42 protein-coding genes and 1 tRNA gene (1 of these 43 running past the window's edge) are annotated in these 57,671 nt (G+C 35.5%); 29 read left to right on the plus strand and 14 right to left on the minus strand.

Annotation, left to right across the window (positions count from 1 at the left end):
• The 10 genes from EZJ43_RS08215 to EZJ43_RS08255 form a co-directional block, all read left to right on the plus strand.
• Positions 1–2,332: the 3' portion of a chemotaxis protein CheB gene (locus tag EZJ43_RS08215; RefSeq protein ID WP_133262221.1), read on the plus strand. Its footprint begins 1,202 nt before the window's first position; 2,332 of the gene's 3,534 nt are visible here — the last part of the coding sequence; its start codon lies off the left edge, out of view; the stop codon is at positions 2,330–2,332.
• Between the two features lie 523 nt (positions 2,333–2,855).
• Positions 2,856–2,999, plus strand: coding sequence for a hypothetical protein (locus EZJ43_RS17090; RefSeq protein ID WP_165953110.1), 144 nt, complete (start codon positions 2,856–2,858; stop codon positions 2,997–2,999).
• Between the two features lie 366 nt (positions 3,000–3,365).
• A complete protein-coding gene (locus EZJ43_RS08220; protein WP_165953111.1) occupies positions 3,366–3,773 on the plus strand; it encodes a hypothetical protein in 408 nt (135 codons plus the stop codon).
• 9 nt (positions 3,774–3,782) lie between these two features.
• The gene (locus EZJ43_RS08225; protein WP_133262223.1) at positions 3,783–4,814 is read left to right on the plus strand and encodes a phosphoenolpyruvate carboxykinase (ATP); all 1,032 of its coding nucleotides are present in this window, start codon (positions 3,783–3,785) and stop codon (positions 4,812–4,814) included.
• Positions 4,801–6,216, plus strand: a complete 1,416-nt coding sequence (locus tag EZJ43_RS08230; protein ID WP_133262224.1) for a glycosyltransferase family 2 protein — start codon at positions 4,801–4,803, stop codon at positions 6,214–6,216. Before EZJ43_RS08225 ends, EZJ43_RS08230 begins: the two co-directional genes overlap by 14 nt.
• A complete protein-coding gene (locus tag EZJ43_RS08235) occupies positions 6,206–6,883 on the plus strand; it encodes a glycosyltransferase family 2 protein (protein ID WP_133262225.1) in 678 nt (225 codons plus the stop codon). Before EZJ43_RS08230 ends, EZJ43_RS08235 begins: the two co-directional genes overlap by 11 nt.
• Positions 6,876–8,522 carry an ATP-binding cassette domain-containing protein gene (locus EZJ43_RS08240; protein WP_133262226.1) on the plus strand — a complete coding sequence of 549 codons (1,647 nt, stop codon included), beginning with the start codon at positions 6,876–6,878 and terminating at the stop codon, positions 8,520–8,522. The genes EZJ43_RS08235 and EZJ43_RS08240 overlap by 8 nt, the downstream gene beginning before the upstream one ends.
• Positions 8,503–9,588 (plus strand): nucleotidyltransferase family protein, encoded by a 1,086-nt coding sequence (locus tag EZJ43_RS08245; RefSeq protein ID WP_133262227.1) that lies wholly within the window; start codon positions 8,503–8,505, stop codon positions 9,586–9,588. Before EZJ43_RS08240 ends, EZJ43_RS08245 begins: the two co-directional genes overlap by 20 nt.
• A gap of 112 nt (positions 9,589–9,700) precedes the next feature.
• Positions 9,701–11,359, plus strand: a complete 1,659-nt coding sequence (gene glgP / locus EZJ43_RS08250; protein ID WP_133262228.1) for an alpha-glucan family phosphorylase — start codon at positions 9,701–9,703, stop codon at positions 11,357–11,359.
• 151 nt (positions 11,360–11,510) lie between these two features.
• Positions 11,511–12,488, plus strand: coding sequence for a TraB/GumN family protein (locus tag EZJ43_RS08255; RefSeq protein WP_133262229.1), 978 nt, complete (start codon positions 11,511–11,513; stop codon positions 12,486–12,488).
• Positions 12,489–12,534: 46 nt separating this feature from the next.
• Here the strand turns inward: EZJ43_RS08255 and EZJ43_RS08260 are convergent, their stop codons facing one another.
• Positions 12,535–12,948: an EamA family transporter gene (locus EZJ43_RS08260; protein ID WP_133262230.1), complete on the minus strand. Its 414-nt coding sequence runs from the start codon at positions 12,946–12,948 to the stop codon at positions 12,535–12,537.
• Positions 12,949–13,170: 222 nt separating this feature from the next.
• Between EZJ43_RS08260 and EZJ43_RS08265 the strand changes: the two genes are divergently transcribed.
• The 6 genes from EZJ43_RS08265 to fbp all read left to right on the plus strand — a co-directional run bounded on the left by EZJ43_RS08265 (position 13,171) and on the right by fbp (position 19,968).
• Positions 13,171–14,652: an ankyrin repeat domain-containing protein gene (locus EZJ43_RS08265; RefSeq protein ID WP_133262231.1), complete on the plus strand. Its 1,482-nt coding sequence runs from the start codon at positions 13,171–13,173 to the stop codon at positions 14,650–14,652.
• Positions 14,653–14,658: 6 nt separating this feature from the next.
• Entirely contained in the window at positions 14,659–15,144 is a 486-nt protein-coding gene (locus EZJ43_RS08270) for a DUF2271 domain-containing protein (protein ID WP_133262232.1), read from the plus strand.
• 10 nt (positions 15,145–15,154) lie between these two features.
• Complete coding sequence (locus EZJ43_RS08275) at positions 15,155–17,344, plus strand: PepSY domain-containing protein (protein WP_133262233.1); 2,190 nt, start codon at positions 15,155–15,157, stop codon at positions 17,342–17,344.
• Positions 17,345–17,536: 192 nt separating this feature from the next.
• The gene (locus tag EZJ43_RS08280; RefSeq protein WP_133262234.1) at positions 17,537–18,238 is read left to right on the plus strand and encodes a tRNA1(Val) (adenine(37)-N6)-methyltransferase; all 702 of its coding nucleotides are present in this window, start codon (positions 17,537–17,539) and stop codon (positions 18,236–18,238) included.
• Positions 18,239–18,377: 139 nt separating this feature from the next.
• Positions 18,378–18,869: a metallophosphoesterase family protein gene (locus EZJ43_RS08285; protein ID WP_133262235.1), complete on the plus strand. Its 492-nt coding sequence runs from the start codon at positions 18,378–18,380 to the stop codon at positions 18,867–18,869.
• Positions 18,870–18,888: 19 nt separating this feature from the next.
• Positions 18,889–19,968, plus strand: coding sequence for a class 1 fructose-bisphosphatase (fbp, locus tag EZJ43_RS08290; protein ID WP_394343222.1), 1,080 nt, complete (start codon positions 18,889–18,891; stop codon positions 19,966–19,968).
• A gap of 266 nt (positions 19,969–20,234) precedes the next feature.
• Here fbp and rnhA read toward each other — a convergent pair whose 3' ends face one another.
• Positions 20,235–20,708, minus strand: coding sequence for a ribonuclease HI (gene rnhA, locus EZJ43_RS08295; RefSeq protein ID WP_133262236.1), 474 nt, complete (start codon positions 20,706–20,708; stop codon positions 20,235–20,237).
• Between the two features lie 164 nt (positions 20,709–20,872).
• On the opposite strand from rnhA, the gene EZJ43_RS08300 reads away from it, so the two are divergent.
• A tRNA-His gene (locus EZJ43_RS08300) sits at positions 20,873–20,946 on the plus strand.
• A gap of 524 nt (positions 20,947–21,470) precedes the next feature.
• Positions 21,471–24,551 (plus strand): SIR2 family protein, encoded by a 3,081-nt coding sequence (locus EZJ43_RS08305; protein ID WP_133262237.1) that lies wholly within the window; start codon positions 21,471–21,473, stop codon positions 24,549–24,551.
• Between the two features lie 99 nt (positions 24,552–24,650).
• Here the strand turns inward: EZJ43_RS08305 and EZJ43_RS08310 are convergent, their stop codons facing one another.
• From EZJ43_RS08310 to EZJ43_RS08335, 6 genes are all read right to left on the minus strand, one after another.
• Entirely contained in the window at positions 24,651–24,935 is a 285-nt protein-coding gene (locus tag EZJ43_RS08310) for a UPF0175 family protein (protein ID WP_133262238.1), read from the minus strand.
• Positions 24,936–25,319: 384 nt separating this feature from the next.
• A complete protein-coding gene (locus EZJ43_RS08315) occupies positions 25,320–26,684 on the minus strand; it encodes a S41 family peptidase (RefSeq protein WP_133262239.1) in 1,365 nt (454 codons plus the stop codon).
• A 227-nt stretch (positions 26,685–26,911) separates the two neighbouring features.
• Entirely contained in the window at positions 26,912–27,502 is a 591-nt protein-coding gene (locus EZJ43_RS08320) for a hypothetical protein (RefSeq protein WP_133262240.1), read from the minus strand.
• 318 nt (positions 27,503–27,820) lie between these two features.
• The gene (locus tag EZJ43_RS08325; protein WP_133262241.1) at positions 27,821–31,048 is read right to left on the minus strand and encodes an error-prone DNA polymerase; all 3,228 of its coding nucleotides are present in this window, start codon (positions 31,046–31,048) and stop codon (positions 27,821–27,823) included.
• Positions 31,049–31,060: 12 nt separating this feature from the next.
• Positions 31,061–32,557: a Y-family DNA polymerase gene (locus tag EZJ43_RS08330; RefSeq protein ID WP_133262242.1), complete on the minus strand. Its 1,497-nt coding sequence runs from the start codon at positions 32,555–32,557 to the stop codon at positions 31,061–31,063.
• 1 nt (position 32,558) lies between these two features.
• The gene (locus tag EZJ43_RS08335) at positions 32,559–33,293 is read right to left on the minus strand and encodes an ImuA family protein (RefSeq protein ID WP_133262243.1); all 735 of its coding nucleotides are present in this window, start codon (positions 33,291–33,293) and stop codon (positions 32,559–32,561) included.
• A 270-nt stretch (positions 33,294–33,563) separates the two neighbouring features.
• Between EZJ43_RS08335 and fucP the strand changes: the two genes are divergently transcribed.
• The 6 genes from fucP (at position 33,564) to EZJ43_RS08365 (ending at position 44,575) form a co-directional block, all read left to right on the plus strand.
• The gene (gene fucP, locus EZJ43_RS08340; RefSeq protein ID WP_133262244.1) at positions 33,564–34,832 is read left to right on the plus strand and encodes an L-fucose:H+ symporter permease; all 1,269 of its coding nucleotides are present in this window, start codon (positions 33,564–33,566) and stop codon (positions 34,830–34,832) included.
• A gap of 94 nt (positions 34,833–34,926) precedes the next feature.
• The gene (locus tag EZJ43_RS08345) at positions 34,927–35,784 is read left to right on the plus strand and encodes a fumarylacetoacetate hydrolase family protein (RefSeq protein ID WP_133262245.1); all 858 of its coding nucleotides are present in this window, start codon (positions 34,927–34,929) and stop codon (positions 35,782–35,784) included.
• 139 nt (positions 35,785–35,923) lie between these two features.
• Complete coding sequence (locus EZJ43_RS08350) at positions 35,924–37,210, plus strand: DUF4861 family protein (protein ID WP_165953112.1); 1,287 nt, start codon at positions 35,924–35,926, stop codon at positions 37,208–37,210.
• A gap of 375 nt (positions 37,211–37,585) precedes the next feature.
• The gene (locus EZJ43_RS08355; protein ID WP_133262247.1) at positions 37,586–38,659 is read left to right on the plus strand and encodes a substrate-binding domain-containing protein; all 1,074 of its coding nucleotides are present in this window, start codon (positions 37,586–37,588) and stop codon (positions 38,657–38,659) included.
• Between the two features lie 372 nt (positions 38,660–39,031).
• A complete protein-coding gene (locus tag EZJ43_RS08360) occupies positions 39,032–41,563 on the plus strand; it encodes a zinc-dependent metalloprotease (RefSeq protein ID WP_133262248.1) in 2,532 nt (843 codons plus the stop codon).
• A 186-nt stretch (positions 41,564–41,749) separates the two neighbouring features.
• Complete coding sequence (locus tag EZJ43_RS08365) at positions 41,750–44,575, plus strand: FAD-binding and (Fe-S)-binding domain-containing protein (RefSeq protein ID WP_133262249.1); 2,826 nt, start codon at positions 41,750–41,752, stop codon at positions 44,573–44,575.
• A 373-nt stretch (positions 44,576–44,948) separates the two neighbouring features.
• On the opposite strand, the gene EZJ43_RS08370 is transcribed toward EZJ43_RS08365, so the two are convergent.
• Positions 44,949–45,890 carry an ion channel gene (locus tag EZJ43_RS08370; protein WP_133262250.1) on the minus strand — a complete coding sequence of 314 codons (942 nt, stop codon included), beginning with the start codon at positions 45,888–45,890 and terminating at the stop codon, positions 44,949–44,951.
• Between the two features lie 293 nt (positions 45,891–46,183).
• Between EZJ43_RS08370 and trpD the strand changes: the two genes are divergently transcribed.
• From trpD to trpA, 4 genes are all read left to right on the plus strand, one after another.
• Complete coding sequence (gene trpD, locus EZJ43_RS08375; RefSeq protein WP_133262251.1) at positions 46,184–47,170, plus strand: anthranilate phosphoribosyltransferase; 987 nt, start codon at positions 46,184–46,186, stop codon at positions 47,168–47,170.
• Positions 47,170–47,808, plus strand: coding sequence for a phosphoribosylanthranilate isomerase (locus EZJ43_RS08380; protein ID WP_133262252.1), 639 nt, complete (start codon positions 47,170–47,172; stop codon positions 47,806–47,808). Before trpD ends, EZJ43_RS08380 begins: the two co-directional genes overlap by 1 nt.
• Before the next feature lie 108 nt (positions 47,809–47,916).
• Positions 47,917–49,098, plus strand: coding sequence for a tryptophan synthase subunit beta (gene trpB, locus EZJ43_RS08385; protein ID WP_207924595.1), 1,182 nt, complete (start codon positions 47,917–47,919; stop codon positions 49,096–49,098).
• 79 nt (positions 49,099–49,177) lie between these two features.
• Complete coding sequence (trpA, locus tag EZJ43_RS08390; RefSeq protein ID WP_133262254.1) at positions 49,178–49,945, plus strand: tryptophan synthase subunit alpha; 768 nt, start codon at positions 49,178–49,180, stop codon at positions 49,943–49,945.
• 532 nt (positions 49,946–50,477) lie between these two features.
• On the opposite strand, the gene nhaA (EZJ43_RS08395) is transcribed toward trpA, so the two are convergent.
• The 3 genes from nhaA (EZJ43_RS08395) to EZJ43_RS08405 form a co-directional block, all read right to left on the minus strand.
• The gene (gene nhaA / locus EZJ43_RS08395; RefSeq protein ID WP_133262255.1) at positions 50,478–51,647 is read right to left on the minus strand and encodes a Na+/H+ antiporter NhaA; all 1,170 of its coding nucleotides are present in this window, start codon (positions 51,645–51,647) and stop codon (positions 50,478–50,480) included.
• A 412-nt stretch (positions 51,648–52,059) separates the two neighbouring features.
• The gene (gene nhaA, locus EZJ43_RS08400; RefSeq protein WP_133262256.1) at positions 52,060–53,244 is read right to left on the minus strand and encodes a Na+/H+ antiporter NhaA; all 1,185 of its coding nucleotides are present in this window, start codon (positions 53,242–53,244) and stop codon (positions 52,060–52,062) included.
• Positions 53,245–53,281: 37 nt separating this feature from the next.
• Positions 53,282–53,902, minus strand: a complete 621-nt coding sequence (locus EZJ43_RS08405) for an L-threonylcarbamoyladenylate synthase (RefSeq protein ID WP_133262257.1) — start codon at positions 53,900–53,902, stop codon at positions 53,282–53,284.
• An 81-nt stretch (positions 53,903–53,983) separates the two neighbouring features.
• Between EZJ43_RS08405 and EZJ43_RS08410 the strand changes: the two genes are divergently transcribed.
• A complete protein-coding gene (locus EZJ43_RS08410) occupies positions 53,984–55,645 on the plus strand; it encodes an FMN-binding glutamate synthase family protein (protein ID WP_133262258.1) in 1,662 nt (553 codons plus the stop codon).
• 233 nt (positions 55,646–55,878) lie between these two features.
• Here the strand turns inward: EZJ43_RS08410 and EZJ43_RS08415 are convergent, their stop codons facing one another.
• Together EZJ43_RS08415 and EZJ43_RS08420 are read right to left on the minus strand one after the other, a co-directional pair.
• Positions 55,879–57,078 carry a pyridoxal phosphate-dependent aminotransferase gene (locus tag EZJ43_RS08415; RefSeq protein WP_133262259.1) on the minus strand — a complete coding sequence of 400 codons (1,200 nt, stop codon included), beginning with the start codon at positions 57,076–57,078 and terminating at the stop codon, positions 55,879–55,881.
• Between the two features lie 63 nt (positions 57,079–57,141).
• Positions 57,142–57,537: a DUF1573 domain-containing protein gene (locus EZJ43_RS08420; RefSeq protein WP_133262260.1), complete on the minus strand. Its 396-nt coding sequence runs from the start codon at positions 57,535–57,537 to the stop codon at positions 57,142–57,144.
• Between the last annotated feature and the right edge of the window lie 134 nt (positions 57,538–57,671).

Consider the following 57,671-nt stretch of genomic DNA (forward strand, 5'->3'; position numbering starts at 1 on the left):
GCACTTAATCAGTTGCCGTAATTTGCTGATTTACATGGCGCCTACATTACAGCGAAAAGTATTTTCTATGTTGCTGTTTGGTCTTAAAACCGATGGATATCTTTTTATAGGATCGAGCGAAAACCCAACACCAATTATCCAGAATTTAGAAGTTGTAAGTAAGCAGTATAGAATATACCGCAACATAAAATCAAAAAAGATGTTCAGCTTTGACGCATTTTCTATGCCCGATATTTTGGAAGCGAAGCAAATTCCAGTATCGGTAGCTACCCAGAACATGTATATTGGCATAGATGGATCACTTTCAGATTTAATGCATGTAGAGCTTGCCGAAGATTTGGATTATTTGGTGCTTTGCATCGATGAAAATAAAAATGTTGTAAAATCTTATGGCAAAACTGCTAAATTTCTTTTGGCCAAACATTTTACCTCTAATTTAGAAGAACTTTTGCCCAAAAAACTTGCCATGGCTTTTCATACGATGTGTGCCACGGTAATAAAAACCGAAAAAAGAGTGACGCTCAACCGGGTTAAAATTAAACATGAAGACTCCTTTATCCGTGTCAATCTTTCCCTATCTCCAATTTCGGTACGGGGTGGTACACAGAAACTGATCATGGTAACATTTATTGAAGATAAATCTTTCGCCATCTCCAAACAGGAAGGGATTGAATTTAATGAAAAAGTGTACCACGATGAATATACATCAAACATTGAGGGAGAGTTGAAAGATGTTAAAGCACAGCTGAAATCGACCAATGAACAGCTTGACGCATCAAACGAAAACATGCAGTCTTTTAACGAAGAAATGATTTCTGCAAATGAGGAGATGCAGAGCACCAACGAAGAAATGCAATCGGTTAATGAAGAACTTGACACGATAAATTCTGAATATCAGCTAAAGAACAAAGAGTTGTTGGAGATTAATGATGACCTAAATAATTATTTTAGAAGCAATATTAATGGTCAGCTTTTTATTAATAACGAACTGCTGTTAATGAAATTTTCACCCGGAACGGTAAAGCAAATTAACCTTTTAGAAACCGATATTGGTAGGCCTTTAAGTAACATTACCACAAATATAAAGTTCGAGACGATAATTGAAGACATAAAACAGGTGCTCGAAAATGGCGAAATTATCACCAAGGAAATAGAAACTAACAACGGTAAATGGTACCAAGTAATGACGATGCCTTATGTTAGACAATCGGACCATAAAAATAGCGGTGCAATTATTACTTTTAACGATATTAGTGAACTTAAGAAAGTACAACGAGCATTAGATTTAAGTAATAGAACGATTGCAATGGCGATGGATGCAGCCGAGATGGGCACTTATTCTATAAATTTAGAAAGTAGAGAATTTATTTCTTCCAATAGGATGAGAGAAATATTTGGCTTTACAAGCGATGAAGAAGTAAGTTTTGAAGATACTGTTGAGCGAATCGGAAAAGAATATCAATCGATCGTGAAGGAGGCAATTGAGAAAAGTATTAAAAATGGCGAGCGATTAGATATTGAATATCCGATTAATGCGCCACTAGATCGTAAAACTCGTTGGGTGCGGTCTGTTGGCAATATTTCGTATGATAAGGATAATAAGCCAGCGTATTTAACAGGAGTTATAAATGATATAACGGTTCATAAACAAGACGATATTCGTCAAAATGACTTTATAGCAATGGCGAGTCACGAGTTGAGAACACCGCTAACCACCTTGAAAGCTTACACACAGTTGCTAACTTCAAAAGCCATAAAAAATAAAGATGATTTTATGGTTTCATCTATGGAAAAGGTGAATCTTCAAGTCAAAAAAATGACTGGCTTAATTAATGGTTTTTTAAATGCTTCTAGTTTTGAAGCTAAAAAGATACTGTTGAATCCAGAAGTTTTTGAAATTAACGCATTGTTAGAAGAAATCATAGAAGAATCGGAAACAACTTCTCCCAATCACCATATTAAGTTATTGGTTAAAGAGAAATTTACGGTAAATGCAGATCGGGATAAAATTGGGCAGGTAATTAGCAATTTTATTAGCAATGCAATAAAGTATGCGCCCGGGAAAACGGATATTGAAGTATCATCAGGCAAAAATAAAAAAGAAATTACCGTGCGAGTGAAAGATTACGGCGTGGGCATTAAAGAAAAAGATTTAGAGAAATTATTTAAACGTTACCATAGGATTGATAATATCGAAACCAGAAAAATTGCGGGTTTTGGTTTAGGTTTATATCTTTCTGCAGAAATTATACACCTTCATCAAGGTAAAATCTGGGCAGAAAGTGTGGTAGGGAAGGGCTCAACCTTTTGTTTTAGTTTGGCAGTTTCGTAAATATCTCACTGCTCCTGAAAAAATCGGGACAAGTTACGCTCGCTCGATATGACGATAACCCAAACCAAACCCGTCACTTCCTACCTACGGCAGGCTGGCGAACGAGTTTTTCACGAGGAGAAGTCTGTTGGTTTGTGTGCAGTACTAACATTAAAGCAGTACAAACGAACCTAGAGATATCTCGTCGCTACGCTCGTTCGATATGACCGAGTACTCTCATCATCGCCATCACTTCCTGCATGCGGCCGTCACTTCGAACGAGTTTTTCACGAGGAGAAGTCTGTTTGTTTATTTGCAGAAGCTAACGTTAAAGCAGTGGTACGGAACTTAGAGATATCTCTTCGCTACGCTCACTCGATATGACGAAGTACTCTGGCTGTTGCCGTCACTTCCTACCTGCTGCCGTCACTTCGAACGAATTTTTCATGAGGAGAAGTCTGTTAGTTTGTTTGCAGTAGCTAACGTTAAAGCAGTGGTACGGAACTTAGAGATATCTCGTCGTTGCACTCACTCGATATGACGTATGAGTAAGCCAAATCGTCTTTTCGAACGAGTTTTTCACGAGGAGAAATCTTCCGGTATATTTGCACCAACTAACGTTAATGCAGTGAATAAGGAACTTAGAGATATCTCGTCGCTACGCTCGCTCGATATGACGTATGAATAAGCCAGATCGTCTTTTCGAACGAGTTTTTCATGAGGAGAAGTCTGTTCATTTATTTGCAGTAGCTAACGTTAAAGCAATGCACATTAACTTAGAGATATCTCGTCGCTACGCTCGCTCGATGACGAAGTACTCTGGTCTCTGCCCTCACTTCCTACCTGCTACGGGCAGGCTACCGAATCTTTCACGAAGAATCTGGTTGCGAATGTGACTGTAAATAAATCATTATTTTATATACCGTAGCCTTTTTTAACATAACAGCGCATATTAAGCCTAAGAAAACCAAATGGAAAAAATAGAACAAAGTACATTTTTTTAAAATAAGTTTTTTCGTTACTTTTGCAACCAAATAATTTTTATAAATAAAACATGTATTTTTTGAATCCACGCCTTGCCGCAGATATATTTGATGGTGAGTATATTATAGCAAATTTAGATACAGGACTTTATTATAGTATCCAAGGTTTAGCCGTATCTATGGTTAATGCATTGCCTTTCGATGATGAAAAAGAGGTAATTATGGATTTGGCAACCGCTTTTCCTGAACATACGGCCATCATCGAAAATGAGCTAAATATTATATTTAGCGAATTGCAAAATGAAAGTATTATTAAGCTAAACGCAATGCCTGCTGATGCTAAATCTAAATTGCTGTTGCCCGAAAAATATGTTATATCTCATTTTAATAGATACGCTGATATGCAAGATTTATTAATGCTAGATCCTATACATGACGTTGATGAAGAGGGATGGACTGTTCAAAATGATCAAAAATAAATATTTATTTTGACACCTACTCAGTATTTTAACGAAGCGCTCTCTCAATTCCATAGCTTAGCATCTTTTCATAAAGATCAGTTATCAATTGCTGATAGGTTAGTACGTTTGAATACACCATCAGCAAATTTACGTAACCTGTTTCTGCCTTCACTTGCTCATTTAATAATTGATGTAGAAGATGATAACGCGCCAGAATTAACCATTTGGTATGCAGAACAAGCTCATTTACCTAAAAAATTAACTGCTCCAATTTGGGATGGATTTAATGCGCAGGGGTATAATTCTTCAATTGATGAGGATGATGTTCAACTGTTTTTTCAACCGTGGCAAAAACAGGTTTTTTTATACTCCAAATCTAAAAACGTAGGTATTTACTGGGTTAGAAGTGCTGAAGACGTGCCATGGTGGGAATGTACTTTTTCTTTTAGGATCATTTTTCATCTATGGACAGAGGCTTTGCCAAGTCAGTTGGTGCATGCAGGTGCAATGGCTAAAAATGGCGTTGGTATCCTAATCCCCGGCCAAAGTGGTTCAGGGAAATCGACCTCGTGTTTAAATCTTTTACGCAATGGCTACAATTACTTGGGCGATGATTATGTTTGGGTAGAAATTGGAGCAGAGATTAAAGTATTTTCTCTTTACCAAACGGCTAAAATAGAACCAGAAAACCTTGACAAACGGTTTGCAGATTGGAAACCTTTCATCGTAAATAAGGCAGAATATTTATATCAGAAAGCTGTTTTTAACGTAAATGATCTTTTTCCTAAAGCGTGTATTTCTGTGTCAACAATCAGTGCTATTTTGTTGCCTAAAGTTGCGCATCAAATTGATACAGTTTTTAGAAAAGCAAATCCAACACAAGCGTTAATGGCAATGGCACCCACAACACTTCATCATTTACCACATAATAGGCAAAACGCTTACCAAAAAATGATGCGCATTTCAGCTGCTTTACCGAGCTATCATTGGGATTTAGGATTTGATGAGAAACAATTTATTACCTCTTTTAACGATTTTATAGAGAATGAATTCATGTAAAATTAGTGTTATCATTCCAACGCATAATAATGGAATTGAATTAAGAAGGGCGATAATGAGCATTATTGCCCAAGATAGCAAACACTGCACAATAGAAATTATTATCGTAAATGATGCGTCAGATCGTGAGTTTTTGGCGCAGTTGGATCAATTAATTCTTGATTTTCCCGGCTGTAAATTATTAAATACAACGAAACAATGCGGACCGGCAGGAGCCAGAAATTTAGGTATTCTTGCTGCCACAGGCGATTTTATAAGTTTTTTGGATGCGGATGATGAATGGCCAAATAACAAATTGAGCATACTACTGCCGTATTTTATATCAAGCGATGTAGAAGTTGCTGGCGGTAAAGTAAAATATATTGTACAGGATGATCAACCTGCCATCAATATGAACTTTGAAGATGAGCAAAAGAGATTAACACATGTTCATTTAGGCGCACTACTTGTTAAAAAAAGCATATTTGAAAATAGGCTTTTGTTCGATGAATCCTTAATATTTAGTGAAGATATAGATTGGTGGTACCGTTTGAGAGAAAATGGTATTAAAATCGTCATTTGTGAGGCAACAACGCTAAATTATCATGTGCACGGAAGCAATATGTCGGTAAATAAAGATTTAAATCAGCTCAATGTTTTAAAGGTTTTACATCAATCTATTCAACGCAGGAAAAATTTACAATTGAAGCAACATTTACCACAAATTAAAGATTTTCGAATTGATCAAAAAGACCCTTTAATCAGTATCATTGTTCCGTTGTATAACGGCAAAAATCTAATAAAAAAAACTTTGGATAGTGTTGTAAGTCAAACCTATACTAACTGGGAACTTATTATTGTTGATGATGGATCTACCGATGGTGGTGCAGAATTTATAATGGCAAACTACCCAATGGCAAAAATTTTTGAACAAAAAAATGCAGGGGTGGCCAATGCTCGAAATAATGGCGTAAAATATGCTGAAGGAGAAATACTTGCATTTTTAGATCAAGACGACGAGTGGGAGCCAACAAAATTAAAAGATCAATGGGCATTTTTGAAAAAAGATCCATATTGTACATTTGTAACCTGCAATCAAGCGTTTGTATGCGAAGATGGCGTAAGTTTACCACCAACGTTCGATTATAAATATATGGAAGAGCATCGTTCGTTCATACCCAGCGGTATATTAATCAGAAAATATATTTTAATACATGTAAATCTTTTTGACGAAACCCTAAAAGTGAGCAGCGATATGGACTTAATCCGTAAATTACGAAATGCAGGCTGTAAAGAAGGTAATGTAGAAAAGTTGCTTTTAAAAAAATGGTTTCATGGAAGTAATGAAAGCCAAAATACTTCACTAATGCTTAAAGAAATGTTAGGGATGTTGCACAAACAAATCAAAGTAAATGGAAGCTAATTTTATAGATGTTATTATTGCTGTTTACAATGGCGAAAAATACATAAAAAAAGCTATTGAAACGGTTCAAAAACAATCGTGGCAAAACCTAAATATTATAATTGCTGATGATGGCTCTATAGATGATACTGTATTATTTGTTAAAACATTACAAGAAACGGATAATCGTATTGTTCTTTTGCAATGCTCACACAAAGGTGTATCGGCTACACTTAACGCAGCGATTAAATATTGTAATGCGCCGTACATTGCAATGTTAGATGTTGATGATTTATGGCATGAAGATAAATTGAATAAACAAATGCAAGCTATCGAAAATGGAGTAGATATCTGTTTTTGCCTACTGCAAGAATTCGAGGATTTTGAAGATGAAGTAGCACGTACACATAGCAAACGAAATGAGCCCCTTAAAGGATATTCTAAAAGTGCTTTTTTAGGGAGGAGAAAAGTATTTGATACCTTCGGTTTATTTAAAGAAGATGTTGTAATTGGCGATTTTGTTGAATGGTATAGCCGAGTAATACGTGCCGAACAACCTATTGTTATGTTAAATGAAGTACTGGCTTTTCGTAGAGTACACGATTCCAACATGACTCGATTTGTAGATAAAAACGCATTTTTAAGCCTAATAAAAAAACATTTGAACGAAAAGAGAAAAGATGAGTGATAGAGCGAAAAAATCTTTTGAGGAGGGTGTGGGCTATTGGTCCAATTTTTTAGCTTCGATGCCAAAAAAGCAACTTCTGCTATCTATTTTTTTTGGTTTGTTTCGCATTGTGGTTGCCGCTAGTTGGCCTTTTATTCTTTATCGTACCATAAAGAATAGCGCCTCCCTGCCAAATAGCGAAATCATAATGAATATCGTTTTAGTTAGTATCATTCTGGCTCTTGGTGCAATCGCATCTCAATTACAATCTAAAATAAACATCAAAGTATTAAAGTATTCTACGTTGGATTTAATTCATCAAATATGGGTTAAAATGAACGGTTTAAGCTGGCAAACCTTCCACAAAAATAATAGAGTTTATTATTTTGATATGCTTATGGTAGAAGTATGGCGCTTGAGGAGGGGAATGTCAGCTTTATTGGAGTATCTGATCGTGAATAGTATCATCGCTTTTGTATTAAGTTTATTTATCATATTTATTAGTTTACCGCTGTTTATCGTTTGTTTTTGTGGATTAATTTTGATGGTAATTGGCCATTATATCGCAACGGTGAAAACAAGGCCTTTCATGAAAGATTTTCATCATGCTTGGCGGGTTCAACATCATTGGGTTGCGAAGACTGTAGATCAATTTGATCTTATTAAAATGGATAGGGGTTACGATGAATCGGCAACAGCCAATTTAAAAAACGGAGCGGTTTTTTTAGAGTCAAATTCTCAAATGATGCTCAATCAAGAAAAATGGCGTAACATTAATCAAACTATTGGGAATTTTGTTAGAATTGGTGTTTTTGTAATTGGGTTATATTGGGTTAAAGTAGGTTTTGTGGGTTTAGATGATTTATTACTGACACTATTAATCGTATCTATAATACAAAGCAATATCGCACAACTTCCAGGTTCGTTAAACAGTTTCGTAGAAGCCCAGGAGGCACTGAAAACAATATCAACTTTTTTCGATTTAGAAGAAGAGAACGTTGATGATGCTAAATCAATGGTTTCTTTTGGTGCTATAGAAACTATAAGTATTCAGAACCTATGTTTTAAATACGATGATAAACCCATTATCACTAACCTAAATATTGATTTACAAATGGGCAAAGTTTACCTATGGAAAGGGTATAATGGCAGTGGAAAATCTACCGCAGCGCATATTTTGCTAGGCTTGTTGCAACCCAATAGCGGGTGTTTAAGCATTAATGGCAAACCTATAAATTGGACAGATTTAAAGCAGTTCCGTAATCGATTCACGTTTCTGAATCAAGATTCCCCAATATTTATGGGTAGCATTAAAGAAAATATTTTATTCGGACATAATTCACCATTGCAAGCTTGGGATAAATTGAAACAATCTTGGCTAGTGGACCTCATTCCAGTTTCTGGTTTAGCAGAAAACCGCATTGTAGGAGAAAGAGGTGAAGGATTATCAGGTGGAGAATCAAAAAGAGTTGCTTTAATAAGAGAGTTACTTCGTTCATCAGAACTATTGATTTTAGATGAACCATTGAATCACTTAGATGAATTCGCAATAAATGAAATTTATAGGGAGATTTCTAACATTAAAAGTAAAACCATTCTAATCATTATCAGTCATCAAACTGGCTTCGAAAATATTGCAGATGAAATTAAACAATTTTAGATCAGAAAATTATTTGACGTCCACACAGCGTTTAATGATTAAAGCTTGTTTGGCAACTGCTAAAGGCGATAAAGAAGAGGCGCTTCGTCTTTGGGAGAAAGAAGTAAACATCGATGATTTAGATTTTAGCTCATCTCGCCTAATTCCGTATTTTTTGCATGAAAACCAAAAAATGGGGATTATTTCTATACATGATAAACGCTTAAAAATTATCTACAAACATTGGTGGTTGCGTACTAAACACATCAATCACGAACTGAAAAAAGTATGTGAAACATTGTTTAATGGAGGAGTTGATGTTACGGTTATAAAAGGCGCATCTATAATGGATTATTATGATCTTGAGGAGCTTCGCTGTATGGCTGATTTTGATATATTAGTACCTCGCAAAGATGTTTTTAAAGCCTTAGATTTGATTAAGCAGATTGATTATTTGCCCGTAAATTATGAAAATAAACTTTTAGAAAAATCGGAAAAGCAATTTTTTGAAAATTTTCATTCTACCTGTTGCATCCAACAAAAAAACCAAACGAATTTAGATTTGCATTGGAGAGTTGGTTCTTTATCTTCGGCTAAGTTTACTGATGATTTTTGGCTCCATTTAGAAAATTACGAAAAAATCCCTCATGCTAAAAAGCCTCAAGTTGCTTATGAAGTGTTTTTAATCATTATTCATGCTGTGACATTTTTTAGTAGAGATAATTTAAATTGGATAATCGATATTGCTACGATTAACAAAAAGGCAGGCCATTCTTTTTGGGAAGAGGCGAGAGTACTCTCCATTAAGGAGAAAAAAGAAGATTTATTCGACTATGGCTGTTCGGTACTTTTAAGTTTTGGTATTTATGCGTTAACTCCAAAAAAAGTTAAAATACCGTGGAATTTAGTGCCAAATGAAGGTAATAATAGAGATCACATCGGTTTTCTAAATCTTTTCTACCTCAAAGCAAAAAACTTAATCTCGGTTGTAAACCGTCAATATCACGATCAAAGTTTTTTTGGGAAAATTTATCAGGTGGCAAAACGAGTTGAGTTTTCTTTTAAAACGCGAAAGATCATACCTTAAACAAAAAACCACTTCGTAATTAATTCTTTACTACATAAAAAATTAACAATTAAAACATATTTCCCCACAATCATATTCATAGCTTAGGCACTTTAATAATTGCCTGTAAACTATGACAAAAAATGAAATTTTCGGTTACAATACAGCTCCAGAATACGAAACAGTAGTTGCTTATTTCTCGATGGAATTTGCCGTCGATCAATCTTTAAAAATATACAGTGGCGGTTTAGGATTTCTATCAGGTTCACATTTGCGAAGTGCATTCGAACTCAAACAAAATTTGATTGGAATTGGAATGCTGTGGAAATATGGCTATTACGATCAGGTTAGAAATTCAGAAGGTAAAATGCTGCCTACATTCGTCCAAAAAGATTATTCTTTTTTAACCGATACAGGAATCGTTTTTTCTGTTCCTGTGCACGATGCTAATGTGCAGGTAAAAGCATATTTATTAAAACCAGAAACTTTTGGATCTGCGCCATTATTTTTGTTGAGCACCGATTTAGCAGAAAACGACGAGCTGAGCAGGAGCATTACGCATCGTTTATACGATCCAAATGAAGCCACGCGCATTGCCCAATCGATTATTTTAGGCATTGGTGGCGGATTACTGCTAGAAAAATTGAATATTACACCTGATATTTATCACATGAACGAGGGCCATTCGGTGCCACTTAACTTCTTTTTATACTCAAAATTTAAAAAATTAGACGAAACAAAAAAGCGTGTTGTTTTTACAACACACACACCTGAAATAGCCGGAAACGAAGAACACGATTTCGATTTGCTGAAAAAGATGTCGTTTTTCTATCACTTGCAAGATCATGAAGTAAAATTTTTGCTAGGGATGGAAGGCGATAAATTTAATTATACGTTGGCAGCATTGAAATTTTCTGGCAAAGCGAATGGGGTTTCTAAACTTCATGGTGAGGTTGCCCGAAAAATGTGGGGCGGTTATAATGGGATTTGCGAAATTACATCAATTACAAATGCCCAAAACCAACATTATTGGCAAGATGAAGAAATTGCAAAATGTATTAAAACCAATGATCTAAATGCGTTTCAGTATCGAAAAAAAGAAATGAAATCACTGCTTTTTGAAGAAGTGGCGAATCAGACTGGAAAAATATTTGATGAAAATGTGTTGACCATCGTTTGGGCACGACGTTTTGCAGCGTATAAACGGGCAGACCTTTTAATGCGCGATTGGGAAAGTTTTATGTCGCTAATGAACAATGCAAGCTTCCCGATTCAAATTATTTGGGCAGGAAAACCTTATCCTGAAGATATTGGTGCAAATGAAATATTTAATTCAATAATTGACAAGACAAAAGAATTTAGCAACTGCGCCGTATTGGTTGGTTATGAACTCGAACTTTCAGCTTTATTAAAAAAAGGTTCTGATGTGTGGTTGAACAACCCACGAATGTACCGCGAAGCATCTGGTACAAGCGGAATGACTGCTGCAATGAATGGGTCAATAAACTTATCAATCCCCGATGGATGGATTCCTGAATTTGCAGTTGATGGAGAAAATTGCTTCATCATTGATCCAGCTCCTGACTCACTTTCTGAGTATGATAGAGATGTTTTGGAAAATAAAAATTTAATGGCTGTATTGGAAAATAAGGTTTTACCGGCGTACTATCAACATCCAGAAAAATGGATGCAAATGATTAAAAAAGCTGCGGAAGATGTAATTCCTGCGCTCGAATCGACTAGAATGGCAAAAGAATACTATACGAAGATGTATGATAAAATAGATGGATAAATTTATAACATAAACGTATGGTTTTTTTGTACCTAAAAGGAATTTAAAGTTTTCTAAAATTGTAGATTTTGAAGATGATTTTAATGAAGCTTTTTATACCCAAATTTTGATAGTATATTTCTAGTCTAAGTAATCAAATAACGACTCAAATATGAAAAAAATATTAATTCTTCTTGGTTTTATTGGCTGCAATATTGCCATGGCTCAAAATAAAAATCACGTACAATCAGTATTATGGAAAGTTGTATATGCCAAAACAGGAGCAACAAGTTATGTACTGGGAACAAATCACAGTTTGGGAAATGCTTGGTTAAATAAATTTCACTTTTTAGTAGATATCATTGCATCTTCTGACGTAATGTTTACCGAAACGGCTTCTTACAAAGTTGCACAACAAGACATGGATGGTTTAAATGATGGCAAGCCCAAAACTTTTATTGAGCTTTTTGGAAGAGATTCGCTCTTGGTTGACAGCTTTTACAATGCCTACCTCGGATTTCCTATAGGTAATATTGGAGCATCCAAAAACATTGTGCCAAATAATAGTTTTGAAAAGCAAAAGTTATTTTTGGTAGCATTTAACGATCTAGCCATTACTAAATTTCATGTTGACTTATCTAACCAATATAAACTTCGGGCAGATACTTTTGATATAACTAATATAGAAACCCTTGACGGTATCTTGGAAAAAACTGCGCTAAAAAACAAAAAACCACTTTTTGGGCTAGATGATAATGTCAAAGTAATTAAGTCTTTTGCAAATGTTTCTTTAATTTCCACAGAAATTGTTTCAACAATTAAGGATATTGTTAATTACCAAAACGGCGTGAGATCCGAACACAACGATAAGCGGATAAAAGATTTGAAGTTATTTTATAAGGGACTAATGGATTTTACTGTGGCGTACACAACGAAATTAAAGGATGCGGATAAAGCATCGCTTTTAGACCGAAACAAGTTGTGGGGAGATAGATTAAAGGAGGAGTTAAAAAACAAAAATGCTTTTATAGCTGTGGGTGCGGGCCATTTGTTTTTCAGGAAAAAGTACGGCATTTTAGATGTTTTGAAAAGGAGTGGTTATATTGTAACTCCTGTTAACATGATAGAAGCATCAAAAGCCTTAAATTAAATTCGATCAATTTTGTCGTACGTTTCATATTACATCGAGCTTTATCTCAAAGCAAAATCACCAAACTTCCGCCTACAATCATTGCACCGCCAATAAGTGTTTTAATTTCGATAGGTTCTTTTAGAATTACAAAAGCCAAACCCATTGCTATCGCTACGCTGAGTTTATCAATTGGAGCAACTTTTGAAACCTCGCCAATAGATAGTGCTTTGAAATAAAATATCCACGATAAGCCAGTGGCAAGACCCGATAATACCAAAAAAATAATATTGTTGCGGGTTAGGTTTTTTATTTCCGATACCTCGCCACTAATTAACACAATTCCCCAAGCCACAAATAAAATAACGACAGTTCTAATGGCGGTTGCCAAGTTGCTGCTCATATCTTTAATCCCAATTTTAGCGAGTATAGCAGTTGCAGCTGCAAAAATAGCGGATAAAATTGCGTAGAATTTCCACATGGTGATTCTTGATTATATTTTGAATAAAGCTAAGGCTTATTTTTGTAGATAAGTTGTAGTTGATTGGGATTTTTATGGATAATTTGTTTAAAGCGCACACCTAATTTATAATAATTATAAATAGTTTATTTATTTAGAATGATTCTTGTTAACTTAGCCGAAATATTTAGATCCAAACTATAATTGGTTCTGAAATTTTGTTTAATAAGCCTTACCTCGAATATGAAAAAAATCTTTTTAATTATCTTTGCTATTGCGTCTATGAATGCAAATGCGCAAAAAAATTCATTTCTAAATCAAAGTTTTTGGAAAGGTAATCCAGATGTTACTGCGATAAAAACAGAAATTGCCAAAGGTAATAGTGCAAGTGAATTGAGTAACAACGCAATGGATGCCGTCGTTTTAGCCATCAATAACAATGCATCCGAAGAAAGTATTTTATATTTATTGGCTCAACCCGGTAACGATGTAAACAAAATTACGCACGATGGCAGAACTTATCTTTTTTGGGCCATGGCGAAAGGAAATTTACCAGTAACGGAAAATCTTTTAAAAAATGGAGCCAAAGTTAATGTTCAAGATAGTCACGGTTATTCTCCATTGATGTTTGCCTTAAATGCCGGTCAAAAGGATACTAAAATTTACGATTTATTGATTGAAAATGGTGTTGACCTTAAGAAGGAGCTTAATCCAGACGGTGCAAACGCATTGTTGATTGCCATTCCAAATGATGAAGATTTTTTGCTGACTAACTATTTTATTTCGAAAGGGTTAGACTTAAATAGTAAGGATGCGAGTGGCAACACGGCATTTAATTATGTTGCGAAATCGGGGAACATCGACCTGATGAATAAATTGATTTCAAAAGGGGTTAAATTTAACGATAACGCGATGATTATGGCTGCGCAAGGTAGCGGTGGGCGAACTTCCATTCCTAATTCATTAGCCGTATTTCAATATCTCGAAGGATCAAAAATTAAACCTAAAGCGTTGGGTACTAACGGAGAAACCGCTTTATTCTACATCGGCCGTAAGCCAAATCAACAAGAAATTATAAATTATTTTATTTCAAAAGGAGTAGATGTAAATTTGGCCGATAAAGATGGTAATACCGCTTTTATAATGGCCTCGGGTAGTAATAAAGATCTGTCAACTATTAAGCTATTAGCGAAAAACATTCAAAATATCAATCACGTAAATTTAAAAGGAACTTCAGCTTTAGCAATGGCCTTTAAGGGAAATTCTGCAGAAATTGTTCAGTTTTTGGTGGATAGTGGTGCAGATCTAAGTGCTGTTGATAAACGTGGTGATAATATTGCATCTTACTTATTTCAAGGTTATTCAACAAGAAACCTTGCAGACTTTGATTCAAAATTAAAATTGCTTACTGATAAAGGATTTGATTTTAAAACTACTCAATCCAATGGGAATTCTTTATATCATTTAGCCCTTGCTAAAAACGATTTATCGTTATTAAAGCGTTTGGAGCCATTAAAAATTGATGTAAACCTTAAAAATGCAGATGGTTACACCGTATTGCATAAAGCAGCTATGACGGCAAAAAATGTAGAAATTTTGAATTATTTAATTTCTATTGGCGCGAAAAAGGATGCCACTACCGAATTTAAAGAAACAGCTTATGATTTGGCTGCAGAAAATGAATTTCTAACTAAAAATAAAGTATCAATCGACTTTTTAAAATAACAAAAAATGAATACAATTTATAAAATATTTCTTGGCATCTTGATGGTGCTATTCACTGGTTACTCTTCAATGGCGCAAAAAGTAACTAAATACAAATGCATGTTACAAATGACCAATTATATGGGCGAAGGTGCTTATATAGTAGTTTCATTAATTGATGCAAAGGGCGCCTACGAAAAAACACTTTATGTAATGGGCGCTAATAAAAAATGGTATCACGATATTAAAGAATGGAATAAATTCTATAAAAAAAAACCATCAAACATCAGCGCAATTACGGGTGCATCGGTAACAGGGGGCGATCGCAGTACCACCACATTTGAAATAGAAGACGCAAAATTGAACAAGGGATATACCATCCGTTTCGAATCGGCTGTGGAAGATAAAAAATACAATGTTAAAGATGTAGAAGTGCCTTTAACCACCGAAGGACTTGCGGCCAAAACCGAAGGCAAAGGGTATATTAGGTACGTTCGTTTTAGCGCAAATTAAGAGTTTTTTAATGACAATTTCAATTTGGAGATACAGCCATTTAGCTTTGGCCGTATCTTCTTTTCTTTTTATTACGCTCGCATCGTTAACTGGTATTGTGCTTTCTTTTAAGCCGGTGGCTGATAAAATGCAACCTTATAAAAGTGAAAATTTCAACAATCTTACCGTTGCACAGCTCATCCCTAATGTAACCAAAAACTTTACCGATGTTATTGAGGTACATATTGACGAAAATAAGTTTGTTGTGATTGATGCTACGGATTTAAAGGATCAATCAGGTAAGTTTTACATCGATCCAAATTCTGGCAAAGTTTTGGGTAAAGTTGCCAAAGAAAGTGAATTTTTTCAGTGGGTAACTGCATTGCACAGGTCGCTTTTTCTTCATCAACTGGGTCGGTTTTTTATTGGCTTGTCTTCGTTTTTGCTATTTTTGATTGCTACATCGGGCACAGTTTTAATTATTCAAAGGCAAAGAAGCATAAAAAGGTTTTTCGCCAAAATTGTTAAAGATAATTTCGCACAATATTACCACGTAGTTTTAGGTCGGTTGCTGTTAATCCCGATTATCATTATTTCTGTTTCGGGCGTAATACTATCTTTTCAAACGTTCGAATTGTTTCCAGCACAAAAGGGTTCGCCTAAAATAAATCTCGATCTTTTAAAAATATCGCCAAAAACGGATTTAAAAGATTTTGCCATTTTCAGTAATACTAAACTTTCTGATGTGCAATCCATAGAATTTCCATTTTCTAACGATGTTGAAGATTATTTTACCGTTAAACTAAAGGATAAAGAAATTACAGTAAATCAACTTACTGGTGATGTTTTGAGTACTCAATTTTTATCAAAAACGAAACAGCTCGTTAACTTAAGCATGGATTTACACACCGGCAAAACAAGTGCAATTTGGGCAGTTGTGCTTGGTATCGCCTCTGTTAATATCTTATTTTTTATCTACTCTGGCTTTGCTATTTGGTGGAAACGGAGGCAAGTTAAAATCAAGAATAAATATAAGGCGAGCGAAGCTGAATTTATTCTTTTGGTAGGTTCAGAAAATGGAACTACTTTTCATTTTGCTAAAGCCATTTACCACCAATTGTTAAAAAGTGAAAAAGCAGTTTACATTGGTCAACTTAACGATTATATGGTTTTTCCAAAAGCTAAACAATTAGTTGTATTTACAGCTACTTACGGCATAGGCGAAGCGCCAACAAATGCGTCGAAATTTATTGATCTGTTAAAAAGAAGCCAGCAAAAACAACCCGTAGCTTTTAGTGTGGTGGGTTTTGGTTCGCATGGCTATCCCGATTTTTGCAAATTTGGTTACGAAGTAAATAACGTATTGTCGCAACAAAATTGGGCAGAACCACTTGTAGAAATTCATTGCGTAAATGATCGTTCACCAGGAGATTTTACAAAATGGGCAACTTTGTGGGCGCAAAATTCTGATATTTTACTTGATAATTTAACAGAATCATTAAAAGTTAAACCAGTTAAAACACAAATATTCGATGTTATTGAAAAGAAAATTTCTGTACAAGAAGAACCTTCATTTCTAATCAAATTGCGACCTCGAAAAAACACTAAATTTAGATCGGGCGATTTGCTAACCATTTTCCCAGCAAACGATTATCGAGAGAGGCAGTATTCTATCGGTAAAATTGGCAACGATTTACAATTGAGTGTTAAATTGCACCAAAATGGTTTGGGCTCAGGATTTTTACGTCAACTAGAAATCGGACAAGCGATAAACGCAACCCTTGTAAACAACAAACATTTTCATTTTCCATTAAAAGCAAAAAAGGTAATTATGGTATCAAACGGTACTGGTATTGCGCCTTTTTTAGGGATGATAGATGAATATGGAAGCGAAAAAGAAATTCATTTATATTGTGGTTTTAGAGATGAAAATTCTTTTAATCTTTATGAAAGCATTTTAAATACCGAACTGCAAAAAGTTAAAAAAATCAATATCGCATATTCTCGGAGCCACCAAAAGCAGTATGTAAAAGATTTATTGTTTAAAGATGCAGATTTTATTCATACAATCCTAAAAAATGGAGGTGTTATAATGTTATGCGGTTCGTTAAATATGCAAAAAGATGTAATCGATTGGTTAGAAATTGTTTGCGAACAGAAAGCAGGTAAAAGCGTAAGTTATTATCAAGCTCGCGGTAAGCTTTTAATGGATTGTTATTGACATACTTAATCCACTTTTATTCTAAGCTGAATTAACTGAAAGTATAATATTAAAAGGTTCAAATAGTTAATAAATTGATTGTTTAACTGGTGTTAGTTTATATTTATAAATAAAATTCTCGTTCATTTTCTTTAAAATTATTAACTTACCTGTGTATCATCAAAACCAAAATTTGTTCGGTTTCTAATTAAAATGAGCATATTCAAATTTAAGCAATTCGATGTAAATCAAAGCAATTGCGCAATGAAAATTAATACAGATGGGGTGTTGTTGGCTACTCTGGTAGAAAGTGATAATCCTAAATACATATTAGATATTGGAACGGGAACAGGCGTTTTGGCTTTAATGATGGCGCAACGTTTTCCAATGGCTCTTGTAGAAGCGGTCGAAATTGATGAAAACGCATCCGCGACTGCGGAAAAAAATTTTCAGTTATCGGCTTTTAGTAATCGATTATCAATTAACAATATACCAATTGAGCAATATAACAATAAAGAGCACTTTGATTTAATCATTTCCAATCCTCCGTTTTTTGTAAACGATTTAAAAAATATAGAACAAAAAAAAGGAATTGCGCGCCACACCAACGAAGAATTTTTTGTTAATTTAATTAAAAAGGTTGATGCGCTGTTGAGCGGAACAGGCAGTTTTTGGTTTATATTGCCAATTAAACAGGCAAAATTATTAATAAAAGATGCGCTAGAAAAAGGGTTAATCCTCGCCAAAAAGATAGAGCTTCACTCTGATGAATCGAAACCGGCTTTTAGGTGGATTGTTTGTTTAGCCAGAAATGGTGCTCAATGTAAAACAGAACATTTTTACATTTACGAAGGTGAAAAGGTTTATACACAATCTTATAAAGATTTACTAAAAGATTTCTTTTTGCAATATTAAGGTAGTTATTAGTGATGAGATATGAGTGATGAGTGATGAGTTGGCATGAGGTTAGTTATGAGGTAGGAGTGATGAGATATAAGTGATGAGTGGGGTTTGGCGAAAAAATAAGGCTTAAATAAAAGTAAGTAGGTACAAAATGAAGAAGATTGGATTACTTTCTGATACGCATAGTTTTTTAGATGAAGCTGTTTTTAAGCATTTTAGCGAATGTGATGAAATTTGGCATGTTGGCGATTTTGGAAATGATGTAGCCGATAAATTAGCCGATTTTAAACCACTGCGTGGCGTTTATGGTAATATTGATGATGCTACAATACGGTCGCAGTTTCCGGAGCATAATAGGTTTATGTGCGAAGGTGTGGACGTGTGGATGACTCATATAGGCGGTTATCCAAATAAATATGCGCCACAGGTGAAGCCAGAAATCTACACTAAGCCACCTAAAGTATTTATTACCGGTCACTCACATATTTTAAAAGTAATGTTCGATGATAAAATTAAATGTTTGCATATAAATCCCGGCGCAGCAGGTAAACAGGGTTGGCATAAAGTACGTACCTTAATTAGATTTTGCATTACTGACGAAAATATTCATACCTTAGAAGCCATAGAATTATCGGGTAGATAATGTAAAAAGTACACTAAGTATGATTCACGCCTTTAAAACACTTGGCCAGTTTATTATTCAGAAACAAGCAGATTTTCCTTATGCTAAAGGAGAACTTTCAAGGTTATTACGAGACATCGGCATTGCCGCCAAAATTGTAAACCGCGAAATTAATAAGGCCGGGTTAGTTGATATTTTAGGCGATGTTGGTACCACAAATGTGCAAGGCGAACAACAAAAAAAATTAGATGTTTACGCCAATGAACAATTTATTGCGGCCTTAACCACCGGAGGCGAATGTTGCATCATCGCAACCGAAGAAGAGGAAGAAATCATCCATATTCAATCTCCAGTATCCGGAAACGCCAAATATATTGTCTGCATTGATCCTTTAGATGGCTCTTCGAATACCGATGTTAACGTTTCTGTGGGAACAATATTTTCTATTTACCGCCGTAAATCTGTTGAAGGATTAGCCGATTTAAAAGATGTTTTACAAAAAGGAACCGAACAAGTTGCTGCGGGTTACATCATTTACGGTTCATCAACCATGTTGGTTTATACCACCGGTGTTGGCGTAAATGGTTTTACTTTAGATCCATCAATTGGCGAGTTTTGCTTGTCGCATCCACAAATAAAAATCCCTACTACGGGCATTGTGTATTCGGTAAATGAAGGTAATTATGTTCATTTTCCCGATGGGATAAAAAAATATATCAAATATTGCCAGGTTGAGGATGAATCTACAAATCGTCCGTACACCTCTAGATATATCGGTTCTATGGCAGGCGATATTCACCGTAGCTTAATTAAAGGCGGCATTTATATGTACCCAACTACAGCGAGTTCGCCTAATGGAAAATTAAGGTTGCTTTACGAGTGTAACCCAATGGCATTTATTATTGAGCAAGCAGGAGGGAAGGCAACAACGGGTTACGAGCGTATTTTAGACATTCAGCCGGACGAAGTTCATCAACGTGTACCCATTATAATTGGCTCCATTGAAATGGTAGAAAAAGCCGAAGCATTTATGAAAGAATTTTCTCCAAAAGCAAAATTGACTGAAGAAAAAACGGACACAAAACTAGAAGCATTAGGTGTTATTGGAGGAATTGATTAGGCAGTCAGAGTTGAAAGGTAAAAGGTGGGTTTAGGCCATCCCTTGGAAAAAAGTGAAAAGTATTACTTGATTAACCGGATTTGATTTAGAAGTTTTGTGAGTTTTTTTGGAAAATTAAGGTCAGTGGTAAATAACTTATTTAGCCCCGCTTTACGCTTTATCTCGCTAAACAGCCGAAAAGGCTGTTGCTAGATGTTCGCTCCGATCGGGTTTAATAACATTGGCTTGTTCTGTGCAGAAACATTATTTAGCCCACTGCTATTTTTTTACAGCAATGTCGGTTTATTCCTTTCTGCTTCAAAAAAGGAATCAATTGCGAGTGCAGTTTTGTTTTGAGATGCCGCAACAGCCAAACGATCGCAACGTTCGTTTTCTGGATGCGCATTATGGCCTTTTATCCACGTAAACCTAACTTTTTGCAATTTATAAACCGCTAAAAAACGCATCCATAAATCTTTATTTTTTTTATCTTTAAAACCAGTTTTTACCCAATTAAATACCCATTTTTTTTCTACCGAATCTACTACATATTTAGAATCAGAGTAAACCATTACTTCATTGTTAATGCTTTTTAGTGCTTCTAACCCAGTAATTACGGCGAGTAATTCCATGCGGTTGTTGGTAGTCATCCTAAAACCACCACTTAATTCTTTCTCATGTTTCCCCGAACGCAAAATTGTGCCAAAACCACCCGGACCAGGGTTGCCACTTGCGGCGCCATCTGTGTAAATCTCTATCATAAACACAACAAAGCTAAGTTTTTCGCACTAAATATGTCTGTTTAATAAATTTTTAATTATTCAATCAATTGACGGTTAAGTCATTAAAAAATTTTAATAAAAGTTTGATAAAAATATTTGCAGGAAATATTTAAAATCGTACTTTTGTTGCACGAAAAAACACGGTGGTTGTAGCTCAGTTGGTTAGAGCACTGGTTTGTGGTGCCGGGGGTCGTGGGTTCGAGCCCCATCATCCACCCCGAGTTTTTAAAAGCAGTTCTGAAAAGAGCTGCTTTTTTTTTGGTTATTTTATGCAAATTTATTATAAATTAATAAGAGCTTTGGAAAGATTGCTTATATGTGTTTTGAAAATGGAAATATCCATACAAATCCTTTTACCTGTTGCAAGGGACGAACCGAAAAGGTAGACCGCCAATATTTCCATCAGGATGAAATACAGTTAATTGTTAGCAAAAAAATTGCTTCCGGCAGGCTGAATATGATCAGGGAAGTATTTTTTTTTGCTATTTTTCCGACCCTGCCTATGAGGATATTAAAAAACTAAGAAACGCCCATATCGACAAAGGTATTGCTCCATGGCTGGAGAATTTTTATTTCGCTACAATTTGATGTTGGCTTTTAACTTTAATTTGAAACGCGCCATCGTGTAGAAAAATATCACACATTTTTATTTTTATTACATTATATTTGCGTTAATATTAACGTGCCTTCACTCTCCTTAAAGCTGTGGCTTTTTTTGGCAAAAGGTTTTAAATTTTTTCAATGAATTTTGGCTCAGACAAAATGCTTATATCCCGAATTAATGCCGGATTCAAGCAAAAAAAACAATTTACTTTTTTACTAGGTTCAGGATGTACTCTTTCTAACGGTGCAGGTTCACGTGGCGTATCAAGTGTTAGCGAAGTAATATCATTAATAAAAGGTCAATTTGAGGCTGATGGTCAATTAGACATTTTGGAGGATGCCTTAATGATTGAAAATAAAGAGTCCAATCCCTATCAGATTGCGATGAATACATTATTGCAATGTTATGGACAGGATGATGTAAATAAAGTTATCATTACTGCGGTTTTGAATGCTAGAAACAATTCCATAGTTCACTCAGAAAATCAGAACGATTCGCTGATTTTAGAGGATATAGAAAAAGATTTAACAGGATGGATTTTACAAGACGGGATAATTGCATTAGGAAAAATTCTTGTGCAATACCCAAGGATTTTTAAAAGTCCAGTGCTAACAACTAATTTTGATCCGCTGATAGAAATTAGCGTTGCTAAAAATAATGGAACGTATGCTCCAACAAGTATGACAAATGATGGGAATATTCTAAATGTGGTTAGTAGTCCCAGTGTACAAATTGTGCATCTGCATGGTTATTGGAGGCAAGGGGATACAATGCACTCATCAATTCAATTAACTAAAGAGAGAACTTTGTTAAAAGGAGATCTGCGAAAATTACTGCAAAATAGCATTCTAGTCATTATTGGATATGGTGGGTGGGGGGATGTTTTTACAAATACACTAATTGATGTAGTCAATGAGGGAAATAGCGAAAGTAATGTTTTATGGACGTTCTATGACGATGATGAAGGGTTAATAAGGGACAAAAACGATGCTCTATTTGAAAAACTAAAAAATAGTCTAGATCAAAGGGTTGTGTTATATAAAGGAATCGATTTTAATTCGATTATGCCAAGACTTTATGAAATTATTTCAGGTCGTAAAATTGACTTACCTGGCCAGCAACTAGCGGATGGATCTGTAATTAAGAAGGTTATCAACGTTGTTAGCAAAAAGTTTATGACAACTTATGAATGTGACATTCCACCCTCAAATATCCATTGGGTCGGAAGAGTGAATGAGCTCAAAATATTGGATCAAACTAATTACAAAGCATATTTTATAACAGGGATTGGAGGGCAAGGAAAATCAGGTCTTGCATCTCATTTTATTTCAACAATTGCAGATACTGATGAGTATGATTTTTGGGATTGGAGAGATTGTAAAGAAGAGGATAATCGTTTTATAACTATATTTATTTCTTTAATTGAACGAATAACAAATGGAAAATATAAAAGTTTCCAATTAATCAATGAATCTATTCAGGGCATCATAAATTTATTTTTTAAAGAGCTAGGGGAAAGGAAGTGCGTGTTCGTTTTCGACAATATTGATAATTACATTGATTTAATAAATTTTTATCCTTCAAGAGGAATAAAAGAGTTGCTCGAAAAGATAATTACAGTTAATCACAACTCTAAATTCATATTTACTTGTCGTCCTGAAATAAATGTAACAAATCCTGTTACATTTCAAATTGCTTTGAAGGATCTTGATATCGATGAAACTAAGCAGTTATTTAGAAGTGTGAACTGTTCATTAAGTGATATAATCAAGGAAGAAATTGCCATAAAGGCTCACCAACTTACTAATGGACATCCTTTATGGCTAAATCTAGTAAGTGCACAATTAATGAAAGGAGAGGAATCGGCTATTGGTTTTATCGAGGATATAAAAAACTCTAAAGGATCAGACATACAAAATCCCTCTACAATTTTAGCAGTAAATACTCTGAATATCGTTTGGAAAAGTCTTAATCAAAAACAAGAGATATTAATGCGTGGGCTCTCAGAAAGTGTTGTAGCAGAAACAGAGAAACATTTACGGCAAATAATGTCATCAGAATTGAATGATAATCAATTTAGTAAAGCATTTAATGCAATAAAAAAATTGAATCTGGTAGTAATTAAATCTGCTCCATTTTCTCCAGAACTATATGAACTCCATCCCTTAGTTAAGGAATATATTGTATATAAATTTCCAAAAAAGGATCGTAATAAATACATAACGATGTTTGTGAATTTTTATGACCAAGTAATTCTTTTAGTAAAAAAAACACCTGACTCATCAGCACCTTTAAGTTTATTCCAAAATTGGACGAACAAAATTGAGCTTGAAATAAATCAAGAGAATTATATATCTGCTTTAAGCACCTTACACCAAATTGGCGATTCAATAATAACTGCTGGGTTTATTGAGGAATACCAAAGAGTAGCGACACGTTTTTTTATTGAAGTAGATTTTAACGAAGCGCTTACCAATGAATTTCCTTATTTTGAAGAGCAATTTAAAAATTTTGTAATATCTATGAGCGAACTTGGCAAATTTACAGAAGCGGAGGCTTTCTTAAATAAATTTTCCAAATCAATATCGTTTAAAGGCATGACATATATTTCATTTTGCCATACTTATGCATATCATAACTGGTGTAAAAAAGACTTTATCTCATCAATTGAATATTCCGAAAAAGCATTAGCCATTATAAATAGTACAAATATCACTATAGGACAAGATGTACCACACACGTTGGCTCTAGCACTCAGAGATACTAGAGATGATACTAATATTAGACGTGCACTTGAAATTTTTTGCGAAGGAAAATCAGAAGATGATATAATGATAGAGTTAGAAAAAGAAGAAAAACAATCAGGCTCTTATTATGGTAATATAGGTAGGTGTTTTTGGTTTTTGGGTAAATCTCAAAATGCTCTAAAGCTCATGAAAGCCTCATTTAAAGCGTTATTAAAGGAAAACTATTCCAATTCGACCCTTAATAAAGGATTTGCTTGTAATTGGATAATGGAATTGCTACTATCCGAAAAAAGATTAAATGATGCTTACTTCTTTTATAGAATGACCCAAAAGTATTGGGAAATAGTTGCTCCCGTTAAGAAACAAGAATTGGAAAGAGACTATCTAACAATTTTTAAAAATTTAACACAAAAAACGTTATCAAATACAGCGTGGGAAGTCGAAAAATTTTGTGTCAAATTTATTAATTAAATTTACAATAATTATGCAAACATTAAAATCGAGTTCAGCCAAGAGCGAAGTTAGCTTATAAGGGCAAACGTTTGAATTGCACACCACATAATATGCCATCTAGCGCAAGCGGCCTGCTTGTGATATGAAAAAATCCAATTTCAAAATGTTGTAACCCACATGCTGAACTCTTTTTGATTGTAAAAGACCAGTGGTTGAAGAAAATGCATAGGCCTCATCTGGGATCAAGATTTCAGCAAAATCCCACTTTTTCATTTGGCACATTTCAGCAGCTTGTCTTAAGTTGAGCTTACCTGCTTCATACAGCTTGGCTGCAATAAGGCGCACGGTCTCATTGTGCTCTTTCTCAAGGGCTTCAAGAACTTGTATGGTCATTGTAGTCATAATATAAAGATACGTATTATTGAAATTTAAAGCAAAACTTGTACTGATGACAAATCAACGTCAATTATCGAAATTCGGTTATTAAAAATGTTGCAAAAAAATTATTCAAAAAAAATGGCGCAACTTTCGGGTTGCACCATTTCTTACGCCAAGTTATTTTAAATATTACCCCATCTAGCGCAAGCGTCCCGCTTGTGAAATAAAAAAAATCCAGTTTCAAAATCTTCTAACCTAAATGCTGATCTTTTTTATTTTAAAAGACCAGTGGTTAAAGAAATTGCATAGGAACAAGCGGGACGCTTGCGCCATAAGCGGATTAACTTTGAGTAGGAGTTTAGTAATTATAATGAATGAGCACCGAAATTTCTTAGTTTTATGGTACTGCTATGGTTGTGCTTTTTCAATTTCCTGAAGCGCAACCTCTAAAGCTAGGCTTGGTTCGCAAATTATATTCGGTGTTACACCGATTCCATCGAGTCTTTTACCGTCAAAAGTATAATAATCTAGCATAGGTATCGTTAGAGCAAAGTTTGAAATGTGAAAATATTCCATGCTTAAAACTGAGCCTGCTGTTTTGGCGCCGATTAAAGTAGCAATTTTTTCTTTTTGTAACGTATATGCAAATGGTTCGCTTGTGCTTGCAGTAACGTTGCTGGTTAGTATGTATATTTTCCCTTCAAATGTTTTCGGTAACGGTTCACTGATAATGCTCAATCCTTCAACGCCACTTTTTACTTCTTTTTTATACCTGTCGTAGTTTGCATTATTCATAACCTTAAACTTTCCATAATCTTGGGTAAGGGGTGGAGACTGATTGTTTTTCCAATAGGATTGGGAAAGCACTACGCCTCCGTATAGGGTTTTTTTGGTTAAATATTGGCAAATTCTCATTGCGCCTTCTAAATCTCCACCTGGATTGTTTCTTAAATCTATAATCAGATTTTTAGCTTTAGAATTTACAATTTCATTCATTATTGCATCAATATCGCCTGATCTGAAATCGAAGGCTGGAATATCTAAAAGAAATGTGCTTTCATTTAATGGCTTTAATTCGGGTTTATTTCCTTTTACTGTTTCTACTGCTCCTGCGATTAGGAAGTTGCTCGCATTTTCTTTATTACCGGTTAAAGAATAGTGAGAGAAAGGGAATTCACGGCTTTTATAAAAAAATCCAGACATAAATTCAGCATCGTCTTCCACTCTATGGCTAAAATCGTCCATATACTTAACAAAATTAGTCCATTCCTTGCCTTCTAATACGGTTTTGTGGTAAATATTTTCCTCCGTAAGAACCTTGATTTCAGTCCATAATTGTTGATAATTTTTAGGCTTTTCAATTAAATCAACTTGCGTTGCAACAAATTTTCCATAAGTTTTACCGGAGCTTTTACCCATTAAATTGGCAGTTATTACATTTCCATTTTTTGTACCTTGTAAAAAGTATTTTTTCTTTTGAAGGATTAAAAAGCCAGTTACGGTATTATTTTCTATCAGCACACTATCTAATTCCATCATACTACCATCTCTTTGAAAAAAACCTTTAGCAAAAGAACCTTTTAAACCTCCGAGAATTCTTTTGTTGGCATCTGGCTTTGTGATTCCAAAAAGGTAAGAATTGTTCTTTTGCAATGTGAAGTTAGTAATCAGTTGTCCAAACTCTCCAGTAGTGATGTCTGCTCTCCAGTTTCCCTGTTGAGCGTAAGTCATATTGACGATAAAAAAAGTAAAGATTGATAGGAATATTTTCATAACTATGGGAGGATTAATCAATTTCAAGGGATTTTTTATTCGGTAGTTAAATGTCTAGTATTTAAGATCTAAACTTAGAAAAAAAGAATCTTCTAAACAACGTTTATCTCATAAAAATAAAGATGGAAATCGGTGTCAATTATTTAATGACCTTGCAAAAAAATTATTCAAAAAAAATGGCGCAACTTTCGGGTTGCACCATTTCTTACGCCAAGTTATTTTAAATATTACCCCGCTTTAAACATCTTATTTACAGCCTGCTCAACTTTAACTATATCTGCAGTAATTGTTTTTTGAATGCCCGCATCAAATGAAGCCGTAAACCTTGGCTCAATTGTAATTTCATTTGGCTCATTGTTAATATTTATCCTAAAAATGTGCTTACCAAATTTAAAGCCAGCGCCAATTTTTGTAATTTTTGTTTCTACAGTTTGAATAAATTCATAGCTGTTACTCACCTGATCCAATAAATCTTTTATCGCTTGAAAAACCAATTCGGTTTCTATATTCAGCTCATTTATAATTATTGTTGTAGCTTCTAAATCAGTTTTTAGTGCTTTACTGATCTTAGCATCCTTATGCATATCTTGCAAAACTTCAAGCAAATCTTCACTGTAAATAATACGTCTTTTATCGGTAATTAAGATGGTTACTGCGTTTTCATCTTTGTTAGTTTCCTGCTTAAGATGAATTTCATCGTTACCGTCTTTAACTGTATATTCAGTAGGTGATAGACTTTCTACTTTCGAATCTGCTATCGCATTCTTCAATGTGTTTACAATATGATCCAAAACTGGATGATTTTCTATACCGCTCATTTTATTAATTTTTTTTGCAAAGGTAAGTTTGTAAATTGATTTTTTGGTTATTAGTAAGGATTACTTTTTAATCTTCCTTAAATAATTTGATGCCACATGCTACCTTTCTAAATCAAGTTGTCTTCACACTTGCTAGCGTTAACGATTGAAGTGGCATCCTTTTTGGTTTTTTCTACCAAAAAGATAAAATTCCGAAAATTCGGGATTAAAACGCCCATAATAAATAAGGATTTATAATAACTATTGAGCTATATTGTTAATAAAACCCACCAACTATATAGCGTGCTGATGATATACCCGATTTCATCGTAAATTCTGCTATTTAAAGTTTCTTCCATTTGAAAAGATTTCATTCCGCGCAGTTTCTCGTAACTGGGTTCTCTTGTTTTCTGGATTGGGCGCTGTTTTTTCATCGCCCCGAGCAAGTGTTAACAACGGTAATTGATCATCATTTTTAGCAGTCAGCCTCTTCAGTAATTTAGTAAAATCGAAACATTTTTGTACAATTACATGTACCACTTCGCCCTCTCGCTGTAATTTCCCTTCTACCATAAGCAACCTAGAATGAAGTATTTCTTTACGATATTTATCGAAAATTTTCTCAAAAACCACTAAGTTAGAAAAACCGGTTTCATCTTCGATAGTGATAAAACATACGCCACGGGCGGTTCCCGGTCTTTGGCGCACCAATACCAAACCCGATACTTTAACCAGCTTTCCATTTTCTGTTTCGCCAATTTCTTTGGACGATTTTACATTGAACATTTGCAGTTTTTCCCTAACCAAACTAACAGGATGCGCTTTCAATGAAAGTGAGGTTGAAGCATAATCTTGCACCACATGCTCACTTTTGGATAACAGAGGCAATTGAATTTGTTTTTCGGTTTCACTTTCCGAAACCTGACCTTCAAAAAGTGCAATCGGGCGGTCTTTTAAGGCAGAAACTTCCCAAAGGGCTTGTCTTCTATCTAATTTTATAGATCGAAAACAATCTGCATCTGCTAATTTTTCTAACGCGCCCATAGAAACACCCGCATCCAATAAACTGTGTATGTTTAAATAACCGTTTCCGCGCCCATTTACTAAGGCAATCATATCATCTTCCCTCAACCCAGAAATTTGCCTAAAACCCAAACGAAGCGCATGGTATTTGCCCGATTTTTCTTGCAGAATATTATTCCACTCAGAAATATTTACATCAATTTCTCTAACTTCAACACCGTGGTTTTTAGCATCAATAACTAATTGTGCGGGTTGGTAAAACCCCATAGGCATAGAATTAAGTATGGCGCAAACAAAAACATCAGGATAATAACATTTTAACCAGCAAGATACATAAACCAGTAAAGCAAAACTTGCTGCATGACTTTCAGGAAACCCATAACTTCCAAAACCTTCCAATTGTCTGAATACTCTCCGGGCAAAATCTTCTGTATAACCTTTTTTGGTCATTCCATTTACCAACTTCTCTTCAAATTTGGTTACCATACCGTGCATTTTAAAAGTGGCCATGCTCCGCCTAAGTTCATCCGCTTCGGTAGGCGTAAATCCAGCCGCCACAATGGCAATTTTCATCGCTTGTTCTTGAAAAAGTGGCACGCCTAAAGTTTTACCCAAAATTTCCTCAAGTTCTTTCGAGGGATATTCTACAGGTTCTTCGCCATTTCTTCGCTTAAGATAAGGATGTACCATGTCGCCTTGAATTGGACCCGGACGTACGATTGCAACTTCAATTACTAAATCGTAAAAGCATTTTGGGCGCAACCTAGGCAACATTTGCTGTTGTGCCCGACTTTCAATTTGGAAAACGCCAATGGTATCGGCATGACTGATCATTTCATAAACTTTCGGATCATCCTCTTTATTAATTGAAGCAAGTGTGAGGTCTAAATCGTAATGTTTTTTAGCCAAATCAAACCCCTTACGAATACATGTGAGCATGCCCAAAGCCAAAACATCAATTTTTAAAAATCCTAAAGCATCAATATCATCTTTATTCCATTCTATATTGGTTCGGTTTTCCATTCGGGCATGGAAAATAGGGCAGAGATCAGTGAGTTTGCCACGGGTAATCACAAAGCCTCCGGTGTGTTGCCCAAGCTGGCGCGGAAAGCCCATCATCTGTTGGGTTAAATCCAAAACTTTTAGCAACAATGGGTCTTGTGCGTTTAGTCCTTGTTCTGTTATGCGTTCTCCTTCAAACCATTCTTTGCTAAATTTCCAAACGGAGGCCGATAATCGATCAATGGTATCTGTTGATAAACCCATTGCTTTGCCAACATCGCGCAATGCACCTTTTTGGTGGAGTTGTGTAACGGTGGCAACAATGGCCGCACGGTCTCGGCCATATTTGTTGTAAATATATTGAATCACTTCTTCTCTTCGCTCGTGTTCAAAATCTACATCAATATCTGGCGGTTCATTACGGGCAGATGAAATAAAACGCTCAAATAAAAGGTCGAATTTTGTAGGATCTACCGAGGTAATACCCAAGCAATAACAAATGGTAGAATTTGCTGCAGAACCACGACCTTGACATAAAATTTTCTGATTGCGTGCAAATTTTACAATATCATAAACGGTGAGGAAGTAAGAGGCATAATTCATTTCCTTCACGAATTTCATTTCGTAGTTTATGTTGTTAATTACTTTTTCGGGTAAGGGTAAACCGAAAATTTCTTCAGCACCTTTCCAAGTTAGGTATTCTAATTCTTCTTGTGGCCCGCGGTCGCTAGAAAGTATTTCCTCAGGATAAACATATTCGAGCGTATCCAAACTAAATTTACAAAGTGCAGCAATTTCTAATGTTTTTTCAATCGCATCTGGATAAGGTCTAAATAATCGCTGCATTTCTTCAATGGATTTTAAATGTCGCTCTGCATTCATTTTTAACCTAAAACCTGCATTTTGAATCGTGCATTTCTCTCGTACGCAGGTAAGAATATCCTGCAACTCTCGGCGCTGAGGTTGGTGATAATACACATCGTTGGTAGCAACCAAAGGGATACCAATTTTTTTTGAAAGCTGATCTAACCTAAATACTCTTTTTTGGTCTTGGCCATGATAACTCCTGTTTACACCTAAATAAAGTTTTTTGCCAAAAAGCGCTTTGTAATTCTGCAGTTGTGTGGCAAAGTTAGCTTCAAAATCAAAGACGTTGCTTAAGGCATCAGGTGCTATGGCAATAAAAATAATCCCCTTTTTATATTCTTCTACATCTTTAACATATAGGTAGCATTTTCCCTTTTCAGCACGGAAATTACCCATACTTAACAATGCAGATAATCTTCCATAAGCTTCTTTATCAGTAGGATAAGCGAGTAAACTCGGCCCATCAAGCAGTTCTAATTTACATGCGGGGATAATAGAAATATCAAATTTACGAGCTTCTGAATGCGCACGAACAATCCCCGCCATGGTGTTTACATCGGTAATGGCAATTTTAGAATAGCCAAAAGCAGCGGCTTGCTCCACCAGTTCTTCTGGATGAGAAGCCCCTCTAAGAAAGCTAAAATTACTTGTTACCTGTAGTTCGCAATAGCCCATTATTTTTATTTTTTATGCGAAAAACCCATGAATGAACCAATTTGATTTTTCTTCGCTATAATGGCCAGATCTAAATATCCAATATCTTCTTCCTTTTTCATCCTCAACAATATAATAATCTCTATGCTCGCCTTTTTCTATCCACCATTCTCTTTCAATGCGCTCGGGTCCATCGGCTTTTTTAATTAAATGCAATTCATCTTTATACCTAAAATTCATTGGTGGATAATCTGGAATGGGGGCTGTAACTTGCACGGGTTCTGGGTTTTTTAACATCTCCATAGGGCGAGGGTTAACTTTTTGCCAACTACATTCCGATTTTTCTTCTAAAGATACCGCTGTTCTTAGCGAGCGTTCTGGCCAGTAATGAGCTTGAGGAATGTATCTTTTAATCGCCTGAGGACCAATTTTTCCAGCAAGTCTATCTAAAAGTTGAGCGATATTTTGATCTGCAAGTCCGGGTTTGCCACCCCAAAGTTTTTCTTGTTGTACAAGCATAGCTTCAGTTTTGATGGCGGTTAACATAAAAAGCTCTATGCCCAAAGCGGGTTCAATTTGGTCAATTCGCAATTGAAAAAGTTTAAATAAGTGCTTAATGTTATGGCTTGGCTGGTTGGTGCCGATTTTTGTTAACGTAACCTTGCCATCTAAACGGTAACCTTTCAATTCTGCCGAGCGCATACCTAAACCATCACTGGCTAATCTATTACATAAATTTTCTAATAATTTTTCAATCGCAATTTCTATCGCGGTCTTTGTTCTTATCGGCTCTAAGCAAGCTAATCTTTCTTCGTAAGGCTGGATGATGATGATTGGTTTAACCGTTTCTTCTTCGGTGCCCAATGCTTGCGCGAGTTTTAACAACATTCCTTCTCCAAACCTTCTGCGGAGTACTGATCTTGGCATCTGGATGAACTTTCCAATTTTATCAAGTCCTAGTTTGTACAACCGTTGATAACTATTTGTTTCTAAACGAAGTGCAATTGGTGGCAGGTTCAAAAGTGCATTGTACTGCTCGTTAGGTGCAATAATCGGCAGCTTTTTGCCAAACCTGGCAATTGCCCAACTTGTGCCAATGGTATCGGATAATGCTGCACGGCAGCCATAACCAGATTCATTTAGCTTTGCGAGTATATGCTGAAGATATTTTTCTTCGCCTCCCCAAAGATGTGAGCAACCACTAGAATCTAAAATAATCCCTTCAGGAAGATCTATAGCCACAAAAGGGGAGTAGCGAATTGCCCATTTCGCAATTCGGGTAAGTAATTTTTTATTTAGATTGGCTTCGTCATCAAAGCATTGAATGTTCGGTACAATGGCTTTTGCATCCGCCAGAATAGCGCCACAAAAAATACCTTGCTTTTCGGCTTCTTTTGAAGATGCAGTAACTATAATCCGCCCGCGTTCGGGTTTTGTAAATACAAATACTTCGCCCTTGAGCTCCGGTTTGCGGGTGGCAAGCCAGTCCGAAAGTAAATTCGGAAACCATATTGATACCATTCTTTTCATTTTACCCTGCCTGTTTGGTTTGTAAAACTGCTAATGCTATTTTTTGATCAAATGAAGCAAATTTATCTTCGAGCCATTGTATTTGAAACGTACCTGTAACGCCGTTACGAACTTTTAACAAATTCACTTCCCATATTGGATTGCCCACGCCAGGCATTTCATCTACCATTTCACTTGGTTGTGGCTTAATTTGCCAACGCACCGTACATGGTGTGGCCGAGCGTGCATATTTAGGTTGTTTGCGAAGAATTATTCCGGTTACACCGCTCTTTTCTGTCGCAAGCTGTAATCTTCGGCTTTGTGCAAAACTAATATCTGGTATTTCTGCAACTACACAGGCAAGTCCTTCGCATTTCAAAGCTTCTTCGGTAGTCCATAGTATTTCTTTCTCATAATTAAGGTCGATAAAAATAACCTGTTGTGGATCAACCCCAAAACGTTCCATTGATGGTGGAAAAAGTTTCCGATTACGGCTTATCCATATACAAGGACTTCCGTTTTCCATTAACTTTCCCATTACTCCAGAAATAAAACCTTCGCTAGAGGCCGCATCTTCGAGGTTTTCTGATAGGAATTCGTGAATGGTAGCTGTTGGAAAAACTGAGTTTGGAAAGCACGCTTCTAAAGAACCAAGACCAAATCCTTCAGTATTACTGATTGGCGCAGGTTTGAATCCTTGCGTTTCCAATATTTGCTTCTTAAGTTGTGCTACTATTTCCTCTTTGTCTGTCTTCATCGCTATGTCCTGATCACATTTTTGCAGTTATCATTATAGTAACAAATATAAAACTAATAATATTAGTAATTACTAACAATATTAGTAAAATTATCAACATTTAAGTAGTCGTTTTGTAGAGATGATGGTGTTGAAATTTTCTTTTTTTCTCGCCAAGAAAACTTTTCAAAAGTACATTGTGGGCTGAAGGGTATAAGGGGCAAAAACATAAACTATTGCTTTGTATTAATAAAATTATTTACTTTGCTACCAAAATAACCAAATAACAATATGACTGAAACTAAAACTTCTACAAGGTTTGCCTTTGTGATGATTACTTCCCTTTTCTTTTTATGGGGCTTTGTGCATAACCTCGATCCAATTTTAATTCCTCACTTAAAAAGAGCATTTAGTTTAAGTACTTTACAAGCCTCATTAGTAGATTCTGCCGTGTTTATTGCCTATTTTGTTATGGCGCTTCCAGCAGGATTGATTATGAAAAAGTATGGTTATAAAACAGGTATAATTGTAGGTTTATTGTTTTTTGCCATAGGTTCTTACCTTTTTATTCCCTCAGCAAATACACAATCTTATGGATTTTTTCTTTTTGCTTTGTTTGTAATTGCTTGTGGTTTAACAATACTAGAAACTGCAGCAAATCCTTTTGCATCGCTATTAGGTGATCCAAAAACGGCTGTTCAACGGTTAAATTTGGCGCAATCTTTTAACGGTTTGGCAGCTACAATTGCGCCAATTATCGGGGCGAAAATAATTTTAACTGAAGGTGTTCCGCAGGCTATTTTACAAAGTATGGAGCCTCAAGCAAAAGCAGTTGCTCTGGCTACAGAAGCTTCATCGGTAAAACTTCCTTATTTTATTTTAGGGTCAATAATCTTAATCGTCGCAATTATATTTTGGTTTACCAAACTTCCTAAAATAAAAGAAGATTCATCCTCGGGTGTAAGTATTTTTAGTGCATTAAAGCATAAGCATTTAAGGTGGGCTATTGCTTCTCAGTTTTTTTACGTTGGCGCGCAAGTATGTGTATTTAGCTTTTTTATTCTTTATGCCACCAAAGTAGCCGGGATAAGCGAACTTACAGCAGCTAGTTATGCCGGTTTTGGCGTCGGTATGGCTTTTATGTTCGGCCGTTTCTTTGGTACATTCTTCATGAAATATATCAGTCCGGTAAAACTATTGTGCATATATGCCGCTATTTGCGCAGTATTAAGCATTGCCGCCATGTTTGTTACGGGTATGGCTGCTATTTTTATAATTATTGGTACAGCGTTTTTTATGTCGGTTATGTTCCCAACAATATTTTCTTTGGGGATAAAAGATTTAGGTGCAGATACTAAATTTGGAAGTAGTTTAATTATTATGTCGATTGTTGGTGGTGCCATTTTACCTCCACTTTTTGGCTTTATAAGCGATGAATTTAACAATATTCAGTTTGGCTACATTGTGCCATTTATCTGTTTTCTAGTTATTCTGTGCTTCGGTCTTTTCGGTCATAAAGTGCAACCTTCAGATGATAGTTTATTAAAACCTAACTTTTAAAGTTAGGTTTATATTTGATTGTTGAATACGGAATAGCATCAAATGCAATTTAAAATAAAAGTGTTTGAGTAGCACAAATAAAACCTAAAATAGGATGAAATTAATAAGATACGGAGCGATAGGGAAAGAAAAAACTGGTGTAATTATCGATGATAAAAAATATGATACATCGGCTTTTGGAGAAGATTACGATGAGAATTTTTTCGAGTCGGATGGTATCAAAAGGCTGACTGATTTTGTTGAGAAGCATAAAACGAATTTAACTGAAATTTCTGATGGAGAAAGGTTAGGTTCGCCAATAGCAAGGCCTTCAAAATTGGTATGTATCGGTTTAAATTACGCCAAACACGCTAAAGAAACCAATGCACAAATTCCGCAAGAACCAATTATCTTTTTTAAATCTACTACAGCTATTGTAGGGCCAAATGATAATATTATGCTTCCTAAAGGTTCGGTAAAAACCGATTGGGAAGTAGAATTGGCTTTAGTAATTGGTAAAAAAGCGAGCTATGTTTCTAAAGAAGAAGCTTTAAATTACGTAGCCGGCTATGTTTTACATAACGATATTAGTGAAAGAGCGTTCCAAATAGAGCGTGGCGGGCAGTGGACTAAAGGGAAAGGATGCGATACTTTTGCACCACTTGGCCCTTGGTTGGCAACTGCCGATGAAATTGAAGACCCAAATAATTTGCGCCTTTGGTTAAAATTAAATGGTAAAATAATGCAGGATGGAAATACCGACGACTTCATTTTCGACATTGCCCATGTTGTTTCTTATTTAAGCGAATTTATGACACTTTTGCCCGGTGATGTAATTTCCACAGGTACGCCAAACGGTGTTGGATTAGGTTTTAATCCACAAATTTATTTAAAAGAGGGTGATGTGGTTGAATTGGGGATTGATGGTTTGGGTACAGCAAAACAAAATGTGGTTGCCTACGCTAAAAATTAACAACAAGCTATTAAATGGATAAAAAAAATCAATTTAACACAAAATAGTATTCATTACTGTTGGTGCTATGTAATTGATTTAGAATTGCCAAAAACAGAACTTTTTTTGTTCGAGCATAATCCCTTAATCGCGATTTAAAGTGCCTTTGGAGTTAAAATTAAGTGATTTCTCTCACAGAATAAATAATTTTATTGAAGTATTAGTTAGCATCATCATTATGAAGATTAAAATGATTAGGTTTTTTTTGGTTGCTTTTGCAATTTTAACAATGGGAATTACCAATGCTTGTGTAGCCCACAATAAGGGAGCTTTTATTTGGACAAATGGCTCGAGGCACACAAATTTGATAGACTCGGCAGGTTTACTTGTAAAAGTGAAGAATACTTTATCGACAAAAAGAACTGCGCAAACGATAGCATTAGATTGGAAGCGGTTATGTAAAAAAGTTAAAAATGCTACAGTAAATAATATTGTAGTTTATGATGCCATTACGAATAAACAAATCCCATCTCAGGTGCTGTACAAAGGCAAAAAATCACCTCAGGATTTAATTTTTCAGACTGATATTTCAGCAGAGACAACTTTAAATTTTATAATTCGTACGGGTACGAGAGACGATTATAAGCGCAAAACTTTTGGTAGGCAAGTGCCAGAGCGTTTTGATGATTTTGCATGGGAAAATGATGTGGTTGCGTTTAGGATGTATGGTGCAGCGCTAGAAACGCAACCCGATAATGCAAAAGGGTTAGATGTTTGGTCGAAAAATACGCCAGAATTGGTTTTGAATAAATGGTACAAAGAAGGCGATTACCATACCAACCACGGCTTAGGTATGGATGGGTACAAAGTTGGTTTTTCGTTGGGTGCAGGTGATTCTGCCCCGTTAATAGGCGATAAATTTATATTCCCGAAAAATTACGACAGTTATAAAATAATTGATGAAGGACCAATACGCCTCACATTTGAATTAAATTTTAGCGCTTGGAATGTTAACGGACAACAAGTTACCGAAACAAAACGGATCACTTTAGATGCGGGTTCGAGCATAAATAAAATAGAAAACTTTTATCATTTTAAAGTTGGCGTGCTACCCATAGCAGTTGGCGTAACTAAACACAGTGGCGATGGCAGTATAAAATTAGATAATATTAATAACTACGTAAGCTATTGGGATAAAACCGATGGTAAAATTGATAATGGGATGATTGGTGTAGGTGTTATATTTCCAGCAGCAGAAGGTTTTAAATTGGCCGATCAGGCGAACCACCTTTTGGGCTTAAAAACCCTTCGTAAAAATCAGCAATTTGTTTATTATCAAGGTGCTACATGGAATAGAGGTGGGCACTTTACTAATGAAGATGAGTGGTTGAAATATTTAGAAAATTACAGCAAAAATTTACAACAACCATTAATCGTAGCCTTTTAATAGAACAGTAGATATAATACCACATTGGCAATTTAAAACCATTAAACTTTTTGAAATGTAAGCTCCCGAAATTGGCAAACATTGTGTTGGGAGATATATGCACAATTTTTTAGGATCATGAAAATACAATTATTAAACAGTAAGTGGCAATTGTTGTTAGGGTAATAGAAAAAGATAAATCTATAAACTCAAATTTTTTTGAATAAAAATATTTTCATTCCTTGTAAGAATATCCGGAAAACCTACAAAAAGTTAAATATTACGCATAAGTTGTTAATATCACAACAATTTATTCAACATTAAATGTGCATTATTGCATAGTATAAGTGTGCCTTTTGTTAAAAGTATTACATTTATGCTCATTACAACTTTTAAATGAAAGATAAAGAGATAACCATTAAAGATATTGCCTTAAAAGCAGAAGTTTCTACCGGAACGGTTGATAGAGTTTTGCATAAAAGAGGAAGAGTGGCTCCTAGCGTAGAAAAGAGGGTGCTTAAAATCTTGAAGGAGATGGAATATGAGCCGAACATTATTGCAAGAGCACTCAGCTCTAAAAAAGAATATAAAATTGCGGTACTCATTCCTGATGATGCTTACGATAATTATTGGTTTGCGCCCAAAGCTGGCATTAAAAAGTCTTTAAAAGAACTTAAGCGATTTGGTTTAACGGTGAAATTTCATTTTTTCGACCCTTACCAGGTTCATTCTTTTGTTGAAAAAGCAAACGAAGTGAACAACGAATTACCTGATGGAATTATATTGTCGCCTATTTTTCATCGCGAAACCTTACCATTTGTACAAAATTGGAAAAAAGCTGAAGTTCCGTTTGTACTCTTTAACACAGAAATATCTGATTTTGAGCCATTGAGTTATATTGGTCAGGATTCGTACTTGAGTGGTTTTCTTGCAGGGAAATTAATTAACTACGGCCAATGTGATCCATGCACTATTTTAATTGCACATTTTGATGAAGAAACCTCAAATGCAGCACACTTAGAAAAGAAAGAACAAGGTTTTAGAAATTATTTTACGCAAAATAACCTATCTCAAAAGTACGAATTGATTAGGGCGGATATTGAAACACAAAATGCTTCATTAACGGTTAAACAATTGGATGAGGTGTTTGAAACAAATCCAAATATCAAAGCTGTTTTTGTAACCACTTCAAAGGCATTTGAAATTGCAGCGTATCTTAACCAAAAACATATTGCCGATGTTAAAATTATCGGATACGATTTGTTGCCAAAAAACATACATTATCTTAAAAACAATACCATCAATTTTTTAATTAATCAAAACCCCAAAGGGCAAGGCTTTTGGTCGTTGCAGTTGTTAGCAGATAAATTAATTTTTAAAAAGGAAGTGCCATTACTCAAATATTTACCGCTAGATATTGTAACTAAGGAGAATCTAAATTATTTCGTAGGGGAAGAGATAGAAGGTTAACTAACGATATTGACAGCAATAAAGCCTGTTTTTAAAATGTTTTAGCTTTATTAACTATTGATTGCTTGATATAGCGCTGTATAAATAAGTTGTTAAGATGCCCAGTCAAGCTGAGCATGACGACGACACCAAATTAAATTCTATTGGAATTTCTTAACTCATTGTTTTGAGCGAGCCTCGACGTTGCAATAACCGAAGACTGCATTTAGCCTTTTGAAAGGAATATTTAATTGTCCACATTAGGTTAACATTAAAACGATATATTTTATGGTTTGTAACATTATAAATTCATTACAATATTTAGGTGATGTTTTTGCACTTTTACAGCACTAAACTTATTCAAAAAATTCTTAAATAATTTTCAATCACTACATGAAGAAGAAAATATTCAGTCTATTGCTCGCTGTTTCTGTTTTTACTTTCGCTCAGGCGCAAGATAAGCCAGTTGTTAAGGCAGCTCCTACAGATTCTACAAAAAGAACACCTGGTTCAGCCTTGGGTTCTGGCGTAAAAGCACAGCCAAAGCCTTACAACGAAGTAATTACCGATAAGGCAATTACCCGAAGAGGCATGATTACTTCTCATAAATTGGAAGATAAATACTTTTTTGAAATTGCAGATAGCACCCTCGGAAGAGACATTTTAGTAGTAAGCAGAATTGCAAAATCGGGCGCCGATGTAAGGGCTGCGCAAGGTTACGCAGGCGATCAAATCGGAAGTTCGGTCATTCGCTTCGAAAAAGGTCCAAATAATAGGATTTTTATGCGCAAAGTGAGTTTTCGTACTTATGGCGCAGATAGTACTGCATCAATGTATCAATCGTTAAAAAACTCTAATATACAAGCCATTGCGGCTTCATTCAATATTGCGGCGTACTCGCCTGATAAGCGAGGAAGTGTTATCGACATAACCGATTATTTAAACGGAGACAATGATATCTTTTACTTTGGTTCACCTCAAACAAAAAATAGATTTAGATTAGGTGCTCCCTTATCCGATAGGAGTTATATTCAAAGCATACGCAGTTTCCCGATGAATGTGGAAATTAGTACGGTAAAAACATATACGCTTACATCTGGTCAGGCGCCCGGTACACCACCTCCGGCAGGTGGCGCACCAACAGGATCGTCAACTGTAGAGCTTAACACTTCGTTAGTTCTATTACCAGCTGTGCCAATGAAAGCCCGCTATGCAGATCCGAGAGTTGGCTATTTTACCGTTGGATATACAGATTTCGACTTAAATCCTCAAGGTGTTAAAGATGTAGAATTAATTAAAAGATGGAGGTTAGAGCCGAAACCACAAGATTTAGCTAAATATAAACGAGGAGAATTGGTAGAGCCAGCAAAGCCGATTATTTATTATATAGACCCTGCAACGCCTAAAAAATGGATTCCTTATTTAATGGCCGGTGTAAACGATTGGGCTAAAGCTTTCGAAAAAGCTGGTTTTAAAAATGCAGTGATGGCAAAATTGGCACCGACATATAAACAAGATTCTACTTGGAGTATTGATGATGCCCGTAATTCTGCCATCGTTTATAAACCATCAGAAATTGCAAACGCAAGCGGACCAAGTATTTCCGATCCGCGTACTGGCGAGATTATGGAAAGTCACATCAATTGGTTTCATAACGTGCAGAAATTGCTTCACGATTGGTATATGATTCAAACAGCTGCGGTTGACCCAAGAGCACGTAAAATGGAGTTCGACGATGAATTAATGGGCGACTTAATTCGTTTTGTTTCTTCTCACGAAGTTGGCCATACCCTAGGTTTGTTGCATAATTTTGGATCAAGTTCTACCGTACCTGTAGAATTATTGAGGGATAAAAAGTGGGTAGAAGCAAATGGCCATACGCCTTCAATTATGGATTATGCCCGCTTTAATTATGTGGCGCAACCGGGAGATAATATATCCAAAAAAGGTTTATACCCACGCATCGGCGATTATGATAATTGGGCAATAGAATGGGGATATAAATACTTTCCAGATCAAAAGGGCCCAAAAGCCGAATCATTAGTGCTAAATAAAATGGTTATCGAGTCTGCTAAGAACCGTAGATTGTGGTTTGGTACCGAATCTAATCCTGATGATCCGCATTCGCAAAGTGAAGATTTATCGGATAACGCAATGAAAGCGAGTGCTTATGGTATTAAAAATTTGCAGGTTATTATTAAAGGATTGCCAGAATGGACAAAAGAACCCGTAGATGGTTATGATAACCTAAAAAACATGTATGGCCAGCTAACTACGCAGTTTAACCGATATTTAGGGCATGTTACCAAAAACATTGGTGGCATCTACGAAAACCCAAAAACGGTAGAGCAAGCGGGTACCGTTTACCAGCGCACACCAGCTGCTACACAAAAAGAGGCAATGCAGTTTTTGGATGTACAACTATTTAAAACACCAATGTGGATGGTTGATCAAACTATTTTAGATGATATTGGCATGAATGGTTTGGATGTTATTGGAAAAATGCAAAGTGCTACCATTAGCAGATTATTGAGTACAAATACTTTAGCTAAACTAATTGCAGGCGAGGCTGCTGATGGAGATTCAGCTTATAAAATAACTGATCTTTTTTCAAATTTAGATGCATCTATATTTACTGAATTGAAATCTAATCAGCCAATCGACGTTTATAGAAGGAACTTGCAGAAAGTTTATGTTGATAAATTAATTTCCATTGTAAAGCTCGGTTCAACCGATGCACAATCGGGCAATCAAGATGCAGTTGTTACATCAAGAAGTGATGTTTTGTCTGTTGCGAAAGGGGAATTGAAAGCATTAAATACGTTAATAAAAAACGCAGCTAATGTAGCAGTTGGTTTAGATAAATATCATCTACAAGATCTTTCAGACCGGATAGAGGGCGCATTAGACAACAAGAAAGATTAAGATAGTGGTTGATTTAGTTTAACACTTTTTTATTTAAAATTTTACCATGGGTTCGATAGTTTATCGAGCCCATTTTTTGTTTTTTCAAAATGCATCCTGCACGGTTAAAACCGAAAAGCTTATTTATGCATATTTAAATGTAAAAAGCAGATAAAAAGCTTAGCATTTACCTTATTTTTGTTTGTAATGAATAACCTAGCAGATTTACTCACAACCATCCTCCCAAGAGACCGAATAAAATCTCGTTTAATTGATTTGGTTGCTTTCGCATCTGACGCTGGTTTTTATTATTTGCGCCCTAAAGCCGTAGTTCAACCCATTTCTACGGATGAAGTACAAGCACTTTTTAAATTCTCGCACACGCACAACATTCCCATCACATTTCGTGCAGCGGGCACCAGTTTATCCGGACAATCAATTTCTGATGGAATTTTAGTGGATCTTAGTCAGTATTGGAATTTTGTTCGGGTAGAAGATAAAGGCGAAACAGTTAGGGTACAACCTGGTGTAATTGGCGCTATTGTTAATTCTGAATTAAAGCGTTATGGAAAAAAAATCGGGCCTGATCCAGCAAGTATAAATGCTGCGATGATGGGTGGCATTATTTCTAACAACGCAAGCGGCATGTGTTGCGGCGTAACTAAAAATTCTTATCACACCATAAAATATATCAAATTCGTTTTACCAAATGGCTTTATTTTTTCTACCGAAGTGGCCGAAGATTATGTTCGTTTTGAAGCAGAATTACCAGAGATTTTTACTGAAATTAAATTGTTAAGGGAAAAAATATTAACTGATCCATCTATTTATGAACTCATTAGACATAAATATAAAACTAAAAATACCGTTGGTTACTCTGTAAACGCATTTATAGATTATGAACATCCCTTAGATATTTTAGCGCATATTTTAGTTGGAGGAGAAGGTACTTTGGGTTTTATTGCCGAAGCAGTGCTTAAAACTGTGCCCGATTATCCTTTAAAAACCACATCATTATTATATTTTCCTGATATTTTTGCAGCCTGCAAAGCCATCGTTCCTTTAACTTTATCAGGTGCAGAAGCCGTTGAATTAATGGATAGGGCATCATTAAGGTCGGTTGAAAATATTAAAGGTGTGCCAGATGTTTTGAAAGTACTGCCCGAAAATACCGCTGCTTTATTGGTCGAATATCAAGGAAATACACAGCAAGAAATCGATACAAAAGCCAATCAATTTTTAAAAGTTAGCACTGATTTAAATTTACTTTATCCAGCTGTTTTTACAAACGATCCGACCGAGCAAGCTTTTTTATGGAAAATTAGAAAAGGAATGTTCCCATCTGTAGGTGCGGTTAGAGCAAGTGGTACAACTGTTATTTTAGAAGATATTGCTGTTCCTGTTAGCGAGTTGGGAAATGCAATATCAGATCTTCAATCTCTTTTTAGAGCTTACGAGTACGAAAACGCAATTATTTTTGGACATGCAAAAGATGGAAATATTCACTTTGTGGTTACTCAAGCATTCGAAACCCATGAGGAGATTTCTCGTTACGATAATTTTTTGAGAGCAGTTGTAGCCTTAGTTGTTGATAAATATAAAGGTGCATTGAAGGCCGAACATGGTACGGGAAGAAATATGTCGCCATTTGTAGCAACCGAATGGGGTAGTGGTGTTTACGAAATTATGAAGGCTTTAAAAGATTTAATAGATCCTTTAAATTTGTTAAATCCAGGGGTGATTATTAATGCAGATAAACAAGCGCACATTCATCATTTAAAAGAACTGCCCAAGGTAGAAGAAGAGGTGGATAAGTGTATGGAATGTGGTTTTTGTGAACATAAATGCCCAAGCAGGAATATCACTTTAACACCAAGGCAAAGGATTGTAGTTCGTAGAGAGTTGCTTAAACTAAAGGATAACAACGAAAAGGCCGACTATAAAAATCTTTTAAACGATTACCAATATGATGGTTTAGACACTTGTGCTGTTGATGGCTTGTGTGCAACTGCTTGTCCGGTAGATATTAATACAGGCTCGTTAGTAAAAAGATTGAGACGAGAAAACCACAACGCTTTTTCTAATAAAGTTGCCCTTATGGTTGCTAAAAATTTTAAAAGTGTTACGTGGTTTGTTCATTCTGTAATCAACATCGCTAATGGCATTAATAATGTTTTTGGCGCACGCGCGATGATTAATTTAACAAGAGGCTTGAAGAAAATTATTCCCGCAGTTCCGTTATGGTCAAATCAGATTAAACCCACAAAATATTTTTCGCAGTACTTAAATAAGACTTATCTGCATCCTGTACCGGGCGTAGTTTATTACCCAACTTGCATTAATAGGGTGATGGGCGGAAGTGCGTTTGGATCGAAAAATATTATTGATACTTTCATTAGTGTTTCAGAAAAAACAGGAGTGGATTTTATTATTCCAAATGATATTCAAGGTACTTGTTGCGGACAAATCTATTCTTCAAAAGGTTTCAGCGATGCTTACAAATTCAGTGTTAACGACACCGTAAGTAAGTTATGGACTTGGACAAAAGAGGGGAAATTACCTGTTGTGTTAGATATAAGTTCGTGTACACATACTTTAAAAGATTGCAGGCCAGCGCTTTCTGATGAAAATAAGTTGAAATATGATGCGATTAAGATAATTGATAGTGTAGATTATATATTAGAATATCTTTTACCCGTTGCAAAAATTTTAAATAAAAAACATAGCATTGTCCTTCACCCGGTTTGTTCATTAGAAAAAATGGGTACAGAAAATAAATTTCTCAAAATTGCACAACAATTGGCTATAAATGTAACGGTTCCCATTCACGCAGGTTGCTGCGGAATGGCAGGTGATAGGGGTTTCTTATTCCCGGAGTTAACCGAATCTGCAACAAAGCCAGAGGCCGATGAAGTTAAGAGTGGAAGCTACGAAGGATATTATTCATCTGCTAAAACCTGCGAAATCGCAATGTCTGATGCAGTTGGCAAAAACTATGAATCTATTTTGTTGTTGTTGGATGAGTGTATGTAAAAAGATAACATCGGATATTAAGTGATGTGTATCGATAAGTCAAACTCCCCGTTATTTTTAAGGCGGGGGTGGTTTCAATGCTGAATCCTTGATAGGTTGCGAGTCCGTTAGCAGGGTTTAGAGAGATGGTGGGTTATGTAATTCGCAACTCCCCTCCTTATTTTCAAGGAGGGGATGATTTGGGTTTGTGTGTTGGCGGGGGTGGTTGTAATCCTGTCATTTCATGCCTGAAGGCAGTCGATCGCGTTTTTCACCAGTACAAATCTTTTTATTGTAGGTAACGCTGAGTGTCTCTGCATCATGTCCCCCTTCCTTCTGAGGGGGCAGGGGGAGGATATACGCCTTATCATTTACTATTAGAGCTATTGTAATTCTACCCTTCAACAATTACACTATCTAACTTGCTGTAATCCAGTACAATTTTGCCTTCACTATTATGGTAGTACATCATTTCAAAACGGGCATTCATTTTAATATCATCTTCTTGATAACTCGTTCTGGTGTGAATAGTCTGCGAGAATGTATCATCAAATGCCTTCAATATTAGTATAATTTCTACTTGAGCTTGCTTAATATCTGCTAATGTTTTTTCAAATAGCGGGCTATCCTCATTTATGGGATGAACTAAAGTCCAGTTTAAGGACAACACACTTATTTTATCCCGTTCTAGCAGTAAAGGATAATAACTTCGTTTAGATTTTCCGTCAACAATTTCGTTAAATGTAATATACATTTGTGCTTCAATCTCAATTAAAGAATTTCTCCTTAAGTTTACCAAACGGCACATCAAGCCCATTTTATCTTGATAGGGCGAAATAACTATATTTTTGCTAAACGAAACTTTTGATGTTGGTCTGCTAAATCGGCCGTAAAGTAAGCCTGTGGCCAATGCGAAAGCAAGTAAACCCAACATACTTTCGAAAGCTGCTACAATGGATGTCATAAAACCTTGTGGCGAAATATGGCCATAACCAACCGTCGAAATTGTTTGTGCAGAGAAGAAAAATGCATCAAAAAATTGATCTCGTGGTGTTTTGCCCATTGCTCCGTTTAAATGCTCGATACCAATAATATTATAGGTAACTGCAAATAAGGTGTTTACGAGCAGGTAAACGATTAAAATAACTAAGAAAAAACGAGACCAGCCCATAGTAACCAACTTAGTATAGGTGTCATCAAATTTAAACCATGGCAAGCCTGTGCGTTCAATATTTGGAGTGCCATCAACATTTAAAGCACGTTGGTTTTTAACTACCGGATTCGAACTAAAACCCAAATCATCATTAAATTGTATTTTTCTTTTAAAAAAGGGCATATTTTTAATAAAGATTTTTGGATTTATAAAAATTATATCAATATTTGTTCCATACAAAAATGACAATTAAAAACTTAAATATCAACTGGTGGTGGCATAACGAAAATCGTTAGGCAAATTCTATTGTTGTATATTTTAAAAATATTCAAACATAATTAAAAGGATTGCCCAAAAAGCAATCCTTTTTTTTTTAACCGTCAGGCTTTAGAGGTTTTCCTTTAAGCTTGAACTTAGTTTAATAACTTATACTTTTCGTCATTCGTTCTTCGCAATGATGATTTTTTAAAGAGAAAATGAAAAAAATATTAGGTCATTTATTTGAGAATAAAAGTTTTAGTAGGGAAGAGGCGAAGCACATTTTAATATCGATTACGCAAGGTGAGTTCAATTCATCGCAAATTGCATCTTTTATTACGGCTTACGCCATGCGCAATATTACAGTTGATGAATTACAAGGTTTCAGAGACGCGATGTTAGATTTATGCCTTCAAATTGATTTTCAAGGCTATGATTTAATCGATTTGTGTGGCACTGGCGGGGATGGGAAAGATACATTTAATATTTCTACATTGGCCTCATTTGTTGTTGCAGGCGCGGGGCACAAAGTTGCGAAACATGGTAATTATGGCGTTTCTTCGGGTTGCGGTTCATCAAATGTAATGGAGTATTTAGGTTATACTTTTACCAATGATGAAGCGACTTTGAAAAGGAATTTAGATGATGCTGGAATTTGCTTTCTACATGCGCCGCTCTTTAATCCTGCAATGAAAATAGTAGCACCAATTAGAAAAGATTTAGGCGTAAAAACATTTTTTAATATGCTCGGTCCAATGGTTAATCCTTCGCATCCCAAATATCAAATGGTGGGTGTTTTTAGTTTAGAATTGGCACGGTTGTACAACTATTTATATCAAGACACCGACAAAAAATATACGATTGTACACGCTTTAGAAGGTTATGATGAAATTTCTTTAACCTGCGACGTGAAAACTTTTAGCAATAAAGGCGAAAGCATTTTAACTTTAAATGAAATGGGTTTCCAAAAGGTTGATCAAAATGCGATTAAAGGTGGCGATACAGTAGCATCATCAGCAAAAATATTTACAAATGTTTTAAATGGTACCGCTACCGAAGTGCAAAATAGCGTGGTGCTTTGCAATGCGGCATTGGCCATAAAAACGATAAAACAAAGCGCAAGTTTTGCCGATTGCTTTTATGAAGCCGAAGAATCTCTTCTAAGTAAAAAAGCTTTAACCAGTTTTAAAAAGTTAGTGGCCTAATGAAGCACCTAAAACTTAAAGTTTGTGGAATGAAATTCGCTTCGAATATTGCTGCTGTGGCAGATTTGGCGCCAGATTATTTGGGATTTATTTTTTACGAAAAATCGCCACGGTTTATTAGCGATGTTTCGGCAGAGCTGATTAAATATGTGCCTGCTGAAATTAAAACAGTAGGGGTTTTTGTGGATGAAGATTTGTTGAAGGTTAAGGAAAAGGTTAATCTGTTAAATTTAAAAGCAGTGCAATTACATGGGAAGGAATCGCCAGCTTACTGCATAGAATTAAAGGCTTCGTTTAGTCATTTGGAAGTGATCAAGGCATTTGGTATTGATGAAAATTTTGATTTTTCGATACTCGATGAATATGTAAACGGTGTTGATTACTTTTTATTCGACACTAAAACTGCAACGCACGGTGGCTCTGGTAAAACATTTAGTTGGCAAATTTTAACGAAATATACGCTGGCAAAACCTTATTTTTTAAGTGGCGGAATCGATTTAGAACAAATCATCGCGATAGCTGAGATAGAAGATGCAAGATTATATGCGTTGGATATTAACAGTAGGTTTGAAACAGCGCCAGGTTTAAAAGATGTAGCGCGTATTGAAAAATTTATAGCAGAATTAATTGAGAATTAATAATTCTTCGCAAAGCGGAAGATTAATCATCTTATAAATTTTACAATGATTATTAAAGAAATAAATTTATTCAATTCGGTTTTACCGATAAAGATTTGATAAAATATTATGAATTACAAAGTAAACGAAAAAGGATATTATGGAGATTTTGGTGGAGCATATATCCCTGAAATGCTTTATCCAAACGTGGAAGAACTGCGCCAAAATTATTTACAAATTATTGCTGAGCCTGATTTTCAAAAAGAATTTCATCAGTTAATGAAAGATTATGTTGGTCGCCCTTCGCCTTTATATTTAGCAAAAAGATTATCGCAAAGGTATGGCGCAAACATTTTTTTAAAGCGTGAAGATTTAAACCACACTGGCGCACATAAAATTAACAACACCATTGGCCAAATTTTGCTTGCCGAGAAATTGGGTAAGAAAAGAATTATAGCCGAAACAGGTGCTGGTCAGCATGGTGTAGCAACAGCAACGGTTTGTGCGCTGCGAAATTTAGAATGCGTTATTTACATGGGCGAGGTGGATATAGAGCGCCAAGCACCAAACGTTGCGCGTATGAAAATGTTAGGTGCAAAAGTCGTTCCTGCAAGTTCGGGTAGTAAAACGTTAAAAGATGCAACAAATGAGGCGATGCGCGATTGGATTAATAACCCAATTGATACACATTACATCATCGGTTCGGTAGTTGGGCCACACCCTTATCCAGATATGGTTGCGCTTTTCCAATCAATCATTTCTGAGGAGACCAAAAAGCAACTTATAGAACAAACAGGAAACGATCAACCTGATTATGTTTTAGCTTGTGTTGGCGGTGGAAGTAATGCAATGGGTATGTTTTATCATTTTATGGATGATGAAAATGTACAGTTAATTGCAGTAGAAGCAGCTGGAAAAGGCGTTTCTAGTGGTTTTTCTGCAGCTACAACTTATTTAGGTAAAGAAGGGGTTTTACATGGCAGTAGAAGTATTTTAATGCAAACTCCCGACGGACAAGTTGTAGAACCACATTCGGTTTCTGCAGGTTTGGATTATCCAGGTATTGGCCCACAACATGCACACTTATTTAAAACTGGTCGTGGAAAATATGTTTCCATTACCGATGAAGAAAGTTTAGAAGCGGGTTTACTTTTAACGCAACTTGAAGGCATTATTCCTGCAATTGAAACCGCACATGCATTGGCTTATTTAGAAAAAATGGAGTTTAAAGCAGGTGATAATGTTGTGGTTTGTTTATCCGGTAGGGGAGACAAGGACTTAGATACGTACATTAAATATTTTAATTTATAGATATGAGACAATAGATATGAGATATTAGACTATGAGTCTATTTCTCAAATCTCAAATCTCAAATCTCAATTCTATTGAAATGAACAGAATAAAACAACTCTTCGAAAAGAAGAAAAATATATTATCTATTTATTACACAGCAGGTTATCCTGATTTGATAGATACAGTTAGAATTGCTGAGGCTTTAGAGAAATCTGGTGCTGATATGCTCGAAATTGGTTTTCCGTATTCAGATCCTGTTGCCGATGGGCCAGTTATACAGGCGAGTAGTAAGCAATCGCTGGATCAAGGCATGACGCTGAATATTTTATTTGGGCAACTGAAAGAATTACGTAAAAACGTAACCATTCCGGTGTTATTAATGGGCTATGTAAACCCTGTTTTGCAGTTTGGTGTAGAAAATTTTTGTAAAGCTTGTGCCGAAGTTGGTGTTGATGGGTGTATCGTTCCAGATTTGCCAATGGTTGAATATGAAGAATTTTACAAAGGTTATTTTGAAGAACATAATTTAAGTAATGTGTTTTTAATAACGCCGCAAACTGCTGATGAACGCATCAAAAAAATCGATAGCCTCACTAATGGTTTTATTTATTTGCTTTCTTCGTCGGCTACAACAGGTAAAAATTTAGAGGTTGGTAATACTACCGAGGCGTATTTCAGTAGAATTCAGAATATGAATTTGAAAAACCCAACTATGATTGGTTTCGGGATAAGCGATAAGCAAACTTTTGATAAGGCTTGCGCATATTCGAATGGGGCAATTATTGGTACCGCATTTGTGAAAGCGATTGCTAACGGTAATATTGAACAGAATGTTAGTGATTTTATGAAAAACTTTAAAGGTTGATGATTTTATAGATTAACTGAAATGGCGGGACGAGGCTGTCTCAAAATTAATATTGAAATTTATTAGACAGAATAATATTGTGGGCGGTCGTCATTCCCGCGCAGGCGGGGAATCTTAATGGGACAAAATGACTAATAAATCAGTTCCTACCAATGCATTAAGATACCCAGTCGAGCTGAGTATGACGATAACGCCAAATTTAATTCTTTTACAATTTCTTAAATTGTCGTTTTGAGACAGCCTCTTTTTTTTTGAAAACAAAGTTTATTTCTGAATTTATATTGCCTTTTAGCCACATTTCGATCATTAATCATTAGAATTGATATTTTATCAATGGTTTTTGAACATCGCTAGCGTTAACGATTGCAACGATATCCTTTTTGGTTTTTTCTACCAAAAAATAAAGTGGAAAGCGTGTTAAAACGCCCAAATCTAATCTTAAATAAGTTTTAATTATCGAATTGAGTTTTCTAAGCTTCGACCTCCAAGTGTTAAATATTATCTTTTTTGCAAACTAAATCGAAAATTTAGCTTAACGTTTCGAGGCATTAAATTTTAAGAAGAAAAATCCAACTGCACCAGAAAAAACTGAAGCTGTTAAAATAGCAAATTTTGCTTCTGCGATATGTAAAGGGTCGACAAAAGATAATAACGAAATAAATATCGACATGGTAAAACCGATCCCGGCTAACATTCCAATGCCTAATATATGTTTCCAATCCGCTTTACTCGGTAACTTAGCAAATTTGGTTTTAACGGCAATCCAAGAGAATAATGAAACACCAATTGTTTTACCAACGAATAACCCAAGGATAATGCCCAAGCCCAACGGAGAAATTAATCCCATTATCATTTCCTTTTCGAAAGTGATATTTGTATTGGCCAAGGCGAAAATCGGCATAATTAAAAACGCAACTGGCTTAACCAAAAAATGCTCTAGTTTTTCTAAGGGCGATTCTTCGTCGGTATCGTTAGTTGGAATTGTGAATGCCAAAATTACGCCAGCAATTGTAGCATGAATGCCCGAATGGTGTACCAAGTACCAAAGCAAAATTCCAGGAATTAAATAAAACCAAAGCGACTTTACGTTAAAATAGTTAAGTAATAATAGTATTGCAATTATGCCACCGGCGATGTATAAATAGTTCCAATGAATTTCATTCGTATAAAAAATGGCAATAACCGAAATCGCACCTAAATCATCGACAATAGCCAACGCAGCCAAGAATATTTTCAAAGAAGCTGGAATACTTTTGCCAAGCAAAGCTACAATTGCCAATGCAAAAGCAATATCAGTCGCCATCGGAATTCCCCAACCTTTTGCGGTTGCTTGCCCATTATTAAAAATAAAATAAATAGTCGCCGGAATAATTATGCCGCCTAAGGCAGCAAAAACGGGTAAGGTAGCTTTTTTAATGGTTGATAATTCACCTTCAATCAGTTCTCTTTTTATTTCTAAGCCAACCAAAAGAAAAAATATAGCCATTAAGCCATCATTAATCCACGCAGAAACGCTATAAACAATAGGAGTAGAGCCAATATTGAAACCTAAGGATTGAGTTAGTAAATTTGAAAAATTAGATGCGTAGCCAGAGTTTGCTATTAATAATGAAACGACTACGCAAAGTATAAGTACGATACCGCCATTTTTTTCCGAATCAAAAAATTCTTTAAAAACGGTTGCATTTATTTTTTTTCTCATAATTACTGTTTAAAAAATTCGTGTGCTCGTAAATGTTTGTTAAATATTGAGCGGCCGAAACGGATTATTATCCGAAACACAAAGTTAAAAAAAACGCTAACTTGAGTTTGATATTTTTCATTAATTTAATCAAAAACCTGCATTTAATCTTTAATATTTTTTCGGCTTCTGTTGAATTTGAAACGCTAATGATTACTAAGCTGAGTTCGATAATTGTTTTATTGGAAATAGTGCTCCATTGGCATTACACTTAGGCTCATCGTCTTGCTGTCCCGACTTCTCGGGATCAGCAACTTTCCTGCTACAAAGACCCTGAACTGAATTCAGGGTGACGGCCGCTCTAACCAAAAACCTGAGTTTAATTTTTAATTTTTTTTTTGGATTTCTGTATAATTTGAAACGCTAATAGGTGCTAAACTGGAACGTTTTCACCAACCAAGTTATCGTCAGAGTTTAGTGATTTTAAAAATACAAAACCGACAATACCAGAAAATACTGAAGCAGTTAAAATTGCAAATTTTGCTTCTGCAATATGTAGAGGATCAACAAAAGAGAGCAACGAAATAAATATCGACATCGTAAAACCGATCCCCGCCAACATACCTAGGCCTAATATGTGCTTCCACCCTGCACCTGTAGGCAAATCTGCAAATTTTAATTTAACAGCGAGCCAACTAAAAAGTGTTACGCCAATGGTCTTGCCGGCGAACAAGCCAAAAATAATACCCAACCCCAATGGGGATATTAAACCCTTTAACATTTCTTTTTGAAACGTAATGTTGGTGTTCGCTAAAGCAAAAATCGGCATAATTAAATAACTAACGGGCGTAGTTAAAATGCCTTCCAATCTTTCTAATGGCGATTCAACTGCTGTATCGTTTGTGGGGATAGTAAGTGCTAAAAGTACACCTGCAATGGTTGCATGGATGCCGGAATGATGTATAAAATACCATAAAAATATGCCAGGTATTAAATAGAAGAAAAGATTTTTTACGCCCATATAATTGAACAAAATTAGCAGTGCTAAAATTCCTCCGGCATAAGCTAAGTATTCGAAATGAATTTGGTTGGTGTAAAAAATTGCGATAACCAAAATTGCGCCTAAATCATCAACAATGGCCAAGGCAGCAAGAAATATTTTTAAACTTACAGGAACACTTTTTCCCAAAAGAGAGATGATGGCCAGCGCAAAAGCAATATCAGTTGCCATCGGTATTCCCCAACCGGCGCCTGTTTCTTTACCAGTATTAAACAAGAAATAAATTAAAGCAGGAAACAACATGCCGCCCATTGCGGCAATTACTGGTAATGATGCAGATTTAACTGTTGATAATTCGCCTTCAATTAGCTCGCGTTTAATTTCTAAACCAACCAACAAAAAAAATATGGCCATTAAGACATCATTTATCCATGCTAAAATGCTGTAATTTACAGTGCCAAAACCAAGTTTGGTTTCTAAAAAAGCTTCAAAGGTTTCTTTTAAATCGCTATTTGCAATAAAAAGAGAAATTGCAACACAGAATAAAAGTATAATTCCACTTACTTGGCCTGATCGAAAAAATTTATTGAAAATATAGAGATTAATGACTTTAGCCATTCTAATAGATTAAGTGAAAAAAATTGGATTTTAATTTTTAAAGATAATCTTCGATATTACCTTTTCCTTCTCGAAGGATTTCAATTTCACCGTTGGTAAAATCAATTATCGTAGATGCTTCATTATCTCCGTAACCGCCATCAATAACTAAATCTACTAAATTCTCATATTTTTCATGTATCAGTTCTGGATCGGTCGAATATTCAACCAATTCATCATCATCTTTTATCGATGTTGATAAAATAGGATTGCCGAGTTCTTTCACAATACAACGAGCAATATTATTATCAGGCACACGAATACCAACAGTTTTTTTGTTAGAACTTAACAAATTCGGTACGTTTTTGCTCGCATTAAAAATAAATGTAAAAGGACCCGGAAGTGCTTTTTTTACAATACGAAAAGTTGTATTGTCAATTGGTTTTATATAATCAGCAATGTGGCTTAAATCGTGACAAATGAAAGAAAAGTTAGCTTTCTCTGGTTTTATTCCTCTAATTCGGCAAATTCTTTCTATCGCTTTTGGGTTTGAAATGTCGCACCCTAAACCATAAACAGTATCGGTAGGATAAATAATAATTCCGCCCTTTTTAAGTACCTCTACAACTTGCTCAATTGCTTTTTCATTTGGATTTTCTGGATAAATCTTGATTAACATAGTGTAAAAATAACAAATTTATGGTGCCACTTGTTTAATATTATTAATCTTTGTATCATTAAACTTATTTATTCCTAAAACATGAGAAAAGCTTTTATTGCGATAGCCGCATTTTTAGTTGCACTTACTATTTTATTGGGCTTAACGTACACGCCACTGTGGTGGATTTCTATTTTCACGTTTCCGATTGTTATACTTGGTATTTACGATTTAATTCAACCCAAACATAGTATTGTAAGAAACTACCCCGTTGTTGGTCGGTTGCGTTACCTAATGGAAGATATACGCCCTAAAGTTTATCAATACTTTGTAGAAAGTGATACCAACGGTACGCCATATAGCCGATTAAATAGATCGTTAATCTATCAGAGGGCCAAGCAAGAAAATGATACAATTCCTTTTGGAACCCAACTGAATGTTTACGATAATGGCTACGAATGGTTAAGCCACAGTATTGCTGCAATTTCTCATCACGAGCTAAATTTAGATCCTCGGGTACTTGTAGGTGGGCCAGATTGCAAGAAACCGTATGCTGCAAGCATTTATAACATTTCTGCAATGAGCTTTGGTTCTTTAAGCCAAAATGCAATTTTAGCTTTAAACGGTGGTGCCAAAATGGGTAATTTTGCGCATAACACTGGCGAAGGGGGCTTGAGTGATTACCACCGACAGCCAGGTGGAGATTTAATTTGGCAAATTGGTACGGGTTATTTTGGATGCCGAAATCAAGATGGAACTTTTAATCCTGATGCATTTGCAGAAAGAGCGAATACAGATCAAGTTAAAATGATCGAAATTAAATTGTCGCAAGGCGCAAAACCTGGTCACGGGGGGATGTTGCCCGCAAAAAAAGTAACGCCCGAAGTGGCACGAATTAGACTGGTGCCAGTTGGGAAAGATGTATTGTCTCCTCCATCGCACTCGGCGTTTAACAGCCCGATAACTTTATTAGAATATGTAAAAACATTAAGAGATCTTTCGGGTGGTAAACCCGTGGGTTTTAAATTGTGTATCGGTCGGAAGTCTGAATTTTACTCCGTTTGTAAGGCCATGGTAGAGACTGGTATTTATCCTGATTTTATTACGGTTGATGGAGGCGAAGGTGGCACAGGTGCTTCTCCACAAGAATTTTCAAATTCAGTTGGTATGCCTTTAAGAGAAGGCGTTGCTTTTGTTTACGATGTGTTAAATGGTTTTGACCTTAAAAAGCATATCAAAATTATTGCCGCCGGCAAAGTAGCTACTGGTTTCGATATTGTAAAAAATATTGCTTTAGGTGCCGATATGTGTAACGCTGCACGAGGAATGATGTTTGCTTTAGGTTGCATACAGGCGTTGGAGTGCAATAAAAATACTTGCCCAACTGGTGTTGCCACGCAAGACCCAAGTTTGATGAAAGGATTGGTGGTTGAGGATAAAACGGTAAGGGTAAAAAACTTTCACAATTTAACCGTGGCAAGTGCCGTAGAACTTTTAGGCGCCGCAGGTTTAAGAGAACCAAATCAGCTTACACGAGCATATATTAGTAGAAGAGTAAGCCCAAATTTAATTCAGAGTTATTTAGAAAGCTATCCTTATATTCCTGCCGGAAGTTTATTACAAACACCGTATCCTTCGCGTTTTGAGTTAGGAATGGCACTGAGTACCTCAAAAAGCTTTGCACCAACAGATTATAAGGTTTCTGCGGTTGATTATGCACATGCAAATCCTTACGCAGATAAAACTTTTGAGAACGAGAAATAAAAAAAAGAGGCTATCTCAAAATTCATTTTGATGATTTGTTAGAAGAATAATATTTTGCAAAGTCGTCATTCCCGTGAAGACGGGAATCTTAAAGCGATAGAAAGGCTATGAATTATTGCCTAAAAAGCATTAGGATGCCCAGTCAAGCTGAGCATGACGAAACCGCCAAATTTAATTCTTTTATATTTTCTGAATTTTTAATTTTGAGACAGCCTCTTTTTTTGTTGGAATTTTTACAACACCCGACCAGGATATTCCTTTAACGCTTTTTCAAGGCAATCCATTGCAGTATTCAAATCATCTGTATTCAAAACATAGGCCATCCTAACTTCGTTTTTTCCAAAACCAGGTGTCGAATAAAATCCTGTAGCAGGCGCCATCATAACGGTTTGGTTGTTGTAGTCAAAATCTTCCAATATCCATTGGCAAAATTTGTCGGCATCATCAATTGGGAATTTCGCTACAACATAAAAAGCACCACCTGGATTAGGACAGAAAACACCTTCAATTTTATTTAATCTATTTACCAACGTATCTCTACGTAAAGTATATTCCTTATTTACCTTTTCAAAATAAGAGTCTGGCGTGTCAACTGCAGCGGCGCCAGCAATTTGCTCAACCATACCAGGACTTAAACGCGCTTGCGCAAATTTTAATCCTGCAGCAATAACCGATGCATTTTTAGTAATTAAACAGCCTAAACGTGCGCCGCAAGCACTATACCTCTTAGAAACCGTATCCATAATAACAACGTTTTCATCCAGTCCATCTAAATACATTGGTGAGATAAATTCACGGCCATCATAACAGAATTCTCTATATGCTTCATCAGAAAACAGAAACAAGTCGTATTTTAAACAAAGTGTTTTTAATGCTTCTAATTCTGCTCTCGAGTATAAATAACCTGTTGGATTATTGGGATTGCAAATAATGATTGCTTTCGTTTTCTCCGTAATAAGTTTTTCAAATTCGGCAATTGGGGGCAATGCGAAACCATTCTCTATAAACGACAAAATTGGTTTTACCACTACATTACTCATACAGGCAAAGCCATTATAATTTGCGTAAAATGGTTCTGGAATAATAATTTCATCACCTTCATTTACGCAGGTTTGCATGGCAATCGTAATTGCTTCAGATCCGCCAACGGTAACTAAAATATTTTCTGGCTTAATGTTATAACCTAGTTTGTTGTAGTATTCAGTTAGTTTTGTTCTGTATGCCAACGTACCTTCAGAAGGTGTATATGCCCAAACATTAAAATCAATGTTTTTTATAGCATTTAACATCCCTTCGGGTGTTTCTATATCGGGCTGACCAATGTTTAAATGAAAAACCTTTTTACCGGCTAATTTTGCTTGATCTGCAAATGGAGTTAACTTTCTTATTGGAGATGCAGGCATTTCCAACCCTTTTAATGAAATTTTTGGCATGGTTCAAAAATAAAAAAAAAGTCCCGAAAATATCGAGACTTTAATGTGTTATGTTTTTAAAAATTACTTAGATGCTGGTGCAACAGTTTCGCCTTTAATATAAAGCACTTTTACTGGCGTTTTAGCATTCGATGAGATGGTAACAGTTTTTGTAAACGGCATTGGGCTTCCTGCAGGGTTAAAAGTTACAGAAATAATTCCTGTGTCACCTTTTTTCAACGGAACAGTAGTGTATTTTGGAACAGTACAACCGCAACTACCTTCAACTTTTGTAATAATTAATGGCTCTTCACCTTGGTTTGTGTATTTAAAATCGAACGAAACAGGCTTGCCAAGTACAACTTTACCAAAATCATGGGTTTCTTCGGCGAATTTAAATTCAGCGGGTTTAGCAGTTTGTGCATTTGCAACAAAACCAAAACCTAAAACGATAGCGAATAATACTAATACTTTTTTCATGTGTGTGGGTATAAATTATAACGTTTAATTATATAGAACAAATTTAACTATTTCATTGTAAAACAAAAACTATTCCAATTTTATTTTATTAACGATATTATATTTTACAATTCTATTTAAAGCAAAATTTTTAT

It is taken from the genome of Pedobacter changchengzhani (assembly GCF_004354365.1).
Taxonomy (GTDB): Bacteria; Bacteroidota; Bacteroidia; order Sphingobacteriales; family Sphingobacteriaceae; genus Pedobacter; species Pedobacter changchengzhani.

What these genes read in the sequence shown, in the direction of transcription:
- EZJ43_RS17090 (WP_165953110.1), top strand. Translation starts at nt 2,856, where the DNA reads ATGAGTAAGCCAAATCGTCTTTTCGAACGAGTTTTTCACGAGGAGAAA.
- EZJ43_RS08220 (WP_165953111.1), top strand. Translation starts at nt 3,366, where the DNA reads ATGTATTTTTTGAATCCACGCCTTGCCGCAGATATATTTGATGGTGAG.
- EZJ43_RS08230 (WP_133262224.1), top strand. Translation starts at nt 4,801, where the DNA reads ATGAATTCATGTAAAATTAGTGTTATCATTCCAACGCATAATAATGGA.
- EZJ43_RS08235 (WP_133262225.1), top strand. Translation starts at nt 6,206, where the DNA reads ATGGAAGCTAATTTTATAGATGTTATTATTGCTGTTTACAATGGCGAA.
- EZJ43_RS08240 (WP_133262226.1), top strand. Translation starts at nt 6,876, where the DNA reads ATGAGTGATAGAGCGAAAAAATCTTTTGAGGAGGGTGTGGGCTATTGG.
- EZJ43_RS08245 (WP_133262227.1), top strand. Translation starts at nt 8,503, where the DNA reads ATGAAATTAAACAATTTTAGATCAGAAAATTATTTGACGTCCACACAG.
- glgP (WP_133262228.1), top strand. Translation starts at nt 9,701, where the DNA reads ATGACAAAAAATGAAATTTTCGGTTACAATACAGCTCCAGAATACGAA.
- EZJ43_RS08255 (WP_133262229.1), top strand. Translation starts at nt 11,511, where the DNA reads ATGAAAAAAATATTAATTCTTCTTGGTTTTATTGGCTGCAATATTGCC.
- EZJ43_RS08260 (WP_133262230.1), bottom strand. Translation starts at nt 12,948, where the DNA reads ATGTGGAAATTCTACGCAATTTTATCCGCTATTTTTGCAGCTGCAACT.
- EZJ43_RS08265 (WP_133262231.1), top strand. Translation starts at nt 13,171, where the DNA reads ATGAAAAAAATCTTTTTAATTATCTTTGCTATTGCGTCTATGAATGCA.
- EZJ43_RS08270 (WP_133262232.1), top strand. Translation starts at nt 14,659, where the DNA reads ATGAATACAATTTATAAAATATTTCTTGGCATCTTGATGGTGCTATTC.
- EZJ43_RS08275 (WP_133262233.1), top strand. Translation starts at nt 15,155, where the DNA reads ATGACAATTTCAATTTGGAGATACAGCCATTTAGCTTTGGCCGTATCT.
- EZJ43_RS08280 (WP_133262234.1), top strand. Translation starts at nt 17,537, where the DNA reads ATGAGCATATTCAAATTTAAGCAATTCGATGTAAATCAAAGCAATTGC.
- EZJ43_RS08285 (WP_133262235.1), top strand. Translation starts at nt 18,378, where the DNA reads ATGAAGAAGATTGGATTACTTTCTGATACGCATAGTTTTTTAGATGAA.
- fbp (WP_394343222.1), top strand. Translation starts at nt 18,889, where the DNA reads ATGATTCACGCCTTTAAAACACTTGGCCAGTTTATTATTCAGAAACAA.
- rnhA (WP_133262236.1), bottom strand. Translation starts at nt 20,708, where the DNA reads ATGATAGAGATTTACACAGATGGCGCCGCAAGTGGCAACCCTGGTCCG.
- EZJ43_RS08305 (WP_133262237.1), top strand. Translation starts at nt 21,471, where the DNA reads ATGAATTTTGGCTCAGACAAAATGCTTATATCCCGAATTAATGCCGGA.
- EZJ43_RS08310 (WP_133262238.1), bottom strand. Translation starts at nt 24,935, where the DNA reads ATGACTACAATGACCATACAAGTTCTTGAAGCCCTTGAGAAAGAGCAC.
- EZJ43_RS08315 (WP_133262239.1), bottom strand. Translation starts at nt 26,684, where the DNA reads ATGAAAATATTCCTATCAATCTTTACTTTTTTTATCGTCAATATGACT.
- EZJ43_RS08320 (WP_133262240.1), bottom strand. Translation starts at nt 27,502, where the DNA reads ATGAGCGGTATAGAAAATCATCCAGTTTTGGATCATATTGTAAACACA.
- EZJ43_RS08325 (WP_133262241.1), bottom strand. Translation starts at nt 31,048, where the DNA reads ATGGGCTATTGCGAACTACAGGTAACAAGTAATTTTAGCTTTCTTAGA.
- EZJ43_RS08330 (WP_133262242.1), bottom strand. Translation starts at nt 32,557, where the DNA reads ATGAAAAGAATGGTATCAATATGGTTTCCGAATTTACTTTCGGACTGG.
- EZJ43_RS08335 (WP_133262243.1), bottom strand. Translation starts at nt 33,293, where the DNA reads ATGAAGACAGACAAAGAGGAAATAGTAGCACAACTTAAGAAGCAAATA.
- fucP (WP_133262244.1), top strand. Translation starts at nt 33,564, where the DNA reads ATGACTGAAACTAAAACTTCTACAAGGTTTGCCTTTGTGATGATTACT.
- EZJ43_RS08345 (WP_133262245.1), top strand. Translation starts at nt 34,927, where the DNA reads ATGAAATTAATAAGATACGGAGCGATAGGGAAAGAAAAAACTGGTGTA.
- EZJ43_RS08355 (WP_133262247.1), top strand. Translation starts at nt 37,586, where the DNA reads ATGAAAGATAAAGAGATAACCATTAAAGATATTGCCTTAAAAGCAGAA.
- EZJ43_RS08360 (WP_133262248.1), top strand. Translation starts at nt 39,032, where the DNA reads ATGAAGAAGAAAATATTCAGTCTATTGCTCGCTGTTTCTGTTTTTACT.
- EZJ43_RS08365 (WP_133262249.1), top strand. Translation starts at nt 41,750, where the DNA reads ATGAATAACCTAGCAGATTTACTCACAACCATCCTCCCAAGAGACCGA.
- EZJ43_RS08370 (WP_133262250.1), bottom strand. Translation starts at nt 45,890, where the DNA reads ATGCCCTTTTTTAAAAGAAAAATACAATTTAATGATGATTTGGGTTTT.
- trpD (WP_133262251.1), top strand. Translation starts at nt 46,184, where the DNA reads ATGAAAAAAATATTAGGTCATTTATTTGAGAATAAAAGTTTTAGTAGG.
- EZJ43_RS08380 (WP_133262252.1), top strand. Translation starts at nt 47,170, where the DNA reads ATGAAGCACCTAAAACTTAAAGTTTGTGGAATGAAATTCGCTTCGAAT.
- trpB (WP_207924595.1), top strand. Translation starts at nt 47,917, where the DNA reads ATGAATTACAAAGTAAACGAAAAAGGATATTATGGAGATTTTGGTGGA.
- trpA (WP_133262254.1), top strand. Translation starts at nt 49,178, where the DNA reads ATGAACAGAATAAAACAACTCTTCGAAAAGAAGAAAAATATATTATCT.
- nhaA (WP_133262255.1), bottom strand. Translation starts at nt 51,647, where the DNA reads ATGAGAAAAAAAATAAATGCAACCGTTTTTAAAGAATTTTTTGATTCG.
- nhaA (WP_133262256.1), bottom strand. Translation starts at nt 53,244, where the DNA reads ATGGCTAAAGTCATTAATCTCTATATTTTCAATAAATTTTTTCGATCA.
- EZJ43_RS08405 (WP_133262257.1), bottom strand. Translation starts at nt 53,902, where the DNA reads ATGTTAATCAAGATTTATCCAGAAAATCCAAATGAAAAAGCAATTGAG.
- EZJ43_RS08410 (WP_133262258.1), top strand. Translation starts at nt 53,984, where the DNA reads ATGAGAAAAGCTTTTATTGCGATAGCCGCATTTTTAGTTGCACTTACT.
- EZJ43_RS08415 (WP_133262259.1), bottom strand. Translation starts at nt 57,078, where the DNA reads ATGCCAAAAATTTCATTAAAAGGGTTGGAAATGCCTGCATCTCCAATA.
- EZJ43_RS08420 (WP_133262260.1), bottom strand. Translation starts at nt 57,537, where the DNA reads ATGAAAAAAGTATTAGTATTATTCGCTATCGTTTTAGGTTTTGGTTTT.